The following is a 55,705-nucleotide window of genomic DNA, read 5'->3' on the forward strand; positions in this document are numbered from 1 at the left end:
ATGATTCCTCGTCAGGCGTCAGTGGTGCTACCAGAGCACGTCCTACTTTCAGTAGGAAGAGTCCGTGCGATCCGGGCCTGGCGCTCCAATTGTCGGACGGGGTCCGGTGCCTTTCAAAGGGCGCCGGGCCTTGTTTGCTTTTGGGGGTTGGTTGGTGGGGGATTCGGTGTGTGGGTGTGGGGCTGGTATTGTTCTGGGTGTCGCGAGGGAGATGATTCCTCGTCAGGCGTCAGTGGTGCTACCAGAGCACGTCCTACTTTCAGTAGGAAGAGTCCGTGCGATCCGGGCCTGGCGCTCCAATTGTCGGATGAGGTCCGGTGCCTTTCAAAGGGCGCCGGGCCTCATTCGCTTTTTCGGGCTGTTCCGGTGTGCGGTCAGGCCGTGTTGAGGAGAGCGAGTTCCTCCGGGGTCAGGGTCAGGGCCAGGTCGGCGGCGGCTGCGGCGGAGTCCCGGATGGTTTCAGGACGGCTGGCGGTCGGAGCCGAGTTCGCGGGAGATCCGCAGGCCGGCCTGGGCGACGACGGGGCCGAGGGCGCGGACGCGGGCGGCGGTCATGCGCGAGGTCAGACCGGAGACCGACAGGGCGGCGGTGACCTCGCCGGTGTGGTCGAAGATCGGTGCGGCGACGCAGCGGACCTCGGGTTCGTTCTCGCGGTCGTCGATGGAGTAGCCGCGGGCGCGGATCCGGGCGAGGTCGGCGCGCAGCCGGGTCTCGTCGGAGATGGTCCAGGCGGTGACCGGGCGCAGGCCCGCGGCGACGACCTCGGTGACGGCCTCGTCGGGCAGCCAGGCGAGGATGGCCTTTCCGGTGGCGGTGCAGTAGGCGGGGGCCCGGCTGCCGACGCGGGAGGCCATGCGGACGTTGGTCTCGTCCTCGACCTTGTCCAGGTAGACGATTCCGGGGGCCTGCCAGACGGTCAGGTGGACGGTCTCGCCGGCCTCGCGCTGGAGGCGGCGCAGGTGTTCGGCGGCGACGCTGCGCAGGTCGAGGGTGGAGAGGTAGGCCTGGCCGAGGCGCAGTGAGCCGTGGCCGAGCCGGAACCAGCCGGTCTCGCGGTCGCGGTCGAGGAGGTGCTCGTCGAGCAGCGGGCCCGCGAGCCGCAGCACGGTGCTCTTGTTGAGGCCGAGCGCTTCGGCGAGTTGGGCGAGCGGGACGCCGCGCCCGTCGCTGTGGTCGCGTACGTGGCCGAGGACGGCGAGCGCGCGGCGCAGTGAGGACGACTGGTTGCGTTCGGTCGCGGGTTTCCGCCCGGCGGTCGCGCCGGAGGGCCGTTCGGCCACGGCGCCCGAGGGCCGTTCGGCCGCCGGACCGGCGGGTCTGTCGGCCGCCGTGCCCGCGGGCTGCTCGGTCTCCGCGTCGGGCCCCGTCTCCGTCATGGGTCCGTCCCCTGTCTCGTTCCGCTGTGGTGTGCCGCTGTGGTGTGTTGCCGTCGTGTGGTGCTGTCGAGTGCTACTGCCGTGCGCTTCTGCTGGATGTCGCTGCCGCGTTCCGCCGGTGTTCCCCCGCTCGACGGCAGCGGTTGTCAGAAGGTACCCGTTCGCGCCCGCAACGCCGCTTCTTCGACACAACGTTGTGCAGTGCAAAACTTCCCGAACCCCCTCTTGTTGGCGCCGATCGCCCGCGCCTAACGTCCCTGCCATCGAGCAGGCGACGCCGCCCCACCCGAACGGTCCGCTCTGCCGTACCCCCGTACCGGCCTGCCCGGGACGCCCCTCAGCGCGTCCGGGCCGTCCTCCACCCACACCCACCATCGGCCCCGGTCAGGGCCTGCTTCGACGTACCCGTCCCCAGCGGCGCACGTCTCGGCGGCAACTGTCGGGAGGGGAGGTCTCCACCCATGCGACTCATCAGACGGACTGCCGCGGCCGCCGTGCTCGCCGCCAGTTGCCTCGCCGCGACCGCCTGCGCGCCGGGCACCGCCGCGCCGGCCGGCGACAAGGCCGCCGACGACCGGACCGGCACCCTCCAGGTCTGGCTGTACAACGAGGCGGGCAACGCGGCCAAGGAGGCCGTGATCGGCAAGGCGGTGAGCGAGTTCCAGGCCTCCCACCAGGGCGTCACCGTCAAGGTCAGCTACATCGACACCGACGCCTCGGCCCGCGCGGCCAAGATGAAGGGCGCCTTCAACGATCCCAACAGCGCCCCCGACCTGGTCGAGTTCGGCAACACCGACCTCCCCGGCTACGTCGCGGCCGGCGGCCTCGCCGAGATCGGCGCCGACCTCGACAAGTGGCAGGACAAGGGCGACCTCGATCCGGCGATCGCCAAGACCGCCGTGGTGGACGGCAAGACGTACGGCCTGCCCTGGTGGGTCGGCGTGCGCGCGCTCTACTTCCGTACCGACCTGTTCACCGAGGCCGGGCTCACCCCGCCGACCTCCTACGCCGAACTGGTCACCGCCACGCAGAAGATCCACGCGGCGCACCCCGACACCTTCGGCATCGCCGTCGGCGGCAAGTACACCTTCGCCGCGCTGCCGTTCGTCTGGGACGCCGGCGGCGACATCGCCGCCAAGGACGGCTCCGCGTACAAGGCGGCCATCAACTCGCCCGCCTCGCAGGCCGGTATCAAGCGCTACACCGACCTCTTCGGCGCCGACGGCTGCCCCGCCCAGCAGTGCGCCGACCTCACCGGTGGCAAGTCCGTCGACCTGTTCGCGGCCGGCAAGTCGGCGATGGCGATCCTGCTCAATTCCAACCGCAGCAAGGTCGACGCGGGCCCGGCGAAGGGCAAGTACGGCGTGGTGCCGCTGCCCGGGGAGAAGCCCGGTTCGATCGCCCCCGCGTTCGCGGGCGGCAACAACCTCGGCGTGATGAAGGCGGCCAAGCACCGCACGCTCGCCGTCGAGTTCGCCGAACTGCTGGCGGGCCCGACGTACCAGGAGCAGATGTACGACGCGATGGGCAACCTGCCGACGCTCAAGTCCGTCAGCGGCAAGGTCGCCGCCAAGGACGCCTTCCTGAAGCCGTTCACCGACACGATCGCGGCCGGCACCAGGTTCGTCCCGCTCGACCAGGCGTGGGCGCAGATCGACGCCCAGTCGGTGATCCCGACCATGCTTCAGCAGGTGGTCACCGGCAAGGCGGACGTGGCGAAGGCCTCGGGCGACGCCGCGAACCAGATCACCTCCGCCTTCGCCGCGCACTGACGGCGGCTGCGGGCCGTCTCCGGCCCCCGGCCCCGTACCACCCCCCGGCCCCGCACCACCCTCTGGTCCCGTACCACCACCCGGTCCCGCACCGACCTCCTGACCCCGCATCCGACTCCTGACCCCGTACCGCCTCCTGGTCCCGCACCGACCTCCTGGTCCGCGGAAGAGAGCAGGTCCCGCACGTGTCCGCATCCACCACGACCGCCCCGACGGCGCCGCCTTCCCCGCGCGGACGCCGTGGGGGCACGGCGCCGGCCGCACCCTCGGGCGGCCGGCGCCGCCGGCCCCCGCTGCTGCTGCTCCTGCCGGCCGCGGTCATCCTGATCCCGCTGGTCGCCTACCCGATCTACCAGTTGGGCCTGCTGTCCGTGCTGGACTTCGGGCAGGCCCAGGCCTCCGGGGGCGCCCCGACCTCCTTCGTCGGCTTCGGCAACTACTCGAAGATCCTGAGCGACGGCCAGTTCTGGTCGGTGCTGCTGCAGACGGTCGGCTTCGCCGCGTTCTGCGTGGTCGCCACCCTGGCCGTCGGCGCGACCCTCGCCGTCCTGCTGACCAAGGTCGGGCGGTGGCCCCGGCTGGTGCTGACCACTGCCGCGATGGCGGCCTGGGCGGCGCCGGCGATGACCGGGTCGACGGTGTGGAGCTTCCTGTTCGACACCAATCTCGGCCTGGTCAACCACACGCTGGTGAAGCTCGGGCTCACCGGCTTCCACGAGTTCAACTGGTTCTACGACAAGTGGACGGCGTTCCTGATCGTCGGTGCCGTCGTGGTGTGGCACTCCTTCCCGTTCGTGATGGTCACCCTCTACGCGGGGATCCGGGCGATCCCGGAGGAGATCATGGAGGCCGCCGCCCTGGACGGCGCCAACACCTGGACGACCTTCCGCCGGATCACCGCGCCGATGCTGCGGCCGATCCTGACCATCGTGGTGATCCAGTCGGTGATCTGGGACTTCAAGGTCTTCACCCAGATCTACGTGATGACCGAGGGCGGCGGCATCGCCGGCCAGAACCTCGTGCTCAACGTGTACGCGTACCAGAAGGCGTTCGCCTCCTCGCAGTACGGGCTCGGTGCGGCGATCGGCGTGATCATGCTGCTGATCCTGGTGATCCCGACAGTCCTCTACATCCGCACCCTGCGACGGACGGGGAACGAACTGTGAGCACTCTGAACCCCGTTCGGGACACCCGAACCGGCAACACCCGAACCGGCAACACCCGGCCCGGTAGCACCCGAGCCCGCAACACCCGCGGCCGTTGGCGGCTCGCCGCCAACACCGGCGCGATCGTGCTGGCCCTGGTCACCGCCTTCCCGATCTTCTGGATGGTGCTGTCCGCCTTCAAGCCCAAGGGCGAGGTGCAGTCGCTGGATCCGAAGCCGTGGACGGCCCACCCCACGCTGGAGAGCTTCCGCCAGGTGCTCAGCGTGGACGGCTTCGGCCGGTACTTCGTGAACAGCCTGGTCATCGCGCTGTCGGTGGTGGTGCTCTCGGCCGTCGTGGTGTTCCTGGCGGCGGTGGCCGTGACCAGGTTCCGGTTCAGGTTCCGCACCACCATCATGGTGATGTTCCTGATCGCCCAGATGATCCCGGTCGAGGCGCTCACCATCCCGCTGTTCTTCATGTTCCGTGACGCCGGCCGGTTCGCGCCGGGCATCGGGCTGAACACCCTCGCCTCGCTGATCCTGGTGCAGTTGGCCTTCTCGCTGCCGTTCGGCATCTGGATGATGCGCGGCTTCGTCGCGGCCGTGCCGGTGTCGATCGAGGAGGCCGCGCAGATCGACGGCGCCAGCCGCACCCGCATCCTGTGGCGGATCCTGCTGCCGCTGGTGGCGCCGGGGCTGGCCGCGACCAGCGTGTTCTCCTTCATCGCGGCGTGGAACGACTTCGTCTTCGCGAAGACCTTCATCATCAGTGCCACCCAGAACCAGACCCTGCCGTCCGCGCTGCTGGTCTTCTTCAAGCCGGACGAGAACGACTGGGGCGGCATCATGGCGGCGTCGACGCTGATGACGGTACCGGTGCTGATCTTCTTCATCGCGGTCCAGCGCAAGCTGGTGTCCGGGCTGGCGGGCGCGGTGAAGGACTGACGCCCGCCGGGGCGGCCGGGCGGGCTTCCCGGCCCGGCCGCCCCGGCGGTCACGCCACGCCGTGCGGCCGGAACTGGATGCTGATCCGCGGGCCCACCGGCCGGGCCGTCTTCGGGACGGCGTGCTCCCAGGTGCGCTGGCAGGAGCCGCCCATGACCACCAGGTCACCGTGCCCGAGCGGTCGGCGCACCACCGGGCCGCCACCGTGGCGGGGCCGCAGCAGCAGGGCGCGCGGTTCGCCGACGGACAGGATCGCCACCATGGTGTCCTCGCGGGCGCCGCGCCCGATCCGGTCCCCGTGCCAGGCGACGCTGTCCCGGCCGTCCCGGTAGTAGCAGAGGCCGAGCGTGCGGAACGGTTCGCCCAGCTCCCGCGCGTAGTGCCGGCTCAGCGCCGTCCGGGCCTGCCCGAGGACGGGGTGCGGCGGTTCGGCGTCGGCCGGGTAGGAGGCCAGCAGCCGCGGCACGTCGACCGTCCGGTCGTACATCTCGCGGCGTTCGGCCCGCCAGGGCACGGTGGCGGCCAGCTGGTCGAACACCCGGTCCGCCCCGCGCAGCCAGCCGGGCAGCAGGTCCAGCCACGCCCCGTCGCCGAGGACGACCCGGCGGAGCCCGTCGAGCGGGCCGAGGCGGACGTCGTCGGCGTCGTCGGCGTCGTCGAACAGCGAGGGCTGGAGGTGGACGGTGCTGGGCATGGGGCCAGCGTACGCCGTGAATCGAACGTGTGCTCGAATATGGGGGTCGGGTCGCCTGACCGCCGGGTCGCCGCGGCCCGGCGGTTAGGCTTCGGCCATGCCTGGCCGGCACCGGTGGACGGGGACCTTCCCCGGTGCGGCGGTCGGCGATCATCCACCGCGACGGCGGCTCCGCCGCCCACCTGGAGAGACGATGAGCAAGCCCACGAGGACGGCCGCGCAGCCGCCCGCGGCACACGGTGCCGACAGCCACGACCTGATCCACGTGCACGGCGCGCGCGAGAACAACCTCAAGGACGTCAGCGTCGAGATCCCGAAGCGGCGGCTGACGGTGTTCACCGGCGTCTCCGGCTCCGGCAAGAGCTCCCTGGTGTTCGACACGATCGCCGCCGAGTCGCAGCGGCTGATCAACGAGACGTACAGCGCCTTCGTGCAGGGCTTCATGCCGACCCAGGCACGGCCCGAGGTCGACGTGCTGGAGGGACTGACCACCGCGATCATCGTCGACCAGCAGCGGATGGGCGCCGACCCCCGCTCCACGGTCGGCACCGCCACCGACGCCAACGCGATGCTGCGGATCCTCTTCAGCCGGCTCGGGCAGCCGCACATCGGCTCGCCCAAGGCGTTCTCCTTCAACGTCCCCTCGATCAGCGGGGCGGGCGCCGTCACCGTCGAACGCGGCGGGAAGACCGTCAAGGAGCGGCGCAGCTTCAGCATCACCGGCGGCATGTGTCCGCGCTGCGAGGGCCGCGGCAACGTCTCCGACATCGACCTCACCCAGCTCTTCGACGACACCAAGTCGATCTCCGAGGGCGCGATCACCATCCCCGGTTGGAAGGCCGACAGCTGGTGGACGGTGGGGATCTACGCGAACTCGGGCTTCCTCGACCCGGACAAGCCGATCCGCAAGTACACCAAGAAGGAGATGCAGGACTTCCTCCACCGCGAGCCGACCAAGGTCAAGGTCAACGGGGTCAACCTCACCTACGAGGGGCTGATCCCCAAGATCCAGAAGTCGATGCTCACCAAGGACCGGGACGCGCTGCAGCCGCACATCCGGGCGTTCGTCGACCGGGCGGTCACCTTCACCGCCTGCCCCGACTGCGGGGGCACCCGGCTCAGCGAGGCGGCCCGGTCGTCGCTGATCGGCGGGACCAGCATCGCCGACGCCTGCGCGATGCAGATCAGCGACCTGGCCGCCTGGGTCCGCGACCTCGACGAGCCGGCCGTGGCGCCGCTGCTCGGGACCCTGCGGCACACCCTCGACTCGTTCGTGGAGATCGGGCTGGGCTACCTCTCGCTCGACCGGCCCTCCGGCACGCTGTCCGGCGGCGAGGCGCAGCGGGTCAAGATGATCCGGCACCTCGGCTCGGCGCTCACCGACGTCACCTACGTCTTCGACGAGCCCACCACCGGCCTGCACCCGCACGACATCCAGCGGATGAACGAACTCCTGCTGCGGCTGCGGGACAAGGGCAACACGGTGCTGGTCGTGGAGCACAAGCCGGAGACCATCGCGATCGCCGACCACGTCGTCGACCTCGGCCCCGGCGCCGGGACGGCGGGCGGCACGGTCTGCTTCGAGGGCACCGTCGAGGGGCTGCGGGCCAGCGGCACCGTCACCGGCCGCCACTTCGACGACCGGGCAGCCGTCCGCAAGGCGGTGCGCGAGCCGAACGGCACCCTGGAGATCCGCGGCGCGACGGCGAACAACCTGCGCGACATCGACGTCGACATCCCGCTCGGGGTGCTGACCGTGATCACCGGCGTCGCCGGCTCCGGGAAGAGCTCGCTGGTGCACGGCTCGATTCCGAAGGGAGCGGGCGTGGTGTCCGTCGACCAGGGCGCCATCCGCGGCTCGCGGCGCAGCAACCCGGCGACGTACACCGGGCTGCTGGAGCCGATCCGCAAGGCCTTCGCCAAGGCCAACGGCGTCAAGCCGGCCCTGTTCAGCGCCAACTCCGAAGGCGCCTGCCCCAACTGCAACGGCGCCGGCGTGGTCTTCACCGACCTGGCGATGATGGCCGGCGTGGCCAGCACCTGCGAGGAGTGCGAGGGCAAGCGCTACCAGGCCTCGGTGCTGGAGTACCATCTCGGCGGCCGCGACATCAGCGAGGTGCTCGCGATGCCGGTGACCGAGGCCGAGGAGTTCTTCGGCACCGGCGAGGCGCGCATCCCGGCCGCGCACCGCATCCTCGCCAACCTCGCCGACGTCGGGCTCGGCTACCTCAGCCTCGGCCAGCCGCTCACCACGCTGTCCGGCGGCGAGCGGCAGCGGCTCAAGCTGGCCACCCACATGGCGGAGAAGGGCGGCGTCTACGTCCTCGACGAACCGACCACCGGCCTGCACCTCGCCGACGTCGAGCAACTGCTCGGCCTGCTCGACCGGCTGGTGGACTCCGGCAAGTCGGTCATCGTCATCGAGCACCACCAGGCGGTGATGGCGCACGCCGACTGGATCATCGACCTCGGCCCGGGCGCCGGCCACGACGGCGGCCGGATCGTCTTCGAGGGCACGCCCGCCGACCTGATCGCCGCCCGCTCCACCCTCACCGGTGAGCACCTCGCGGCCTACGTCGGGGGCTGACGGCCCCGGCGGTCGAACGTTCCGGCGGCAGGGTGGTGCCACGCCCCGGGCACTACCCTGCTGCCATGGCGATCCACGGCTTCGGGGCCACCGAGTTCCAGCTCGTGCTGCTGCGCCGGATGGCCGACTTCAACCCGGACCTGGTCGAGCAGGCCGTACGGCGGCTCGGCGCGACCCGAGCCGGCCTGCGGGAGGCGAACAAGCGCTGGCAGGCGATGGTCCGCTCGTCCCGGTTCCCGCGCGGCGCCGACCGCTGCGCCGCCGTCCTCGGCCCGCCGCAGGCGGTGGTGCCGCGCCGGATCGGGGACCTCGCCTGCACCGCGCGGCAGTGGGCGCTGCCGCTCTGGCCCGAGCTGCGCTTCGAGAGCCTGCTCGGCCCGGCACAGGCCGGGCGGCCGCTGCTGAACGAGTGGCTGGTGCGCGGCCCGGACGCCCCGGCGCCCGGGCTGCGCACGCTCGCCGACCTCGCGCCGTGGAGCTGCGTGGTCGCCGACCTGGGCGCCGCGTTCCCGCCCGCCCGGCCGCGCGAGGGCAGCGCGCCGACCCGCTTCCAGCTCGACTTCACCGCCCCGGACGCCGAGGGGCGGGCGCGCTCGTGCACCGCCGACTTCACCTGGGGTCTGCTCCAGGAGGTCCGGCCGGACGCTCCCTAGACCGGAGCGGGGTGGACGGTCCGCCCGCCGACGACGGTGCGCTCGGGCCGCAGCTCGCGCAGCACGTCGACCGGGCAGTTCAGCGGATCGACCGGCCACACCGTCAGATCGGCCAGCGCTCCCGGCCGCAGGCTGCCGCGCTCGGCGCTCTCGCCCATCAGCCGGGCCGCGTGGACGGTGTGCAGCGCGACCGCCTCGGCCCGGTCGACGGCGTGCTCGGGCCCGACCACCCCGGCGGTGGTCCGGCGGGTCGTCATGCCCCACACCGACACCATCGCGCCGTACGGGCCGACCGGGAAGTCCGAGCCGGCGGCCAGCAGCGCGCCCTCGTCGAGCCATTCGCGCAGCGGGAAGATCCCGGCGGTCCGCTCCTCGCCCCAGGCCCGCTGCTGGGCGAGCGCGCCGTCGTGCAGCAGCGGGTGCTGCACGGTGACGGGAATGCCGAGCGCGATCGCCCGGGCCCGCTGGTCGGCCCGGGCCAGTCCGCCGTGCTCGACCACCAGCGTGCCGGGCGGCAGGCCGGGGCGCCGGTCGAGCACCTCCTCGAAGACGTCCAGCAGGATGCGCAGGCCGCGGTCGCCCCAGGCGTGCACGCCGACCCGCCAGCCGCGCCCGACCACCCGGTCGACGGCCGCGACCAGGTCCTCCGGCTCCCAGAGCAGCCGGCCGTGGTAGCAGGGCTGGTCCCGGTACGGCTCCTCCAGCGCGCCGGCCTCGAAGCCGCCGTCGATGCCGAACTTCACCCCCCACAGCCGCAGCAGGTCGTCGTCCTTGCCGGCGGCGCGCCAGGCGTCCATCCGGTCCAGCAGTTCGTCGACCTGCTCGGGGGTGCGGGCGGCGAAGCCGGAGACCAGCGCCCGGACCCTGACGGCGAGCGCGTCGGCCGCCCGGGCCGCGCGCAGCACGTCGAGGTCCTCGACCGGGACGAGGCAGTCGCGGACGGTGCCGATGCCGGTGGCGGCGTAGTCGGCGGAGGCGGCGCGCAGGCCGGCCACCCGTTCGGCGAGCGCGGGGCGCGGCAGCACCCGCTCGACCAGTTCGACCGCCTTGTTGACCAGCCGTCCGGTGAGCCGCCCCCGTTCGTCGCGTTCGATCAGGCCGCCGGGCGGGGCGGGGGTGTCGGCGGTGATGCCGGCGAGGTGCAGCGCGGCCGAGTTGAGCACCATGTTGTAGGCGCCGCGGCGGACCAGGACGGGGTGGTCGGTGGTGGCCTCGTCCAGCTCCGCGGTGGTGGGCAGCCGCTGTTCGGCGAGCAGCACCTCCTGCCAGTTGATGGTGGTGTGGATCCACCGGCCGGCCGGGGTGCGGGCGGCGCGTTCGCGGATCAGGCCGAGGAACGCGGCGAGGTCGCCGGCCTGGTGGACGGGGACGCCGTGGATGCTGTGTCCGGCCAGGATCAGGTGGGTGTGGGTGTCGTCGAAGGCGGGCAGCACCGTGGCGTCGGGGGCGTCCAGGACCTCGGTGGCCGGTCCGACCAGGTCGTCCAGGCCGTGCGGGTCGGGGGACAGGGCGGTGATCCGGGCCCCGGTGACGGCGATCGCGCGCTGCGGCGGCCGGCCGGGGACGAGGGTGTGGACGGCGGCGGCGCGGATGAGGAGGTCGGCGGGGGCGGGGTCGGTCATCGCGGCTCCTGGTGGGGTGGGGCGTCGGCCGGCAGTCCGGTGACCTTCTCGACGTACCGCAGGCCGGGCTCGGCGAGCAGCGCGTGCAGCTCGGTGAAGACGGCCCGCGCGGCGACGGCGTTCCAGTCGGCGGGCAGCAGCGGCTCGGGCAGGCCCGGGTCCAGGTAGGGCAGCCGGCGCCACTGGGTGAGCATCGGGACGTAGTCGCGGAACGCCTCGACCGGGTCGATCCGCGGCCGGCCGCGCAGTTCGGCGGCGACCGGGCGCCAGGCGTCGTCGAAGGCCGCGTACTGCGCCTCGATCGCCGGGAAGTCCCACCAGCCGGCCACCGCGGTGCGCAGTTCGGCGAAGCCCGCGTACTCGGCGGACAGGAACAGGTGCACGTAGGCGCTCAGGCCGAGGCGCTCCAGCAGGCGCCGGGCGTCCGGCAGCATTCGGGCGGGCGCCAGCCAGACACCGGGGGCGGCGTTGCCGAAGCCGAGCCAGCTCAGCCGGGAGCGCAGTTGGTGGCGGTGGGCGCGCTCGGACTCGGGCACCGAGAAGACCGCCACCACCCAGCCGTCGGCGAGTTCGGCGGGCTCCAGGCTGTGGAAGATCCGGCGGTCGCCCTCCTCGAAGACCGGGCCCATCGCCGGGGCGAGCCGGTAGCCGGTGCCGTCACGGCGCTCCTGGAGCAGGGTGCCGGCCTTCTTCAGCCGGGAGATGGCCGAGCGCACGGCCGGTCCGTCCACGTCCAGTTCGGCCATCAGCGCGATCAGGTCGGCGATTGATATCCAGCCGCCGAGGCGGCGCACGAACTCGCCGTACACGGTGTGGATGAGGGAGCTGGGCCGGGGCGTGCTCTCCGACATGGTGCGCCTCCTCCCCGGCAGCTCGTGGTGATCATAGCGGTGGGCGGTGGGCGGTGGGCGGTGGGCGGTGGGCGGTGGGCGGTGGGCGGTGGGCGGTGGGCGTTCGGTGCTCGGTGCTCGGCGTCAGGCTTCCGCGTAGGCGCCGGAGAGCAGGTGCCCGGCGCCGGGGGCGACGGCCGGGAGGCCGAGGGCGCGCAGCAGTTGGTGGGCGGTGCAGATCGCCGTCGAGACGACCGGCTTGCCGAGCTGCTGCTCGGCCTCCTCGACGGCGGACAGCGAGGGCAGCTGCACGCAGGCCGAGAGCACCACCGCGTCGGCCTCGGCGTGGGCGAGGCGCCGGGCGATGGCGGGCAGCCGCGCCGGGTCGTGGGCGGCCACGTCGAGGTTGTCGGGGATCTCCAGGGCCGCGTAGTCGAGCACCTCGATTCCCTCGTGGGCGAGGTAGCCGACCACGGTCCGGGCCAGCGGCCGCAGGTACGGGGTGACGAGGGCGACCTTCTTGGCGCCGAGCGTGTGCAGGCCGGTGACCAGGGCGCCCGCGCTGGTGACCACGGGTGCGGGGGCGCCGTTCTCGGCGGTGCGCCGGTGCAGGCGCTGTTCGGCCTCGCGGTGGTAGCCGGGGCCGGTGGCCATCACGGCGACCAGGCAGGCGTAGCCGAGCACGTCGACCCGGGCGTCGGAGAGTTCGACCGCGCAGCGGTCGGACTCGGCGTCCATGGCGCGCAGTTGCTCGGGGGTGACCCTGGTCATCCGCATCCGGCTGGAGTGGAAGGTGAACCGCTCGGGCGCGACCGCCTCGCGGGCCCGCAGCAGGGCGGGGACCTCGGTCTCCATGGTGACGTTGGAGCTGGGGACGATCTGGCCGATCCGGTAGGTGGTCATGGGGTGCTGGGGCTCCTCTCGGGGGCCTGGCCGGGGCTGGGGGCTCTGCTCAGCGGGCGTCGACCACCGGGTTGGCGAGGGTGCCGATCCGCTCGATGGTGGCCTCGACCAGGTCGCCGGGCTGGAGGAACTGCGGCGGCACCAGGCCGGCGCCGACGCCGGACGGGGAGCCGGTGGCGATCACGTCGCCCGGTTCGAGGGTGACGCCGGAGGAGATGTCGGCGATCAGGCGGGCGATGCCGAACAGCATGTGGCGGGTGTTGGAGTCCTGCCGCAGCTCGCCGTTGACCCTGAGCGAGAGGTCGAGGTCCTGCGGGTCGGGGATCTCGTCGGCGGTGACCACGACCGGGCCGAACGGCGCGTAGCTGTCCTGGCCCTTGGAGAAGAACCACTGCCCGGAGCGGCGTTGGTCGCGGGCGCTGACGTCGTTGACGATGCTGTAGCCGAAGACGTGCCGCCAGGCGTCCTCCTCGGCCACCCGGAAGGCCGGTGCGCCGATCACCACGGCGAGTTCGCACTCCCAGTCGAGCTGCTTGGTGAGGTTGGCGTTGTGCCGGATGGGCTGGCCCGGGCCGGTGACGGCGGTGGCTGGCTTGCTGAACAGCACCGGCCGGTCGGGCAGTTCGCGCTCGGTGTCCAGGGTGCGGTGCGATTCGGCGACGTGCTCCACGTAGTTGAGGCCGACGCCGACGATCTTGCCGGGCCGCAGGGGAGCGCGCAGCGACACCTCGGCGAGCGGGCGGACGGCGGGGTGGCCGGGCCCGGCGTGGGCCAGCAGCGTGCGGGCGGTGGCCAGCGCGGCCTCGCCGGCCCGGACCAGGTCGAGCAGGCCGTCGGGCAGCCGGGCGCCGGCGGCGGTGGCGAGGGCGGTCAGGTCGGCGACCTGGTCACCGAGCCGGGCGCCGAGCCGCGGGGCTTCGTCGCCGTCCGCGCAGTAGGTCAACAGGTGCATGGTCGGGGCTCCTTGGGGGTTACCTGGCGGTGGCGGGCTGGTGCCCGTCGTGCTCCGGGTAGGCCTCCTCGCGGTACAGGCCGAGCGAGTGCATCACCGGGAAGTCGTTGAAGGAGAACAGGCAGGCGTCCTCGCCGGGGTCGAGGTTCGCGTGCTCGTGCCAGGCCCAGGACGGGACGACGAAGACGTCGCCCTGCCGCCACTCGAAGCGCCGCCCGGCGATCACCGAGACGCCGCGCCCCTTGGCCGCCGTGTAGACCACCGAGCCGGTGTGGCGGTGGGCGCGGGTGGCCTGGCCGGGGCGCAGCAGTTGCAGGTGGGCGGCCATGGTCGGCATCACCGGGCCGCCGGTGACCGGGTTGGTGTACTCCATGATGACGCCGTCGTACGGCGATCCCTCGGTGACGCGGGCGAGTTGGCGCAGCGCGTGGTAGCTGGGCTCCCAGGGCCAGCCGAGCAGCGGGGAGTAGGGCCTGCTCCAGGTCTCGACGCCGTACGGGAGGAGGTTGCCGCCGTAGCTCAGCAGGGAGGAGTTCACCACCGTGCCGGGCCGCTGGTACAGCTCCGGGTGGACCTCGTAGAAGTTCGCGTCGAGCATGTTGACCAGCGGGATGTCCAGGCCGTCCTGCCAGATCACCGGGGCGTCGTCGGACTCGTTGCCGTGCTCGTGCCAGGAGTTGTTGGGCGTGATGGCGAAGTCGCGCGGGCCGACCTTGAGCTTCTGGCCGTCCACGATCGTCCAGGCGCCGGTGCCCTCGTGGACGAAGCGCAGGGCGGCGGCCTGGTGGCGGTGCGCGGTCATCGCCTCGCCGGGGCCCATGATCTGGAGGCCGGTGTACAACAGGCCGACGGCGGCGCTCAGTTCGCGGCGCCCGGGGTTGACCAGCATCACCACCCGGCGGCCGGCGTCGTCGGCCTTGACCAGCGGCAGCGCCTTGCGGACCAGCGGGCGCAGGTCGGCGTAGCGCCAGAGCACCGGCACCGACTTCGGCTGCGGGTACCAGGGCTCGATCTCGTTCGCCACCGTCCACAGGGCGCCGGCCTCGTGTGCGGCCAGTTCCTCGTAGTAGGCGGCGAGTTCGGGGCTGTCGGTGACCCTGGCGCGGCCGATTCGGCCGTCGTCGTGGTCGGCCGTGCGCCCCTGGTCGGTCGTGTCGTCGTGGTTGGTCATGCCTCCTCCTCCGGGAACACCAGCGGCCGCAGCGGACGGTTGTCCACGTGCAGCCGGAAGACGTCGAAGCGGTTGTAGTGGCCGACGATGTCGTGCATCTGCTTGGGCTGGATGCACCGGCCGAGGTCGATCTCGGCGTAGACGATGCCCTCCTCGTCCACCAGCGGCTCGCCCACCGGGCGTCCGTCGGGGCCGAAGACGCCGGACAACGCGCTGTGCGGGCGGGCGAGTTGCTTGCGCACCTGCTGGTCGTCGCCGGCGATCAGGTCCACCATGTCGGGCGAGATGGTGGAGCAGGAGACCACGGTGAACAGCTTGCCCTCGAAGCAGTGCGCGGCGGCGCGCAGCGCGATCGCCTCCGCCATGTCGTAGTCCTCGGGGGCCACCGGCAGGGCGATGTAGGCGGCGGCGTGGACGAGTTCGCCCTGGGCCAGCAGGGTGAAGCGGGCCAGGGTGTTGGTGTTCTCGCCGCAGGCGAGCGCGCCGAGCGGGCCGACGGCCGTGCGGTGCACCCGCAGGGAGCTGCCGTCGCCGGGCGTCCAGGTCAGCTTCTCGGCCCAGGTCGGCACCAACTTGCGGTGCACGTCGAGCAGTTCGCCGTCCGCTCCGATGATCAGCAGGGTGTTGTAGAGCACCCCGAGGCTGTGCCGGCCGCGTTCGTTGACGCCGATCACCAGCACCACGCCGACCTGCCGGGCGGCGGCGCGCAGCGTGTCCACGTACGGGCCGGGGACGTCCACGGCGGCGCGGTAGAGGCGCTCGTACCAGGGCGAGCCCTGGACCGGGTTCATCGTCCAGTTCCAGTACGGGTAGCCGGGGACGAAGACCTCGGGGAAGACCACCAGGGCGGCGCCGTGGTCGGCCGCCTCGTGGATCAGGGCGACGGCCTTGTCGACGGTGGCGGCCGGGTCCAGGTAGACGGGGGAGGCCTGGACGGCCGCGGCGGTGAAGCGGGGCAGATCCGGCATGGCTTCTCCTCGGCTGCTCAGCGCGGTTCGGGTGCGGTCGGGCTGTTCGGCGCGGTCCGGCTGTCCGCCGTGGGTGGGTTGTTCGCCGTGGTCGGGCTGTTCGTCGTGGCCGCGGTCGGCGGCCAGCGGCGGTGCACCGGCGTGGCCGGCTCGGCCAGCAGGTGCAGGCGCGGTGCGACCCGGTCGGCGTTCGGGCCCGGCGGTCTGCGGCTGCCCGCCGACCAGGGCCCGGGCCAGTGCGCGCCCGGCCCGGTGTAGCCCTGTTCGGCGGCGGCGTGCAGCGTCCAGAGCGGGTCGTACAGCTGGGCCCGCCCGATCGCGACCAGGTCGGCCCGCCCGGCGAGCAGCACGGAGTTGGCGTCGTCGGGTCCGGAGATCGCGCCGACCGCGATGGTCGGCAGGCCGGTGGCGGCGCGGATCAGTTCGGCGAACGGGGTCTGGTAGCCGCGGCCGTACGGTGGCCGCTGGTGGGCGACCACCTCGCCGGTGGACACGTCCACCGCGTCCGCTCCGCCGTCGGCCAGCGCGCGGCAGATCGTGACGGCCTCCGGTTCGGTGGTACCGCCGGGTGCCCAGTCGCAGGCCGAGATCCGCACCAGCAGCGGTCGCCCGGCCGGCCAGGCCGAGCGGACCGCCGCGAGCACCTCCAGCGGCAGCCGCAGCCGGCGGGCGAGCGGGCCGCCGTAGCGGTCGGTGCGGTGGTTGGTCAGCGGTGAGAGGAAGCCGGAGACGAGGTGCCCGTGGCCGAACTGCAGCTCCAGCGCGTCGAAGCCGGCCCGCGCGGCGCGTTCCGCCGCCTCGGCGAAGTCTTCGACCGCGGTGGCCAGTTGGGCGGAGCTGGCCGCGTGCGGTGGCGGGCTGCCGGGGCCCCAGGGGAGCGGGGAGGCGGCGAGCAGCGGCCAGCCGTCGGCGAGCGGGCGCCCGACCCCGTCCGGGCCGGGGGCGGCGGTGGCTCCCCGGCGGCCGGCGTGGGTCAGCTGGAGGCCGAGCGGGGTGTCGCTCACCGCGCGGACGGCGTCGACGAGTTGGCGCCAGGCCGTCTCCTGGCGGTCGTTCCACAGCCCCGGGCAGCGGTCGGTGGCCCGGCCCCCGGGGCTGACGGCGGTCATTCCGGCGAGGACCAGCCCGGCGCCGCCGAGGGCGTGCGCGGTCAGCTGGGCCCGGTCGAAGCCGCTGGGCAGGGTGTCGGTGGAGGTGAAGGTGGCGAGCGGGGGCACCACGACGCGGTTGCGCAGCTCCAGCGTGCCGAGCTTCAGCGGTCGGAACATCGGCGGCACGCCGGGCCGGCCGCCGGCGGCGGCGTCCACCGCGTCGACGAATCCGGGGTCGCGGGCCCGCAGGTTGCCGTAGGTGACCCGGCGGCTGCGGGTGAGCAGGTTGAACGCGAACCGGTCGGCGTCCTGCCCGGCGCGCCGGTCCACCGTCTCGAACCACTCCAGGCTCGCCTGCGCGGCCCGCTGGGTGGACTCCACCACCGGGCGCCGCTCCGCCTCGTAGGCGGCCAACGCCTCGTCCAGCACGGGCTGTTCGTGCAGGCTCGCGGCGAGCGCGAGGGCGTCCTCCAGGGCGAGCTTGGTGCCCGAGCCGATCGAGAAGTGCGCGGAGTGCGCCGCGTCGCCGAGCAGCACCACGTTGCGGTGGCGCCAGCGGGCGTTGCGTACGGTGGTGAAGCGGATCCAGCGCGAGGCGTTCGGGATCAGCCGGTGGCCGTCCAGGTGCCCGGCGAGCAGGTCGGCGCAGCGCCGTACGCTCGCCTCGTCGCTCTCGCCGCGGGCCGGCTCCCGGGATGGCTTCCGGGCGGCGAGGGCGTCGAACCCGGCCCGGCGCCAGGCGTCTTCGGCGATCTCCACGATGAAGGTGGAGCGGGTCGCGCTGTACGGGTAGGCGTGCACCTGGAGGGTGCCGAAGTCGAACCGCTCGACGATGAAGGTGAAGGCCTCGAAGACCTTGTCGGTGGCGAGCCAGATGTAGCGGCAGTGCCGCTCGTCCAGGTCGGGCCGGAAGGTGTCGGCGTAGGCCGCGCGGGTGCCCGAGTGGATGCCGTCGGCGGCGACCACCAGGTCGTACTCGGCGGCGAGTCGGTCGACCGGCGGGGCGGGGGTGCGGTAGCGCACGTCCACCGCGAGGCGTTCGCAGCGCTGTTGCAGGATCGCGCGCAGGCGGTTGCGGTCGAGCGCCGCGAAGCCGTGCCCGCCGCAGGTGCGGACCTCGCCCGCGTGGCGCACGTCGATGTCGCTCCAGCGGGCGAACTCGGTGCCGATCGCGGCGAAGACCTCCGGGTCGGCCTGGGCGATGCCGTCCAGCGTCTCGTCGGAGAACACCACGCCGAAGCCGAACTCGTCCTCCCGGCCGTCGCGTTCGAACACGGTGATCTGTCGGTGCGGCGCCAACCGCTTGGCGAGCGCGGCGAAGTAGAGCCCGCCCGGACCGGCGCCGATCACCGCGATGCGGCGGGCCGCGGTGGGGTGGGTCGTGGCGCGGCGGGTCTCGGTGGAGTGGGTCGCGGTGGGGTGGGCCGAGGTGGTCACCGCACCACCTCCGGCTGCTGCGGCCCGGCCTCGGCCAGCGCGCGGCGCACCGGCGCGGGCCAGGGCTCGGCGCCCTTGGCGTTCGGCGCGGCGTGCACCACCGACATCCGGCCGGACGCGGCCAGGCCCTGCGGGCCGTGCACCTCGAAGGCGTAGTGCAGCGAGGAGCCGCCGACCCGGACCACCCGCAGCTCGGTGCGGACCAGGTCGCCGAACCAGAGCCGCTCGCGGTAGTCGGCCTCGAAGTGCACCCGCGGGATCCGCCCGAACAGCTCGGCCAGGCCCAGCCGGCGCAGCAGCGCCGCCTCCGCGGCCTCGGCCCAGCGCTGCACGGCCGAGAAGTGGTAGTGCCCGGCGGCGTCGGTGTCGGACCACTCGACCCGGCGTTCGATCGCCACGCTCGCCGGGGCGCTCGCCGTGCCGGCCGGGGCGGTGCCGCCGTCGTCCGGGGCGGTCGTGGCCCGCCGGCGCAGCTCGGCGCGGTGCAGCTTGCCGGTGGCGGTGCGCGGCAGCCGGGTGACGAACTCGACCGCGCGCGGGTACTTGTACGGCGCGATGGTCCGTTTGACGTGCTCCTGGAGGTTCCGCACCTGCTCCGGCCCGGCGGGCGCGCCCTCGCGCAGCACCACGTAGGCCTTCACCACCGTGCCGCGCCGTTCGTCCGGCGCCCCGACCACCGCGCAGTCGGCGACGTCGGGGTGGGCGGCGAGGGCCTGTTCGACCTCGGGGCCAGCGATGTTGTAGCCGGCCGAGACGATCATGTCGTCGTTGCGCGCCTGGTACCAGAAGTAGCCGTCCCGGTCGCGGACGTAGGTGTCGCCGGTCAGGTTCCAGCCGTTGCGGACGTAGTCGCGCTGGCGCTCGTCGTCCAGGTAGCGGCAGCCGGTCGGGCCCTTGACGGCGAGCAGCCCGGGCACGCCGTCCGGCACCGGCCGGCCCTGTTCGTCGAGGACGGCGGCCCGGTAGCCCGGGACGGGGCGGCCGGTCGCGCCGGGGCGGATGTCGCCGTCGGCGGCGGAGATGAACACGTGCAGCAGCTCGGTGGCGCCGATGCCGTCGATCAGCCGCTGCCCGGTGGCCGCGTGGAACGCCGCCCAGAGGGCGGCGGGCAGGTGCTCGCCGGCCGAGACGCAGCGCCGTACGCCGGACAGGCGGCCGGCGAGCCCGGCGGCCAGGATCGCCCGGTAGGCGGTCGGCGCGGTGAACAGCACGCTGACCCGGTGCCGGTGGACCTGCTCGGCGAGCTGCTCGGGGGTGGCCTGCTCCAGCAGCAGGCTGGCGGCGCCGGCGCGCAGCGGGAAGACGGCCAGGCCGCCGAGGCCGAAGGTGAAGGCGAGCGGCGGGGTGCCGGCGAACAGGTCGTCGGGGGTGGGGCGCAGGACGTGGCGGGAGAAGGTGTCGGCGTTGGCGAGCACGTCGCGGTGGAAGTGCAGGGTGGCCTTGGGCCGTCCGGTGGTTCCGGAGGTGAAGGCGATCAGTGCGACGTCGTCGGCGGCGGTCGGGACGGCGGTGAATCCGGCGTCCTTGGCGGCGCAGCGGGCGGTCAGGTCCTGCGGGCCGGGCCCGCCGAAGGCGAGCACCCGCAGGCCGGGGGTCTCGGCCCGGGCGAGGTCGTCCAGGTAGCGGTGGTCGCACAGGGCGATGGCGGGCCGGGCGATCCGGTGCAGTCCGGTCAGTTCGGCGGGACGCAGCAGCGGCATGGTGCTGACGGCCACGCCGCCGGCCTTCAGGACGCCGAGCCAGCAGGCCACCAGCCAGGGGGTGTTGGGGCCGCGGAGCAGCACCCGGTTGCCGGTGGCCAGGCCGAGGTCCTCGGTCAGCAGCCGGGCCACCCGGTCGGCGTGGTCGCGCAGTTCGCCGTAGGTCCACTGGTCGGTGGGGGTGAGCAGGCAGCGGCGGTCGGGGCCGTACCGGGCGATTGACCCGTCGAGCAGTGCCTGGGCGCAGTTCAGCCGGTCCGGATAGGACAACTCCGGTAGTTCGAAGAGGAGTTCTGGCCACTGGTCGAAGGGCGGGAGATGGTCGCGACAGAACGTGTCCACGTGTGCGGAGGGGGATAGCTCCATGGGCGGGCACCTCATCGTGCGAGCGGGGAGTGAGGCCAGTATGGCGTGCTGGTGACGCCAGTCAAGAGAGCGATACATGCATTCGGGGGAGCGGGCCCGCGCAGCCGCACCGGTGGCCCCACCGGTGGCCCCGCGCAACGGCAGCCGCACCCGGCGACCGGTTCGGTCGGGGTGCGGCGGGTTCGGTCGGGGGTGCGGTGCGTTCGGTCGGGGCTGCGGTGCGTTCAGCCGGGGGCGCGGCAGGAGGGTGGCCGGGTCAGGCGGTGGCCCCCTGGGCGGCGGCGTCGGGCTCGCGGCCGTCCTCGGCCTGCTGGGCGCGTTCGGCCAGCAGCCGGGCGAACAGGGCCAGCACCGGAGTGGCGGCGTCGGCGACCGGGCCCGAATCGCGGACGTACAGCAGCGTGCCGCCGACCCGCACCAGGGCCTCCGCCCCCTCCGCGCCGTGCGTCCGGGCCGCGCGCTGGTCGCCGATCGAGGGGAGGGGGACGGCGGCGGCCGCGTCGGTGCCGCCGACGTGGGCGAGCATCGTGTCGAAGGCCCGGCCGGCGGCGTCGGCGGAGGCGAAGGTGACCACGGTGAACTGTGCGCTGTGCGTGGTCACGGCACGGAACGTCACCGTGGCGTAGGCGAGTTGCTGGTCGCAGGCGTCCGGGAGCAGACAGGGCACGTCCTCGCCCGGGCCCGCCCCAGACTGCGGGCCGCTCTCCACCTGCCAACCGCCCGGCATGGCCCGCAGGCCGGGCAGCACGCCCTGCACCTGGGCGGGGTCGCGCAGCGTCCGCCCGGCGTGGGCCAGGTCGGGCCCGCCCGGCCGCAGCAGCGGGCGCGACCCCAGATTGATCCCGACGGCGACCAGGGCGGCGACCACGACCAGTGCCAGCGTGACGACGACGGGAGCGGCGCCATGCCGGGCGGCCCGGGCCCGGGCCCCGGCGACCGCCGGATCCACCCGGAGGTGGACGGTCGGCGGGTCGGCGGGCCGGCCGAGCTCGGTGGTGGCCAGGTACCGGGCGAACGCCGGGTCCGTGGCGAGCAGTTCGCCGACGGCGGTGGTCAGCCCGGCCCGTGCCCGGTCGTCGCCCGGGTCCGCCTCGACCGCGTCCACGGCCCGGGCGCCCTCCGGCGTCGCCCGCAGCCGCGCCCGCACCAGATCCGCCACCGCCCGCCCCGGGCCGCCCGCCACCCCCGCGGCCGCCCGTACCAGCACACCCACCACGACGGGCACCAGCCCCTGGCCGTCCCCCATGGCAACTCCCCCCGCCCCACGAGCCGTTGCCCCCACGATCCCGGACCGGAGGACGCCGCGCGCCCCGCCGGACGGAACGGAGACGGAACTGCAACCGGGCCCGGACGGGGGCGGGGCGGGCGTGGCCAGGGGGGCCACTGCTACCCGGACGGGCCGGTCGAGGGAACGGATCCGCCGCGAGCCGCGTCTCGACAGGGGACGGACGGATGTCGGACACCTGGACCGCACCGTCGTCATGCCCGGTGTCCCGTACGAGCGGAGGAAGATGATCATGGACGTGCGTCCGAGTCGGCGTGGAGTGCTGTCCGGGGTCGCCGCGACGGCGCTCACCGTCGTGCTGCCCACCGGCGGAAGGGCCTTCGCCCAGGGTGCGGACGGCGCGGAGACCGCCGCCCGCCTGCGTGCGCTGGAGCAGGCGCACTCCGCGCGGCTGGGGGTCTTCGGGCGTGATCTGGCCACCGGCAGGACGGTGCTGTACCGGGCGGACGAGCTGTTCCCGATGTGTTCGACGTTCAAGACGATCGCCGTCGCCGCGGTGCTGCGGGACCTCGACTCCGACGGCGAATTCCTCGCCCGGCGGATCCGCTACGGCGAACAGGACGTCGAGAGGTCCGGCTACGCGCCGATCACCGGCCTGCCGGACAACCTGGCCAACGGCATGACGGTCGCGGACCTGTGCGCGGCCGCCATCGAGTACAGCGACAACACCGCGGCCAACCTGCTGCTGCACGAACTCGGCGGCCCGGGCGTGGTGACCGGCTTCTGCCGCTCCATCGGCGACGGGGTGACCCGGCTCGACCGCTGGGAGCCGGAACTGAACTCGGCGGAGCCGGGGCGGGTGACCGACACCACGAGCCCCCGCGCCCTCGGCCGGACGTACGCCCGGCTCGCCCTCGGCGACGCCCTCGAAGCGCCGGATCGGGAGCGGCTCACCGGGTGGCTGCTGGGCAACACGACCAGCGGCAACCGCTTCCGCGCCGGACTGCCCAAGGACTGGACCGTCGCGGACAAGACCGGCTCCGGCCGCTACGGCACCGCCAACGACGCGGGCATCGCCTGGCCGCCCGGCCGGGGGCCGATCGTGCTGGCGGTCCTGTCCACCAAGCGCGACGCCGCCGCGCCGGCGGACGAGGCGCTGATCGCCGACACCGCGGCCCTGGTGGCGGCCGTGCTGTCCTGACCTGGCCGACGCGGCTGACCGGCGGCCGTGCTGTCCTGACCTGGCCGGCGCGGCCTCACCGGCGGCCGTGCTGTGCTGCTCCCGTCGGGCGCGGCTGACCGGTGTACGGGACCGGTCGTGGGGGGGGGGGGGGGGGCCCCCCCCCCCCCCCCCCCCCCCCCCCCGCCGCCCGACCCGGCGCAGGTCAGCCGGGCGTCACCGGCATCGACATGTAGACGGCGCGCTTGCCGTAGCAGGCCGGGACCGCCACGTCCCGGTGCGCGCGGTAGCCGAGCAGCCGCAGCAGGATGTCCGCCCCGCGCACCGCGACCATCGAGATCCGCTCGTAGCCCAGCTCCTCCGCCCGCTCCCGGAAGTGCCGGATGAACCCCAGCGCGACGTCCCGGCCGCGCAGGTCCTCGGCGATCACCAGGTCGTGCACGTGCAGGTTGTCCGAGGCGAACACCGCCTCCTCCGACCGATTGAGGTCCGGGCAGCGCAGCGGTGGGTACGGCAGGCTCAGCAGGTAGCCGCGGACCGTGCCGCCCTGCTCCAGCACGAAGCAGGTCCGCGGCGAGGCGAGGGCGCGGGACTGCAGCGCCTCCCGGCCCTCCGACAGGCCGTCGGCCGCGTAGGCGTCGTGTTCCAGCGCGACCACGGCGTCCCAGTCGCCGTCGGCCAGGAGCCGGATCCGGAGGTCCTCGCTCACCAGGCCGGAACCTCCGAAGCGGTGCCGAGCCCCTCCGCGCGGGAGGCGGCCACCAACGCCGCCCAGGCCTCCATCAGCACCGCCCAGCGCGCGGCGTCCTCCTGTGCCTCGTCCAGGAGCTGCTGGCGCTTCTCGGCCACCACGTCCGCGAGCTCGGCGTACTTGCCGCCCAGCTTGCGGTAGGAGCGGTCCAGGACGTCCAGGCAGTGCTCGTTCCCGGCCCGGTCCCAGTCGACGCTGCCCCGCACCAGGTCGAGGATCGGCTCGACCTTCAGCCCGTGCCGCTCGTCCAGCATCCCGCGGCCGAGGTCGATCATCCCGCCGTAGACCGGGTACAGGTACAGCATCGAGAGCAGGAACTTGACGAACCGCAGCTGGTAGTTGATGAAGCCGGCGCCGGTGCGGCGCTCGGGCGTGTAGTAGTTGACGATGTGGCGGTTGTGGACGACGCCGGGCAGCCGGGAGTGGACCATGGCGTGCAGCAGGGCGTAGTCGCTGCCGATGGTCTCGAGCGAGGGCAGCAGCGGCAGCACCTCGTAGGCCCGGTGGTCCAGGGCGATGTTGCACATGTAGACGTCCCAGATGTCGGGCACGCCGACGACGGAGTGGTCGGTGCTGAACGGCTCGGAGCCGGCGCCCTTGAAGGAGACGTCCACCATCGCGTCCTTCTCCTCCTCCGACCACACCGGCGGGGCCCACAGGCGCACCACCTCGCGGTAGACGGCCGGGTCCAGCTCGTGGATCTCGCCTATGTCCACGTTGAGTTCGCCGATGAAGGAGCCGCTGACCAGCATCACCGGCTTGTCCGCGTCGGCCGGGTCGAGTTCGGAGCGGGACACGCCGGCCACCGCCTCGCCGGCCGGTCGGCCGATCGAGAGCAGCTCCTGGTGGATCGGGAACATCTTCCGACCGTCGACGACCTGGAAGTCGAAGTCGTCGTTGCGCAGGTGCGCCGAGGTGCAGCCCAGGGCGGCCGCGCCCAGGAAGAGCCGGTTGACGCAGGAGCCGTACGCGACGGCCTGCGGGAGCATCATGTCGAGCAGCAGTTCGGGGTCGGCGGCGCCGGAGCGCTCGGTCACCCGGCGCAGGAACTCCCGCTGCTGCGCCTCGCCGAGGTGGTGGACGACCACGCCGGGGGTGGGCTCCAGCGCGGCCACGGCGCCCGCGTTCTCCGCGAACTCGACGGCGCCGGTGGTGTCGAGGATGAGGAGGTGCACCTCGACCCCGAAGTTCGCGACGGCGTAGGCCGCCTCCTCGGCGAGTTCCGCGATGGTGCCGGGGCAGGGTCGCATGGTGGGCAGGGCGAGGCAGACTCGTTGCATGGCGATGGAATCTCCGTCGGGTCGTCAGAATCGTGGCGGTGATGACGGTATGAGTGCTTTGAGCGCACCAACTTGGACTAGACCAGTTCCGAAGTCAACGATTGACAGGGCGGCTGCGACGGGGTGGAATGCGCCCCCGCCCGACGGCTTTCCGGAGCCTCTCGGGCTCCCTTCCGGGCAGGGCGGAGCGTGGGTCCGGCGGCGCGCGGCGCGGGCCCCCGGGTTCGTACGCTAGGACGAATTCCCATCACTGATCCGAACGGGCGCGCGGGTGTGGGCGGTTCATTGCCGTGGATTGCGCCGTTGGGGTCAATCCGGAGGGCGGACCTGCCGATACCCGCAACGACGTCCGTTCGCCGCCTGGAGGAGACCGCATGTCCGACCTGTGGCTGCCCGGTGCCGAGATCCACGACCTCGGCGACCACGCGCCGACCGACCAGCAGTACCCGCCGAAGGCCATCGCCCACATCACCTGGGACCGCAACGCCACCGCCGCCGCGCCGCAGGACTGGTGCTCGTTCGACGACCTGGTCAGCTACTTCACCGGCAGCGGCGCCGGCGATGCGCCGCACCTGATCTGGGATCCGTTCGGCGGCCGGATCGCCCAGCTGTTCCCGGCCGACTCCCGCTCGAAGAGCCTGCTCAGCCCGACGACGAGCCCGACCCGCACCAACCGGGCCGGCCGGGTGGTCATCCAGATCGAGGCCGTGTTCTTCCCCTACTGCCGCCACCAGGGCACCGTGTACCCGCGACTGGTCGACACCCCCTGCGCGGGCTGGGACCGGATCCACGCCTGGATCGCCTCCTGGGGCGTGCCCGACACGTGGCCGATGGGCCGCCCGGTCGACTTCACCAGCCACCGCGACGAGCAGGTGTGGGAGACCTGCGGCGGCTGGTACGCGCACGCCCACGTGCCGTTCAACGACCACACCGACCCCGGCTCCTGGCCCGACTTCACGGCCGGCCCCGGCACCCCGATCCCCCCGCCCTCGCAGCAGCCCCCGGCGCCCCCGGCGGACCCGGCCCGGTACCGGACCACCATCAACGGCCTCCAGTACGGTTACGGCGCCCAGGGCTACCAGGTCACCGTGGTCGGCCGGGCGCTCGTCGCCCAGGGCTTCGGCGCCCACTACCGCTCCGGCCCCGGGCCGAACTGGACCGACGCGGACACCGAGAACTACGCGGACTACCAGCGGAGTCTGGGCTACTCCGGCCAGGCGGCGGACGGCGTGCCGGGGGAGGGCTCGCTGCGGCGGCTGCTCGGCTACCTGCCCGGGCCCCGGACGGTGTCGCTCGCGCACGTCGTGGCGGCGGCCCGCACCGACCCCGGCGCCGAGCAGGGGCACCGGACGTACGGTGCCGAGGTGGCGATCGTCGAGCAGGCCCTGGCGGACGAGGGGCTGCTCGAACAGCGCTGGGTGGACGGCTCGTTCGGCAGCCTGACGGTCACCGCCTACGCCGGGTGGCAGCGCCGCTGCGGGTACGCGGACGCCGCCGCGGACGGGATCCCGGGGCAGGACTCGCTGCACCGGCTGGGCGCGGCGCAGGGCTTCGCGGTCACGGACTGACCGGGGGCGCGGGGTGCGTGCGGGGCTGCTCCCGGGTACCGCCGGGGTGCTCCCGGGATAGGTCCGGGGTAGATCCGGGGTAGGTCCGGAGCACTTCCGGGGGAGGTGGGCGACGGGGCCGGAGCGGGGGCGCGTACTCGCCTCGGAGTAGTCGAGGTTACTTCCATCGGCAGATGCCCGACGAGGGCCGACCGGGTCAGTCTGGTCTCGTCCTCGTGGCCCTGACTCGAAGGAGGTACCCGTGCGCTCGTCCACCGGAGCGGAGCCGGCGTCGGACCAAGGCGCCCACCGGCCGGTCGCCCAACGGCGGCCGACCGGGCGCCGGTTGTCGCCGTCGGCGCGCAATCGCCTGGTCGTCCTGCACGTCACCGTCTCGGTGAGCTGGCTGGCACTGATGCTCTGCCTGCTCACCCTGGCGGTGACGGCGCTGACCACCGACGACGCCGACCGGCTGAGAACGGCCTACCGGGCGATGGGCATCCTCGGCGACGCGCTGATCCTGCCGCTCAGCCTGCTCACCTTCCTGAGCGGGGTGGTGCTGGGGCTCGGCCTGCTCACCTTCCTGAGCGGGGTGGTGCTGGGGCTCGGCACGTCCTGGGGCCTGTTCCGGTACTACTGGGTGAGCACCAAGTTCTGGCTGACCCTCGGGGCGATGGCCGCCTCGGTCCTCGCCCTCACCGACCGGCTGCACGACGCGGTCCGGGTGGTGGACGCGCACCCGACCGGGCCGATCGCGGCGATGGACCTCGGGTTCGTCCGCTACGCCACGGTGATCGCCCCGTCCGTCGCCCTGGCTCTCTACCTGTTCAACGTCGTCCTGTCAGTGTTCAAGCCCTGGGGCCGGCGGCCGGGCGGCGCCCGGCGCGGCCGAATACCGGGGGCGGCCTCCTGAGCGGTCGGCCCGCGCCGGGGGAATGCCCGGCTCGGTGGCGGGCGTTGTCCACCGACGTGACCAGCGCGACGCCCACGACCAGGCTCTCCGTCCTCGACCGCTCCCGGACCAGACGGGGCGAGGAGCCGGCGCAGGCGCTGCGGGACACGGTGGCCTTCGCCCGCGAGGCCGAGCGGCTCGGGTACCACCGCTTCTGGGTCTCCGAGCACCACGGCGTGCCCGGGGTGGCGGGATCGGCGCCGACCGTGCTGGCCGCGGCGGTGGCGGCCGCCACCACCCGGATCCGGGTCGGTACGGGCGGGGTGATGCTGCCCAACCACCGGCCCATGGTGGTGGCCGAGCAGTTCGGGGTGCTCGCCTCGCTCTTCCCCGGCCGGATCGACATGGGGCTCGGCCGCTCCGTCGGGTTCACCGACGGCGTCCGGCGGGCGCTGGGCCGGGAGAAGGACTCCGCGGACGACTTCGGCGCCCAGCTGGCCGAACTGCTCGGCTACTTCGACGGCTCGCAGCAGACCCACCCCGGCGTCCACGCCCGCCCGGCCGAGGGCCTACGGGTGCCGGCCTTCGTCCTGGCCACCGGCGCGGGCGCAGACCTGGCGGCCGACGCCGGGCTGCCGCTGGTCATCGCCGCCGCGCGGGGAGAGGAACGGATGCTCGCGGCGATCGACCGCTACCGCAGCCGGTTCCGCCCCTCGGCGCAGGCCGCCGAGCCGTACGTGGTGGTCTCGGGCACGGTCGCGGTCGCCGGGAGCGCCGACCGGGCGAGGGAACTGCTCGTCCCGGAGGCGTGGTCCGGCGCATACTCCCGCACCCACGGCGAGTTCCCACCGCTGGCCCCCGCCGCCGAGATCCTGGCCCGGCCGATGAGCCCGCGCGAGCACGCCGCCTACGAGCAGTCGCTGAAGGGCCACATCGCGGGCACCCCGGAGCAGGCCGCCGCCGAACTCGCCGCGCTGGTGGCGCGCAGCGGCGCGGACGAGTTCCTGATCACCACCAGCACCTACGACCGCGCCGCGCTCCTGGACTCCTACCGGCTGCTCGCCGAGGCGGTCGGCCAGGTCTGAGGCCGTCGGCCAGGGCCGCGGCCGTGCGCGCCGCCGCGCACCGGCACCGCCACGGCGCACCGGCACCGCCACGGCGAGCACGAGCAGGATGCCGGCTGGGCCTCACCGCCCTGGTCGCGGGCTGCCGGGCACTGCCGGCCTGACCGTTTCCGCTCCGCCATCCGATTTCTGAGCAGGCGTGATGACCTGCTACTGTTCTTCTCGTCGGGAGGGAAACGATCTCCCGAACAGGCGTCAGCGGTGCTACCAGAGCACGTCCTACTTTCAGTAGGAAGAGTCCGTGCGACCCGGGCCTGGCGCTCCACTCGAAGGGGCTCGTTCCGTCCAGCGGAACGGGCCCCTTCGTCATGTTCCCGAGGGCGTTCGACCGGCCCTCCTATCGCATCTCGACGACCGAAACCCCGCCGCGCGGCCGGTTATCGGTCAAGGTCCCGTACCAGGTGGTCGGCGGACGGCGGTTCGCGGCGGCGGCCGGGCCAGCGGGTTCACTCACCGTCGGCGGCTGATCCATCGCCACACCTTGGCCGGAAGTGGACGCTAGTGATGTGAATATGCCATTGGAATGTTCGTCATATGGAATCCAGCAGTAGCCTTCCGTGTCGAGCCCGCCACTGCTGGTGGCGGTCCGGCCGTGCCGTGCTGCGCCCGGCTGCCCAGACCCCCTCGAAGGAGCCGGTGTGCCGGGTATCGACGAATGCCTCGCCGGAGCGATGTCGATCGCCGGGGCGCGCTCCGCGAGCCTGGTCGACTGGAGCAGCGGACTCGCGCTCGGCAGCCTCGGGGAGTGCCCGACCGGCGACCACGAGACCGCGGCCGCCGAGACAACCGACTTGGTGCGGGCGGCCGTTGAGAGCCAGACCTTCACCGGGGCGGAGGACCGGCGGTCGCCGCTGCAGGACGTCATCGTCACCGCCGGCCGCAGCTACCACCTCATCTGCTTCATCGACACCGTCTTCGACAGCCGCCTCGTCCTGCACCTCTGGCTCGACCGCGCCCAGGGCAACCTCGCCGCCGCCCGCTACCGCCTCCAGGCGCTCGCCGAGGAACTGGTGCTGGGGTGAGCGGGATCCCCACCGCAGCCGTCGGGTTTCGGCCAGTGCGCCGGACGGGCCGCCCCCGCCGTCCGCGCTCCACCGGGCGGTGGCCCGGATGACCGCCGCGACCGCCGCCGACCTCCCGCTCGCCCCGCCGCAGACCCCCGGCGAGGCCCTCGGCGTGCTCGCCGCCCGCCGCGCCACCGGCGCCCTGTGCGGCCCGCTCGGCAGCCTGCACCTCGTCGACGGCCAGGTGGTCCACGCCGACTCCCCGCGCGCGCCAGGCCTGGCCGAGCTGCTCACCGGCTGCGGCCGGCTCACCCCCGAGGACTGGGCGGAACTGCTCCGCGTCCACGGCCCGCGCGCCCGGGTCGCCGAGGCGCTGGTCGAACGGCGGCTGCTCACCCGGGGCGAGCTCGAACTCGGCCACCTGGGCACGCTCTTCGACGCCGCGTTCTTCGTGCTCGCGGACCGGACCGGCGGCGTCTGGCGATTCGAGCCCGACGCCCGGCACTGGCTGGGCCCGGTGGCCGCGGTCGACCCCGGTCGGCTGCGCCGCGAGGTCGAGCGCCGGGGCCGGCTGCTGGAACGGATCTGGCCCTGGCCGCAGCTCGACACCGCGCCGGTCCGCGCGGCGGCGCCGGTTCCGCGGTCGTCGCACCGCCCGCCCGGCCGCCGCCGGCGCGAACTGCTGGACCACGCCGACGGCCGAAGAACCCCGGCGGACCTGGCGCGCCTGCTCGGTCGGTCCGGCTTCGGCGTGACGGCGGACGTCCGCCGCCTGGCCGCCGCCGGGCTGCTCGACGCCCCGCGGCACGCCGCACCGCCGGCCGCGCCGCCGACCGTGCGGCCGGTGGCACCGAGCGCCGCGACGCCCGCGACGCCCGTGACGCCCGTGACGCCCGTGACGCCCGTGACGCCCGCGGCACCGAGGCCCGCGACGCCCGTCGCGGAGGCCGAGGCGCCGACTCCCGCCCGCCCGGCCGGCGGTCTGCACCGTCGCGTCCCCGGCGCCACCCTCACCGGTGCCACGCCGCCCGGCCCCGTGGCCCCCGGCGGCCCCGTGGCCCCCGCCCGCTCCGATCGCCCGCCCATCACGGCAGCGGCCCACCCGCTGGCCGTCCCCGACCCGGACATCGCGCTGCTGACCCGGGTCCGAACCCTTCTGGAGGCCCGACTTTGAACCACTCTCCGCCCGCGACCCCGCCGTCCCGGCCATGAGGCGGGCGCTCAAGCAGCGTGTCGGAAGGAGACAACTGATCGCCTTGGAGACCGAACTGCTCGCCGAGCTCCGCGCCGTCAAGCACCGCGTCCCGCACCTCGCGGGAGGCCTGGTGGCCAGCGTGGACGGCCTGTTGGTCGCGCACGACACCCACGGGACGGAACCCTCCGGCCTGGCCGCGATGACCGCGGCCTCGCTGTCGCTGGCCCAACGGCTCGCCGACACCACGGGCCAGGGCGAGTTCCGCGAGTCGTTGGTGCGCGGCGAGCACGGCTACGTCGCCACCTACGCGGCCGGGGGCAGTTGCGTCCTGGCCCTACTGGCGCACCCGGACGTCAACGTCGGCCGGTTGCACCTGGAGGCCCGCCGTTCGGCCCAGCGGATCGCCGGGCTGCTCAACGACAGCCTCCTCCCCAAGGACCCCCGCGACCCGGCCTGATACCCGGCACCGCAGCACCGCAGCACCGCAGCACCGCAGCACCTCGCCACCCGAGCAGCCCACCACCCCACCACCCCACCACCGAAAGGGAGTTACCCAGATGACCGACGCAGCCGGCGCGCTCAAGCAGGCGATGACCAGCATCGAGGGCGCCATCGGCGCGGCACTCGTGGACTACAGCAGCGGCATGGCGCTCGCCACCCTCGACGGCCCCGGCGGGCTGGACCTCAACGTGGCCGCGGCCGGGAACACCGACGTGGTCCGCGCCAAGATGCGCACCATGGACATGCTCGGCCTGCAGGACGGGATCGAGGACATCCTGATCACCCTCAGCACCCAGTACCACCTGATCCGGCCGCTCGCCGGCCGCACCGGCAAGGGCCTCTTCCTCTACCTGGCGCTGGACAAGGCGCGGGCCAACCTGGCGATGGCCCGTCACCAACTCACCAGGATCGAGGGCGACCTGGAGGTCTGAGGGGTCGGTCAGATCTGACAGCTCCGACAGGTCTGACAGCTCTGACAGGTCCGAGAGGTCTGACCGGACGACGCGTCGGCCCCCGGCGGCGGCTCAGGCCGCGCCGGGCGCCGTCCACCGGACCTCGCCGCCCGGCAGTCCCGCGCACACTGCCCCCTCGGCGGTCTCCACGCTCCACGGCGCGAGCTGCGCGTGCGGCGGGACAGACAGCGCGCCGCCCTCCGCGAAGACCAGCTCCAGCCCGCCGGCGAGGGTGATCTCGACGGTGTCGACGGTCCGACCGACGAGCGCGAGCAGGGTACCGGTCGGACGGACGGTCAGCGCCGGAAAGTAGTGCTCGACCTCGGCCGGGGCGGCGAAGGACGGTGCGGCGAGGCGGAACTCGTGTGCCACCCGGACGGTCACCGGCCCGTCGAGGGTGAGGTCCAGCCGGTCGCCGCCGCTGACCGACGCCACCCGCCGGCCGGCCAGCACCTCCGTGATCCCGTTCTGCGTGATCCCGTTCTGCATGGCCCCAGTGTGACCCACCAGGCCAGGCACTGTCCGCCCCGCCCGACAACCCTGCCCGACCCGCCCTCCTGAACCCGCCCTCCTCTACCCGGCGGCACGTCCGCGCACCAGTTCGACCGGCCCGCCCGCCCGTTCCCGCGCGGCCAGCGCGGCGGCCGTCCGGGCCCAGGACGGGCCGGTCAGCAGCGCCCGTGCCTCGGCGGGGTCGCAGAGCCGCCACTCCACCAGCTCCTCCTCCGGCAGCGTGATCGAACCGAGCATCCGTTCCGTCACCGTGCCCCCGTCGAACACGGACACCAGCACGGCGGTGTCCCGCCCGGTCGCCGGGTCGGCCTCCGGGTCCGCCGCCGCCCCGGGCTGCCAGTCCAGTGCCAGCAGCCGCCCCGGTTCGACCTCCCAGCCCAGTTCCTCGCGGATCTCGCGCCGGACGGCCGCCCGGGGCAGTTCCCGGTCCGCCTCGATCCCGCCGCCCGGCAGCGTCCAGTACGGCACCCGACCGCGCGGCCCGTCCCACGGCCGCAGCCGGACCAGCAGGACCCGTCCGGCGTCGTCGGTGAACAGGGCCCGCGCCTTGGCCCGGATCCGCGGGCGGGTGGCGATGTAGGTGGCCCGGTCCATCGGCGGCTCGAACTCGAACCTGAACTCGAGCCCGGACCCGGCCCCAGACCCAGGCCCGGCCCCAGGCCCGGACCCGCTCCCCGGCCCGCCGGGCGCGGCGCCCAGCGCGGGCACCCCGGCCAGCCCGGTGTACGCGGGCGGCGGTTCGTCCGCCGACAGGTGGTCGAGGGTGTGCCCCACGGGCGTGCTGTCCTCCAGCTCCAGCGGACCGGCCGACCGCGGTGCCCGCAGGCAGGCCGTGACCCGGCGGGACAGCCGGGGCGGCAGCGCGTGGCCCGCCTGTTCCGGGGTCACCCAGGCCCAGCCGCCGACCTCCGTCACGTCCGGCCGGATCGCCGCGGCCTGTTCGGCGGTGAGCGGCTGCGCCCAGTACAGGTAGGCGGCGATCGGCGGCCGGAAGTGGTCGAGCGTCCAGTCGACGCAGGCCAGCGGTCCCAGCCGGGGCGTGAACCCCAGTTCCTCGACCACCTCGCGCAGCGCGGTCTCCCGGGGCGACCGGTCCTGCGGTTCCCACCCGCCGCCCGGGATCGCCACCGGATGCTTCCGGTCGTAGGGCAACCGCACCACCAGCACCCGCCCCTGCTCGTCGGGGAACAGCACTCCTGCCGCCGCCAGCAACTCCCGCCCGCTCCCGGATGACGCGTCCACCGTTGCTCCCTCCGTCAGGCCCGATCCGAACGCCGTGTCCTCCCGACGACTCGGCCGACCCCCTTCATGGTTCCCCCACGAGCCGCGCTGGACCCCCGACCCTGGGCCGGCCCCGCCGACTCACCCCAGCGACGCGAGCGCCTGCGCCGCCGCGCGGGCCATCTGCTCGTCGTGCCGCCCGCTCGACCCGCGCAACCGGGCGAGGCCTTCGGCCGCCGCCAGGGCGAGCAGCCCGGGCAGCAGGTCGGTGCTGCGGGCGGCGACCCAGCGGGTGCCCTGGGTGGCCATCCACCACAGGTCGGCGGCCCGGCCGGGCGGGGCTTCGGCGGGGGTGTCGGCGGGCGGTGGGCCGAGGGGGTGGCCGGCGGAGGCGAGCAACTCGTGGAACCCGCGGGCGATCAGGTGGTGGCCTTCGGCGCTGGGGTGCAGCCGGTCGACGCTGAGCAGCCGCCGCTGCGCGCACCACGGTAGTTCGGCGATGTGCAGGTGCACCGCCCGGTGCCGGGCGGTGAGGGCGTGCACGACGGTGTTGACGGCCTGCATCCGCCGGGCCAGCGGGCGGGCCAGCGGCGCGGGCAGGCGGAGCAGGGTGCCCGGATCGGGCAGGCAGGCGGTGAGCAGGGCGGCACCGTGGCTGGAGAGTTCGCCCAGGGTGGCGTCCAGCTCCAGGGTGGTGCGCCGGACGTCGAAGCCCGCTCGCAGGGTGTCGTTGCCGCCGACCACCACGGCCGCGAACCGTGGCTGGAGCGCCAGTGCGGCGGGGAGTTGGCGGACCGTCAGATCGACGGTCAGGGCGCCGCTGCACGCCAGGTTGGTGAACTCGACGTCGCCGCCCTCGGGTGCCAGTGACCGGGCCAGGACGGCGGCCCAGCCGCGCCACCCCTCGCCGACCGGGTCCCCGACCCCTTCGGTCAGTGAGTCCCCGAGTGCGACGAACCGCACCGGCCCGCCGGTGGCCGGTCGGCCGTCCGCGGACCGGTCACGCCCGGTGCCGAGCACGCTCATCCCACCCCTCCTCCACCGCACCGGAGTTCCGTACGCCGTGGGCCGCGAGGAACGCGGCCACCGCGGCCGGCCAGCCGTACCGCTCGGCCCGGGCCCGGGCGCCGGACCGCCGCGCCTGCTCCGGGCGTGCCAGCAACTCCCGTACCGCCGCGGCGAATCCGGCCCCGGTGTCGGCGGCGGCCACCCCGGCCAGGCCGATCAGCCCGGGCAGCGCGGAGGAGCGGCTGACCACCACCGGCGTCCCGCAGGCCAGCGCCTCCATCGCGGCGAGCCCGAAGGTCTCCACCGGCCCGGGCGCGAGCACCACGTCGGCGCAGCCCAGCAGCCGGGCCAGTTCCTCCCGCCGGCCCAGGTGCCCGAGGAGGCGGACCGGCAGCCGCAGCCGCTCGGCCCGGGCCGCCAGCCGGTCCCGCAGCGGCCCGGTCCCGGCCACCACCAGGACGGCCGGCAGCCCCAGGGCCCGCAGCGCGGCCAGCGCCTCGACCGCCCGCTCGGGCCGCTTCTCGGCCGAGAGCCGGGAGCAGAGCACCAGGAGCACGTCGTCCGGCCCGGCGTAGCGCGCCCGCTCCCCGGCCCGCACGGTCGGCGGCAGCGGGCGCATCGCGTCCAGGTCCACGCCGAGCGGGGCCCGGGCCAGGTTGGGCGCGCCGATCCGCCGGAACTCCGCCGCCGCCCAGTCGGTGGTGCAGAGCACCGAGTCGTACGCGCGGGCCGTCGCCGTGTTGAGCCGGTCGGCGGCCGCGTCGGCGAGCGGACGGGGCAGGCCCCAGGTGCGCAGCACCCCGGTGGCGCTCTCGTGCGAGACCATCACCGAGCGGACGCCGTGCCGCTGGGCCCAACTACCGGTCCAGCGCAGCGTGGTGCGGTCGGACACCTCCAGCCGGTCGGGTTTCAGCCGGGTCAGTTCGGCGGCCACCGCCCGTCGGTCGGCGAGCACCCGGTAGCCGCCGCTGGCCGGCAGCACCGGCCCGGGCAGGGTGACCACCAGGCCCTGTTCGCCCTCCTCCTCGCAGCGGCGCTCCCCGGGCACGATCAGCACCGGCCGGTGCCCGGCGGCCAGGTAGCCGGCGCCGAGGTGGCGCAGTGCGGTGCGCAGGCCGCCGGAGACCGGGGTGACGAAGTTCGCGAGCCGCACGATGGTCAGCGGCTCGCGGTCGGCGGTGTCCGTCATGCCGGCTGCTCCGCCACGACGGTGACCGGCTCGACGATCGCCGGGGGAGCGGTCGTCGGCGCCACCGGTACGCCCCGGTGCTCGGCGAGGACCTCCGCGTAGTGCCGCAGCAGCAGGTCGCCGACCGCCTCCCAGGTCCGCGCGGTCACCTCGGCCCGCCCGGCGCGCCCGTACGCGGCCCGCCGGGCGGGGTCGGCGGCCAGTTCCGCCACCGCCCGGGCCACCGCGGCGCCGTCCCGGGGCGGCACCAGCAGGCCGGTCCGGTGGTGCGCGACCAGGTCCAGCGGGCCGCCGGCGGCCGGGCCGATCACCGGCACGCCGCTCGCCATCGCCTCCTGGATGGTCTGGCAGAAGGTCTCCAGCGGGCCGGTGTGCACGAACACGTCCAGGGCCGCGAAACAGCGGGCCAGTTCCTCGCCGGTGCGGCGGCCGAGGAACACCGCGCCGGGCATCGAGGCCCGCAGCCCGGGCCCGGACGGCCCGTCCCCGATCACCACCACCCGCACCCCGGGCAGCGCCGACGCGGCGGCCAGCAGGTCGACCCGCTTCTCGGGCGCCAGCCGCCCGACGTACCCGACCAGCACCTCCCCGCCCGGGGCGAGTGCCCGGTGCAGCGCCTCGTCCCGGTGCCGGGGGTGGAACCGCACCGAGTCCACCCCGCGCGGCCACAGCTGCACCCGGGGCACCCCGTGCGCGGTGAGGTCCTGGGCGGCGGGGGTGGACGGCGCCAGCGTCCGGGCCGCGGCCCGGTGCACGGCCCGGATCCGCCGCCAGGCGGCAGCCTCCCCGAGGCCCCGCCCGGCCCGGTAGGCGTGCGCGTACCCGGCGAGGTCGGTCTGGTAGACGGCCACGGCGGGGACGCCGAGTCGGGCCGCGACCTGCATCCCGCGCGCGCCGAGCACGAACGGGCTGGCCAGGTGCACGATGTCCGGCCGGTGTCCGGCGACGACGGCGGCCAACTGCCGGCTCGGCAGCGCGATCCGCACCTGCGGGTACCCGGGCAGCGGCACCGACGGAATGCGCACCACCGGCAGCTCCACCGCCTCGGAGCCGCCGAAGGTGTGCGGCGGGCACTCGGCGCCCCGCGCGGGCGCCGGGGTGACGACGAGGGGCTGGTGGCCCCGGCGGACCAGATGCTCGGCCGTCCGCAGCACGCTGTGGGCGACTCCGTTGACCTCGGGCGGAAAGGATTCGGTGACGATGACGACGCGCATGCCAGTGTTCTGTCCGCGCCCGGCGTGCACCCGGCCAAAGGGATCTGTCGTACAAGCGAACGCGGGTCGGCGATTTGCATCGCCGACCCGCGCCCGCACCGCGCCGCCTCAGTGCGACCCGGCCGCCTCCTTGAGCTCCGCGTACGGTGCGAGCTTGCGGAGGGACTCGATGCTCCTGAGGCACTCGTCCTTGCTCTCGTGCGGGTCTCCGGTGACGACGATCGTCCCGTTGCTCGCCTTGAGCCGGAAGCGGTGCATCCCGCTCTCGTCCGTGTACAGCTCGAACTTTCCAGCCATGCCGGTAACAGCCTTCCGCTCAGGTGACCCCCTCGCACCGCACCGTAGGCACGGCCCCGCTGCCCCGCCCGCCAGCCGGGGCATCCGAGTGGGCTCCCGCAGGCGCACGCGGGTGCGGCTGACGGCCAGCGGGGGCGGGCGGCTGGAACAGCCGGCGCACGTCAGGGAAACGTCGCGCCGGACGGAGCGGTGACCGGCCGGTGGACGGCGTCCCGGGGCCGGGCCGGGCGGTCGGGTCCGCGGTTCACTCCCGGGTCTCCTGGCCCGGGGCGCCGAGGAGGCGCCGCAGTTTGCCGATGGCCTGGTTCGAGGTGGTCCGGACGTTGGCGGCGGCTATGTCCAGGTAGGCGGCGATGGTGGCGGTGTCCACGCCGACGTGGTGCTCCAGCACGACCACGTCGTACTGGCGGTCCGACAGGCGCAGGACGGCCCGGTAGAGGGCGGCGCGGCCTTCGGGGGCGGCCAGGTCGACGCCGACCTCGACCCCGGCGCCGTGCAGCGCCGCCACCCAGTCCGGTACGACCGTACGGGGCGGGTGCCCGCCCCAGGGGCCCTGGTGGGCCGGGGCGGCGAGCTGTTCCTTGAGGATCCTCCAGGCGTAGGCGGCGGGCGCCGACTCGCGCAGGGCCAGTGCCCACCGGTGCCAGAGGGCGTCCTTGGCGGCGCCGGTCACCTGGTCGACGAGCGCCCGGTCGTGCAGGTGCGCCCTCACCAGGCCGCGCCAGACGGGTTCGTGGGTCTCGCAGAACGCGTCGAACGTCAGCCGCTGCTGAGGCCGGACCGTCCAGTCGTTCTCGCCGCTCACGTCCATCCTCTCCGGCGCGCGCCCCGCGAGGGTGCCGCCCGGTCGACCGTCCGTCCGCACACGCCCGCGGCGGAGGCTTGGCCGCGGGGGACCGCTGTGCCCCGCAGCGCAATCGAAGCGCACTGTGCGGGTCGGGGTGGGACAGTCACACCAAAGTGTGGTCACGAAAGCCTATTTGACCGTTTGTCACTCGATATTCCGTCATAAAAGATCGTGATCGCTCAGGAATGGCGAAGATGCGCACCCCGGAGCGGGCGGTAGCCGGGCGGAGACCGGCCTGCTCGACTTCGACCGGCCGATCGCGCTCAGTCTGGTCGCGCTGCTGCACTTCGTGCCCGGCGGCCGTGCCGCGCACGACATCGCCGGGACGCCGAAGGGCGCCCTGCCCGCCGGCTCCGCCCTCGTGATCAGCCACTTCACCGCCGCCTGAGCCCCGGCCGGGGCCGCCCGCATCGAGGATGTCCACCGCGGCGCCGGCACCTTGGTCCAGGCCTGGACCCGCGAGGCGTTCGCCCGCTTCTTCACCGGTTGGACCTTCGTCGAACCCGGTATCGCGGCCACCCCTCGCTGGCGGCCGGAAGGCACTGCCGACGCCGGGGCCGTCACCGACGCCCAGGCCTCCTGCCACGCCGCCGTCGCCCTCCGCCCCTGACCCGGAGGCCGCCTCCGCGACCGGGCGGCGCCGTGGACGGTGGCCCGGGCGAAGCACCCCGTCACTCGTTCGGCCTCACCCCGGTAGTCCGCCGGGGCCCCTGTTCGGGAGTGGCGCACCCCCTCCTCTGCCGCGCCCGCAGCCGCCCGCGCCACGGGTGACGGACCCGTGCCGACGGAGCGTCGCCGACCGCATCGGCTCCGCACCCCGCGGAGCATCGCCGTCCGCAGCGGGACGCTCCACGGCGGGTGACGCCTGAGGGCGTGTCCGGTTCGCGGGGCCGTCGGCCCGCCCGCTTCGGGAGGATCCCAACTCGCCTTCCGAGCAGCCGTCTTGGTCGACTCCTTCGACCCGCCGGCTCGGCTCCCCGCCGCCCGCCCGATCACCAACCCCGATTTCCGGACGTCCTCGGGCGACCCCGCCGTCCACGGGAGCCGCGACCCCGTCCCCCTCGGCGGACGGGGTCGGCCCGGGGGCCGGATCCGCCGCTTCGGCGAGGGCCGCGCGGCCGCGTTCGGCGGCCCTTCGCATGCCGAGGACTGTTCACGGTCGGCGGGCTTGAAGCTGCGAGCGGGGGCGACAAGCGGATACTGGAGATGTGAGACCGGCTCTGGCAGGCACATCCCTGACGTGCCCGCCGCTTAGGGCTGTCTCACGGCAACGGCAGTCTGTGTCGTACTCCCCCCGGTCCGCGCCGTCCGGCGCAGGTCGTGGATGTGCGGCGTGCCAATGCAAGGGAAGAAATGGAGTCGTGATGAGTTACTTCAACCACAGGGACCGCGGCCGTGGCCGTGACCGTGACCGCCGCCGTCGTCGCCACGGCCGTCGTCGTCGGTTCGGCTTCTGGTGATAGTAGGGCGGTCTGGGCTGCGCTGAGCAGCTCGGCATGACACCCATCCCTGGGGCCGGCGGTACCACCGCCGGCCCCTCATCCTGAGTGGGGTTCCTCCATGAACGGTGCGACACCCATGGGAGGCCCGGAGAACCAGCCCATGGGGGGCCCGGAGAACCAGGCGGCCGACCGGGCCGCGGACCAAGGACCGGTGGCGGACTCGCCCGCCATCTCGCTGCGCGAGCTGTTCCGGCGGTTCTGGCCGTGGGTCCGTCCGGACGTGCGCTGGCTGCCGCTGAGCGCGGTGCTGCTCGTTCTCGGCGCCTTCGGCGAGGTCGTCTCGGTCTGGATGTTCAAGGACCTGATCGACGAGGTCCTGGTGCCGCGGCACTTCGGCGAATTCTGGCTGCTGGGCGGGACCATGCTCGGTGCGGCCGCGGTGGCGGCGCTGTTCACCTTCGCGGGCACCTACTCCTGCACCTGGATCGCCGAGCGGTACCTGCTCCGGCTCCGTACCAGCACCCTGGCCCACCTGCACACCCTGCCGCCCGACACCCTGGAGACCCGCTGGCGCGGCGACCTGGTGGCACGGATGACCGCCGACATCGCGACGATCGAACAGATGGTCGCGACCGGCCTGGTCGAGGGCGCGGTGGCCTCGGTCAGCCTGGTGCTGTTCGCGGGCGCGGCGTTCTACCTGAGCTGGCCCCTCACCCTGGCGGCGCTGATCGTCGCGCCGCTGTTCATCCTCACCACCGGCTTCTTCGGCCGGCGCATCCGCATCCGGGAGCGGCAGGTCCAGCGCCGCGCCGGCGGCGTCACCGCATTGCTGGAGGAGACGCTGCGCAACGTGGTGGTCACCCGCACCTGCGGCCAGGAGGAGCGCGAGGTCGAGCGGGTGCACCGGGAGGGAACGGCCCTGCTGGACGCCGAGCTCGCCGCCGCCCGGATGTCCGATCTCTACCAGCCCCTCCTCAACGTCCTCCAGATGCTCGCCGGGCTGGTCGTGGTGGGCGTCGGCGCCCTACAGGTGATCCGCGGCGAGCTGAGCCTGGGCGGCCTGCTCGCCTTCGCCGCCTTCATGGCGCAACTGTTCGAGCCGATCCAGCAGCTCGCCGGGCTCGTCCCGCTCGCGGGCGCGGCCTGCGCCTCGGGTGAGCGCCTGTTGGAGATCCACGACCTGACCAGTCCGGTCAAGGAGAGCCCCACCGCGCGGGACACCGGTACCGTCCGTGGCCGGGTCACCTTCGAGGGCGTCCGCGCCGTCTACCCCGGCAGCCACGACGCCCCGGTGCTGTCCGACGTCAGCTTCGACGTCCGCTCCGGCGAGGTCCTGGCCGTCATCGGCCCCAGCGGCAGCGGCAAGTCCACGCTCGCCAAGCTCCTGGTCCGCTTCCTGGACCCGCAGGCCGGCACCGTCCGCCTCGACGGAGTCGACATCCAGGACCTGACCATCGCCTCGCTGCGCCGGGCGATCAGCTTCCTGCCCCAGCAGGCACAGCTCTTCCACGCGACCATCCGGGACAACATCGCCTACGGCAGACCCGACGCCCCGCAGCGGGACATCGAACGCGCCGCCCGCAGCGCGGGCGCCCACGGCTTCATCACCGCGCTGCCGGACGGCTACGGCACGGTCATCGGCGACGAGGGCTTCCAGCTCTCCGGCGGACAGGCCCAGCGGGTCGCCATCGCCCGGGCCTTCCTGCGCGGCACGCCGGTCCTCGTCCTGGACGAACCCACCACCGGCCTGGACCCGAAGACCGTCCAGCAGCTCATCCCCCCGCTGCGCCGCCTGATGGCGGGCCGCACCACGATCCTGATCACCCACGACCCGGCCTTCCTCCCGCTGGCCGACCGCGTCCTCACCGTCCAGCCGCCGGACGCCCCGCGGCCCCGCGCCCGCCTCGCGGGAACGGGCGCCGGGCGCCCGGAGGCCGTCGTGGCGAACGCGTCCGAGGCACGGCCGCCCGGCGAACGGGGCCACGGGCCCGGGTGACCCCGGTCCGCACCCGAACGGCCGGGATCCGCAGCCTGCGGACCCCGGCCGTTCGGGTGCGTGCGGTCAGGAGACGACGATCGTGGTCCGCAGGTAGTAGACGAACGGCGGGCAGGCGGAGCCGTGGTCCGGGAAGGCGCACCGCCAGACCCAGGTGAGGTCGCCCGTCCCGGCGGCGGCCGCGCTGAAGGTCGCGTGCGTGGTGCCGTCGGGGTCGGTGCTGCCCGAGGTCTGCGGCAGCACCGAGGGCACGGCCGTCGCCGGGACGGAGGACAGCCAGGTGACGGTGCGGTCGCGGTAGGGCGGAAGGTCGAGCTGGACCACGTCACCCGTGTGGACCTGCACGGTCTGGCCGTTGGAGGCGGGGCCGAGGAGTACGACGTCGTTCAGGGCCGGCCGTGCCGGGGCCGCCGCGGCGGTGGTGACGGTGCCGGCGGTCAGGGCGAGGACGGCGGCGGGGGCTGTCAACAGCCTCAGGATCTTCATGGCACTCCCGGTACTCGAAGGTTCACGGAAACGGAGGTTCACGCGGAACGGCGGTGCAGGGTGCGGAGGTTCCGGCCTCCCGTCTATCCGGCGCGGGCGGCCCGGCCGATGGACCGGAGCCGCCCGGGAGGGAAACCTTCGGCCAAGGATGTCCACATCCGCCCGTCCCGGCAAGGTGCGTGACGAATCGTCAGGCACTCGCCGACCCGGGCCGCCCCGTGTCGCCGCGGCCCCGGCCACCGGGCCGCCGTCGTCCCGCCCCCGGGCCGTCAGTCCCGGCGGCGGGCCGCCATCCAGACGTAGACCAGGATCCCGGCGAACAGGAACAGCACGCCCTGGTAGACGGCCGCGTAGCCGGCGCCGGCCACCAGCCACAGGGAGAAGCCGAAGGCGCCCAGGCCCAGCACCGCGTCCCGGGCGAGCCGGCCCCCGGCGACCTTGTCCGGCATGCCGCGCACCAGCCAGTACAGCTGCGCGGCGGTGGAGAGCAGGTACGGGACGGTCGCGGTGAAGGTGGTGACCAGCACCAGGATGTCGAACGCGCCCTTGGCGCCGGTGGCGAAGTTGAGGATGGTCAGCACCGAGGCCAGCGCGACGCTGGTCACGACGCCGAACACCGGGACGCCGCGCCGCTCCTTGGCGAAGGCGGCCGGGAACAGCCCGTCCTTGGCGGCCGCGTACGGCGCCTGGGCGGCCAGCAGCGTCCAGCCGTTGAGCGCGCCGGTCATCGAGACGAGCGCGGCGACGGCGATGGCGGTGCCGCCCCACGACCCGCCGAACATGGCGTTCACGGCGTCCGAGAACGGCGCGGTGGAGTGGACCAGCCGGTCGTGGGCGACGGTGCCGAAGACCGCGAGCGTGCCCAGCAGGTAGACCACCGCCGCACCGGCCGTGCCGAGCACACTGGCCCGCCCGACGTTGCGCTCCGGATCGCGGACCTGGCCGGCGCTCATCGCGGCCGACTCCACGCCCAGGTAGCTGAAGAGCAGGATGGCCGCGGCCGCCGTCATCCCGCCCGCCCAGCCGTGCCCGGTGGCGTCGAACGGGCCGAGGTTGCGGGCGTCGAAGAAGCCGAGGCCGCCCACCGCGACCAGCAGCAGCGGAATGAACTTGAGGACGGTGGAGACGAGTTGGACGATACCGACGTAGCGGGTGCCGGCCAGGTTCGCCAGCGCGGGCAGCCACTGGAAGGCCATCGCGGCGGCGATGCTGAGCCCGATGGAGTGGCCGACGGGCAGCAGCACGTCGAGGTAGCCGACGGCGGCGACCGCGAGCGCGGCGTTGCTGACCCAGGTGGTGATCCAGTACGACCAGGCCGACAGGAACCCGGCGAAGTCCCCGAAGGCCTCCCGGGCGTAGACGTAGGGCCCGCCGGTGCGCGGGTTGCGGCGCGCGAGCTGCCCGAAGACGAGTGCGAGCGCGATCGCGCCCACGGTCAGGACGGCGAAGGAGACCAGGCTGACCGTCCCGTAGGGGGCCACGGCGGCGGGGATCATGAAGATGCCGCCGCCGATGATGTTGCCCATCACCAGGGCGGTGGCGGTCGGCAGGCCGAAGCGCCCGCCCTTGCGGGGTGTCGCGGTGACCGTTTCCGGGGTGTTCGGCGGGCTCGGTCGGGTCGCCTGCCGGGGTACGGCCGGGCTGGTCTGCATGAGGGTGGTGCGCCTTTCGTGGTCCTGCTCGTGCTCGGTGGAGCGACCGTCCATGCTCGAACCGGGCGCCGCCTTGCACCAAATCAATGGGATTTGTTCAGCAGGCCCGGCAGGTCACCGCAAGACTTGCGGTTCCGCACCGGCCGGACGGGCACTCGTCCTGCGCCGGTCCGGCCCGGCCGTTCGGTGTGCGGCCGGGTGTCCGAGTGCGTTCACCCGGGGGAGGGATGTCGTCACCCGAATGCCTCAGCCGGGTTGCGGCGTGCCGCGGCACGTGCGTGTTCGTGTGCAAACGTTGGCCCGGCGCCTCCTAGTGGGGGCGCAGCCCAGCCTGCCGGGCGGTCGATGTGGCCGGTCGGGGGCGCGGGTCAGAGGACCAGAGACGAACTAGGGGACAGTAGATGTCGCTTCGTGGGAAGATCCGCAAGCTCGCGGTGATCGTGGCCGTGACGGGTGCCGCCGTGGTGGCCGTGCCGACCTCGGCCATGGCGTTCGGCCACGCGCCGGTGCCGTCCTCCGGGCAGGGCCTGGAGTCCGGTTCGGCGGGTGTCGGCCTCTTCGGCCCGCACGCCAACTGGTTCAACTACCACGACCACAGCGAGGGCTGATCCGGCCGAGCTCGGAGCCCGGGGGCCGCTGTGGGCCCCCGGGCTCACGGCTGTCCGCGCGGCGCCGGACCCAGTCGAGCGGGCGCCCGAGCGGGTCAGGCCGGTCGGGCGGGGGCTGCGGCCCGCTCGCGCAGTTCCTTCAGTACGGCGATGTCCATCGCGTGCCCGGTGCCGTCCCCGCCGTGCTTGCGGTCCGGGGTCTCCACCAGCAGTGGGACGCCGGCCGTCTCCGGGTGCTCGAACAGTTCGCGGAACGGTTCCGCGCCGATCATCCCGGCGCCGATGTTGGCGTGCCGGTCCTTGCGCGCACCGACGACGTCCTCGGAGTCGTTGGCGTGGATCAGCCGCAGCCGGCCCGGGCCGGCCGCCGACGCCAGGGCGTCCAGCGCGGACGTCACCCCGCCCGGCGCCGCCAGGTCGTGTCCGGCGGCGAAGGCGTGGCAGGTGTCTAGGCAGACGCCGACCCTGGGGTGCCCGTCCAGCGCCTCGACGTACTCGGCGAGCTCCTCCAGCCGGGAGCAGAGCGAGCTGCCCTGGCCGGCGGTCGGCTCCAGCAGCAGCCAGGGCGCGTCCTCGCCGAGGGCGTCCAGTTCGTCCAGCAGCGGCCGCACGTCGGCCCGGACCTGCGCCATCGCCTCGGCCCGCCGGGAGCCGCCGCCGGGCGCCGTGCCGACCGCCGAGCCGGTGTGCAGGACGACGCCCAGCGCGCCGATCGCGTGGCCGCGGCGCAGCGAGTGCCGCAGCGAGTCGGCCGAGCGCTCGCGGGTGGCCGGGTTGTCCGAGCCGAAGTTGATCAGGTAGGGCGCGTGCACCCAGGCGGGGAGGCCCTGCTCGGCGCAGGCCGTCCGGAACTTCTCGTCCTGCGCGGGGTTGCCCGGCGGAGTGGCCCAGCCGCGCGGGTTGGCCACGAACACCTGCACGGTCTCGGCGCCGACCCGGCGCGCGTACGCCAGCCCCGTCCCGGCCAGCCCGCGGGCGGCCACCGGGACGTGGGCGCCGACCGGGTTGCGGAGGGTGCCGAGGGGCGCTGCGGGTGCGGTGGTCATGGCCCCGAGGATGTCACGCCGCCGGGTGGCGGTGGCACGCGGCCCGGCCCGCGGTGTCCGGGGCGGCGCGAGGGAGCGTCGTGCGGACCGGGTCGGAGCGGGCCGCGCCGCACGCGCCACGCCGGGCCGTCCCACGACCGGCCGACGCCCCGTCAGTCCCGCAGCCCAGCCCTGGTGGCGGGCCCACCCGGTGGCCCATAGCGTCGACTCGGCCGCACCCACCGGCCGTCACCCCCCACGCACACCGCGTAAGAACAGACACCGCGTACCTAGCGCGCCGCCCGGCAGGCTCCGGCCGCACACCCGCGAGCGCGCCGGAAAGAACAGGTCACCACTCATGCCCACGCGACGGGTCCACCACTTCGCCGCGGCCACCGCCGCCGCGACCGCCCTGACCACCGTCCTCGCCACCCTGGCCGCCGCGCCCGCGGCCCAGGCCGCCGAGTTCCTGCACGTCGTCCTGCCGGGCGAGTCGATTCAGCAGGCCGTCGACGCTGCCCGCCCCGGCGACACCGTCCAACTGCTCGCCGGCACCTACCCCGGCAGCGTCCGCATCACCACCCCCGGCCTCACCCTGCGCGGCGCCGGCGCGGACAGCGTGATCACCCCCGGGGACGGTACCGAGAACGCCTGCGCCACCGCCGGACACGGCCTCTGCGTGGACGGCACCGAGGCGGCCCCGCTGTCGGACGTCACCATCGAGACCCTCGCCGTCACCGGCTTCCGCAAGAACGGCATCGACGCCAGCGGCACCACCGGCCTGACCGTGCGCGACACCTACGTCCACGACAACGCCCAGCAGGGCATCAGCCAGGAGATCTCCACCCGGGCCCGGATCGTCGGCAACCGCTCGATCCGCAACGGCCAGTCCGGCGTCTTCCTCGCCAACTACGCCTACCGCGAGGGCGGCGCGCCCGACACCGGGGGCACCGTCGTGGAGGGCAACGAACTGACCGAGAACCGGGTCGGCGTCACCGTCCGCCGCCTGCGCGGGCTGGCCGTCCAGGACAACGAGATCCGCGGCAACTGCGGCGGCGTCTTCGTGGTCGGCGACGAGGGCGTGCCCCGGGCCGGGGACCTCGACGTGCGGCACAACCGGGTCGTCGCCAACAACATGTTCTGCCCGGCCAACCCGCGTCTGGGCGCCATCCAGGGCGCGGGCATCGTGCTCACCGGGGTCGAGGACACCCGGGTCACCGACAACGAGGTCCACGACAACGTCGGCAGCTCGGACTTCTCCGGCGGGATCGTCCTCTCCAAGAGCGCCGTCGGCGTCGCCAACGCCCGCAACACCGTCGCCGACAACCACCTGAGCGGCAACAGCCCGGCCGACATCGCCGACCGCGACACCGGCGAGAACGCGTTCGCCCGCAACAGCTGCGCGCGATCCGAGCCGTCCGGCCGCTGCTGAGCCGCAGCGCCCGCCCCCGGCACACCCGAACCCAGCACGCGCCCCCGGCACCCCCGCCCCCGTCGACAAGGAAGACCTCCCATGACCATCGCACCGCCCCCCACTCCCCAGGCCGCGATGCGCCTGCGCGAGCTCGTCTTCGGCGCCGCCTGCGCCGCCGCCGTCCGCGCGGCCGCCCGGCTCGGCGTCGCCGACGTGCTCGGCGACACCCCGACCAGCGTCACCGAACTCGCCGCCGCCCTCGACATCGAGCCGCCGTCGCTGCGCCGCCTGCTGCGCGCGCTCACCTGCTACGGCATCTTCTCCGAGACCTCCGACGACCGTTTCGAGCACACCGAGATGTCCCGCCTGCTGCGCGAGGACGCCCCCAACTCGCTGCGCTACATCTCCCTCTGGTGCACCGAGCCGTGGACCTGGGAGGCCTGGCCCAAGCTGGACGAGGCGGTCCGCTCCGGCCGCAACGTCTTCCCCGAGCTGTTCGGCAAGGAGTTCTTCGACTACCTGCACAGCGACGCGGGCGACTCCGCGAAGGTCTTCGACAAGGCGATGACCACCTCCAGCCGGCAGTCCGCCCACGACCTCGCCGAGTACCTGGACCTCACCGGCGTCGACTCGGTGGTGGACATCGGCGGCGGCCAGGGGCACGTGCTGGCCAGCCTGCTGGAGAAGCACCCGGCGCTGCACGGCACCCTGCTCGACCTGCCCAAGGTGGTCGCCGGCGCCGAACCCCGGCTCCAGGACGGCGGCGCCTTCTCGGCCCGCGCCCGGCTGGTGCCCGGCGACTGCCGGGTGGAGATCCCGGTCCGCGCGGACCTCTACATCATCAAGAACATCCTGGAGTGGGACGACGAGAGCACCCGCCGTACCCTCGCCAACGTGGTCGCCGCGGCCCGGCCCGGCGCCCGCGTCGTGGTGGTGGAGAACCTGGTCGACGACAGCCCGTCGATGCGCTTCACCACCGCGATGGACCTGATGCTGCTGCTCAACGTCGGCGGCGCCAAGCACTCCAAGGAGAGCCTGGTGCGGCTGATGGAGGACGCCGGACTGGACGTCGCGGAGGTCCACCCGGTCAACCCCTACCTGCACGCCTTCGAGGCCACCGTGCGCGGCTGATCGCCGGCCTCACGCGAACGACCGCCGTCCCCCCGGGAGTTGGGGGGCGGCGGTCGTTCGCATTGCCGGTCAGGCTGGGTGCGAGGACTCCAGGTGCGCGAAGACCACCACGTTGTCCGGGTATTCCCGCTGCTCCTTGTCGTACGCGCCGCCGCAGGTGATCAGCCGTAGCTGGGCGTCGGGCGTCTGGCCGTACACCTTCTCGTCCGGGAAGGCGTCCTTGGCGAAGGCCTCCACCGAGTCCACCGAGAACACGGCGACCGTGCCGTCGGCTCGGGCCACCTCGACCTTGTTGTCCGGCTGCAGCATGCTCAGCTGCAGGAACACCGCCGGGCCCGTGGTGGTGTCCACGTGCCCGGCGATCACCGAGCTGCCGGCCTCGCCGGGGGAGACGCCGTCCCGGTACCAGCCGACCAGGTTGTCGTCGTCCGGCGGCGGCGCGGCGAGCTGGCCCGCCGGATCGAGCGTCAGCTCGGTGAACGGGGCGTCGACCGCGATCTGCGGGATCAGCAGCCGGGTCGGGTCGGCGCGGCCCAGCACCGGTGCCGCGGGGTCAGGTGCCGCGGGGTCAGGTGCCGCGGGGTCCGGGTCCGCGGTGGCCTCCGTGGTGGCCTCCGCGGGGGCGGTGGCCGGTGCGGACGGGCCGGGGACGGCCGGCGCGACGGTCACCCGGGGAAGGGTCACGCCGGACACCGAGTTGGTTCTCGGCGTGGTGTCGACCGAGTTGTAGATCAGCAGCAGACCGACCGCCGCCGCACCGATGCCTGTGCGCAGCAGTCGGGACATTCCAGGGACGGGACCGCCCATCGCTCCTCTTCTCCATTCCCATGCGCTGCCGGGCCCGCGACGGCCCGAAAAGGTCTGAAACGACCCGCCGCCCCCGTGCGCGCCGCCTGGTGGGGAGGCGCGTGGGGGCGGCGTCAGATGCCGGACGTCAGATGGTGGCGCCGGAGTTGCGGCGGTTGCGGCGCAGCGCGTACGCGCCGGCCCCGAGCCCGCCGACCAGCAGGACGGCGCCGGAGGCGAGCCCGCCACCGGACAGCGTCATGCCGTTGTCGGCCAGCGCCAGGCCGCCACCGCCGGCGTGCACGCCGCCGCGCGGGCCCTCGCCCCGGCCGTGCTCGCCGCCGCGGCCCTCGCCGCGACCGTGCTCGTCGCCGCGGCCCTCGCCGCGACCGTGCTCGTCGCCGCGGCCCTCGCCCCGGCCGTGCTCGTCGCCGCGGCCCTCGCCCCGGCCGTGCTCGTCGCCGCGGCCCTCGCCGCGACCGTGCTCGTCGCCGCGGCCCTCGCCGCGACCGTGCTCGTCGCCGCGGCCCTCGCCCCGGCCGTGCTCGTCGCCCCGGTCGTCGCCCCGGCCGTGCTCGTCGCCCCGGTCGTCGCCGCGACCGTGCTCGTCGCCGCCCCGGTCGTCGCCGCGGTCGTCGCCGCGACCGTGCTCGTCGCCGCGGTCGGCCTGGTCCTGCGAGGTGAGGCTCTTCGCCTGGTCGGTGAAGCCGTCAGCGAAGGCCATGGGGGTACCGGCGGTCAGAACGGCGGCGACAGCCGCCCCGGCGAGCAGCGTGCGTGCAGAACGCATGAGGATGATCCTTCCGATACGCAGGCCCGCGACCGCCGGCACGGCGCCGGACAAGGGAGTTCGTGGGAACTGCGTCTGATTCACCGTCAACCACCGCAGCGTCCGCCGCCACCGGAGAGTGGCGACTTGGGTACGCACTGTGCTCGATTCGGGTGGAGTTCCGAGCGTCTTCACCCGGGCGCCGCTGGTGAACCGGGTGAATCGGATTAGCGGCGGGCCGGGTCGAGTCGGGTCGAGTTGAGTCGAACCGGGCCGAATCGGGTCGGGTCGAGCCGGGCTGGGCTGGGTCGAGTTGGGTCGAATCGGGTCGGGCCGGGCCGGATCACACCCACGCCACGCCGGCCGGACACGCGCGTGGGCCCGCCCCCGGCGGATGGCCGGGGGCGGGCCCAGGACGAGCGGGACGGCTGTGGTCAGCGGTCCCAGCGGTAGAACTCGCGCGCCATCGCGTCCTTCGGCTCGCGCCAGGTGGCAGGGTCGTAGGCCTGGACGAAGGCGGTCAACTGGTCACTGACGGACCGGAACTCCGGGTGGCCGATGACTTTGGCGACGGCCGGGCCCGGCGGGCGTTCGGCCTCGATGAGGTGCAGGTAGACGTCGCCGAACTGGAACAGGCTGCGGCCGGTGACGCCGATCAGGTGTGGCAGTTCGCCCTGGTCGGACGCGGCGAACACCTCGGCGATGTCCGGTGCGGCCTCCGGCTTCATCCGGGCGACGATCAGGGCGCGGTGCATCCCGCTCACCGCTCCGCCGCCCGCTTCTCGACCTTCTCGCGGATCAGCTCCAGCTGGATCCGCGAGTTGCGGTTGATGTGGTTGACCATGCCGTTGTCGTCGACCGGGGCGGTGGGCTTCATCGCGAAGTCCTGGACCCAGCGCATCTTCGTCCCGGCCGGGACCTCCGCGTACTCCCAGCGGATGTCCATGAACTCGAACGGGCCGGGCTCGACCCGGCGGGCGCGTACCGCGAGCGAGGACTTGTCGGTGGTGCGCTCGGAGACCCAGCTCCACACCTGGCCGTTCTCGTCGGGGTGCATGGTGAGCCGGAAGCGGACGCTGTCGCCGTCGCGCTCCAGCACGTCCACCGAGGCGTACTCGCTGAAGAGGTCCGGCCAGTTCTCCAGGTCGTTGGTGATCTCCCAGACCAGGTCGAGCGGGGCGGCGATGACGATCTCGTTGTCGGTGTGTCCGGGCATCTCAGGCACCAGCTTTCGGGGAGAGGGAGAGGGAGGTGTTGACGAGCTCCAGGAACTCGGCCGGGGTCTTGGCGGACTCGGCGCCCGAGGTGACCTTGAGGCCGTGCCGGTTCTCCAGCTCGCCGACGACGCCGAGCAGGCCGAGCGAGTCGACGCCGAACTCGTCGAACTGCGCGCCCGGGCGCTCCAGGTGGAGCGGGTCGACGGTGACGCCGGCCCGGGCCTGGATCAGGGCGGCCAGCTCGGGATAGCTGAGGGTGTTGCTCACGGAGTGTCCCTTCGGTGGAATTGCGGGTGCGGTTTCAGGGCCGGTCCCCGCGCCGGAGCACCAGCGCGGAGTTGGAGCCCATCAGCCCGCGGCTGAGCACCAGTGCGGTGCGCAGTTCGGCCGGGCGGGCACGGCCGGTCACCAGGGCGAGGTCGTGGCTGACCTCGGTGACGTTCGGGGTGGGGGGCAGCACGCCGTCCTCCATGGCCAGGACGGCGGCCGCGACGTCCAGCAGCGGCGCGCCGCAGTAGGCCCGTCCGGTACCGGACTTGGGAGCGGTGACCGGGACGCGTTCGGCGGCCGGGCCGAGCGCGTCGGCCAGCGCGAGCGCCTCGGCCCGGTCGGCGGCCGGGACGCCGAGCGCGTCCGCGAAGACCACGTCGATCTCCTCGGGTGCGATCCTGGCCGCGTCCAGGGCGATGCGGATCGCGGCGGCCAGCCCCTCGCGGGACTCCTCCCAGCGGGAGGCCCCGGTGAAGGTGGAGCCGTGTCCGGCCAGGTGGGCCCGGACGGCGGCACCGCGCCGCCGGGCCGCCTGCTCGTCCTCCAGCAGCAGCATCGCGCCGCCCTCGGCGGGGGCGAAGCCGCAGGCCTGCGCGGTGAACGGCAGGTAGGCCCGGTCGGGCCGATCGGCGAGGCTGACCTCGGGGTAACCGAGCTGGCAGACCATCGAGTACGGCGCCAGCGGTGCCTCGGCGGCGCCGGCCACCACCGCGTCGGTGCCGCGTTCGATCGTGCGGGCGGCGTGCGCGAGCGCGTCCAGGCCGCCGGCCTCGTCGCTGGCGACCACCCCGCACGGGCCCTTGTAGCCGCCGCGGATCGAGATCTGGCCGGTGCTGGCCGCGTAGAACCAGGCGATGGACTGGTAGGGGCCGACGAACTGCGGCCCCTGGCCCCAGAGCTGCTGGAGCTCGCGCTGGCCGAACTCGCCGCCGCCGGAGCCGGCCGCGGTCACCACCCCGACCGCGAAGGGCTGTTCGGGGTCGGGGTGGAATCCGGCGTCCGCCACCGCCAGGTCGGCGGCGGCCATCGCGTAGTGCGTGAACCGGTCGGTCTGCACCAGGTACCGACTGTCGATCGCGGCCCGCGGGTCGAAGTCCCGCACCTGGCCGGCGACGCGCAGCGGCAGCCCGTCGCAGCCCTCGCGGGTGATCCGGTCGAGGACGCTCACGCCCTGCCTGGTGGCCTTCCAGAAGGCGTCGGCCCCAACGCCGTTCGGCGCCACCACGCCGAGGCCGGTGACCACCGCCCGGCGGCCCTGCTGACGTGACGTCATGACACTCACCCCGTTCTGTTGAGCACGACGGCGGACTGGAATCCGCCGAATCCGCTGCCGACCGAGAGGATGTGGCTCAGCGGCAGCTCGCGCGCGGTGCGCGGCACGTAGTCGAGGTCGCACTCCGGGTCCGGAGTCTCGTAGTTGGCGGTCGGCGGCACCACGCCGTGGGCCAGCGCGAGGGTGCAGGCGACCACCTCGATGGCGCCGATCGCGCCGAGCGAGTGTCCGACCATCGACTTGATGGAGCTCATCGGCGTCCGGTAGGCGTGGGCGCCGAGCGAGCGCTTGACGGCGGCGGTCTCGTGCCGGTCGTTCTGCTTGGTGCCCGAACCGTGCGCGTTGACGTAGCCGACGTCGGTGCGGTCCACCCGGGCGTGGGCGAGCGCGTCGTCGATCGCCCGGGACATCTCCAGCCCCTCCTGGGTGAGGCCGGTCATGTGGTAGGCGTTGCCGAAGGTGGCGAAGCCGCCGAGCTCGCCGTAGATCCGGGCGCCGCGGCGGCGGGCGTGCTCCAGTTCCTCCAGCACCAGGACGGCGCCGCCCTCGCCGAGGACGAAGCCGTCCCGGTGGGCGTCGAAGGGTCTGGAGGCGTGCTCCGGGTCGTCGTTGCGTTCGCTGGTGGCCTTGATGGCGTCGAAGCAGGCGACGGTGATCGGCGAGATCGGGGAGTCGGAGGCGCCGGCGATGCAGATGTCGGCGCGCCCCTCCTCGACGGCCTGGAAGCCGTAGCCGATCGCGTCGAGGCCGGAGGTGCAGCCGGTGGAGACGGTCTGCACCGGGCCGTGCGCGCCGGTGCGTTCGGCGACCGCGGAGGCCAGCGTGCTGGGCGCGAAGGCCCGGTGCAGCTGCGGTTCGGCCCGGTGGTGGTCGACGTCCCAGCGGGCGCCACCGGCGCTGACCAGGGCGTAGTCGTGCTCCAGCCGGGTGGTGCCGCCGACGGCGGTGCCGAGCGAGACGGCGACCCGCCACGGATCCTCGGCGGCCAGGTCCAGGCCCGCGTCGGCGATCGCCTCGTCCGCCGCGACCATCGCGAACTGCACGTAGCGGTCGGCCCGTTGGACGTCCGCCGGGCTCAGCCCGTGGGCCGCCGGGTCGAAGTCGACCTCGGCGGCGATCCGGGAGCGGAACCCGGTGGGGTCGAAGAGCGTGATGCCCCGGGTGGCGGTGCGGCCGGTGGTGAGGAGCTCCCAGAACGCCGGGACCCCGACCCCGCCGGGCGCGACGACGCCGATCCCGGTGACGGCGACGCGCCGGGTCACGAGGCCACCTTGGCGTGTTCCGGCGGGCCGGCGGCGCCGGTCTCCTCGGTGTCCACGTGGCCGAGTTCGGGGCGGGGGGCGAGCGGGCCGAGGTGGAACACCATCCGGGCCTCGGTGCCGCCGACGTTGCGGAAGCGGTGGCGCATGTTGATCGGGATCATCAGGCCCTGGTTGGGCTTGATCGGACGGCTCTCGCCGTCCAGGTCCACCTCCAGGTCGCCGCAGACCACGAACACGAACTCCTCGGAGTACGGGTGGTAGTGCTCGCCGATCCGCTCGCCGGGCTGGACGATCGCCAGCCCCATGAACCCGCTGGTCGCCCCGCAGGTGGTCGGGGTGAGCATGGCGCGCAGGTCGCCGCCGCGCCGACGGTTCTCCGGTGCCTCGTCGACGTGCACGATCCGTGGGTACTGCGTGGTCATGGTGTTTTCCTCCGAGAGATGTGGCTGGTTCTTCAGTTGTCCTGCGAGCTGCGGTCGGTGACCGGGTTCATGGCGCGGGCGGCCAGGACGGCGGCGAGCCCGTCGGCGGTGCGCAGGTCGCCCTGCGAACCGAGGTCGAGCAGCCGGCCGAGTGCGGCGGCCTCCTGGTCGCCCGCCACGCCGAGGGCGGCCGCCGGGTCGGCCTCGGCCGGCACCCGCAGGTCGACCAGGCGCACCACCACGTCCGCCCGGTGGAACACGGTGCTGGCCGCGACCGGGCCGGTCGGGTCGGCGGTGGCGAGGTTGTCGTAGTCGGCGAGCAGCTCGGCGACGGTCTGCCCCTCGCCCGGGCGGACGGGGTACAGCACGGCGTGCCGGTGCAGCCGGGCGGAGGTCGGGGAGCTGGCGATCGCCTGGTGCTTTGCGGGCAGCGCGGCCCGGGCGAAGAAGGCGCGTGCGGCCTGCGGGTCGCCCAGTTGGCGGGCCTCCTCCAGGTACGGGTTGATCGCCTCCTCGACGGCCCGCACCTCCGGCTGCATCGCCACGTGGCGCAGCGCGTCCCCGAGGTTGCCGACCACCTCGACGGCCCGGACCACCCGGTTGCCGTGCATGAACAGCGAGGTGCGGCGCAGCCTGGTGTGCTCGTCCACCTCGGCCCGGGGCGAGGCGTAGCCGGACAGGATCCGGGCCACCTCGGGCTCGCTGCCGGGCTTGACCGTGAAGGTGAGCGCGTGCCGGACGACGCCGTCCGGGCCGGGCTCGGCCTTCGGCGGGCCGACGTGCCCGGCGGGCTCGGTGCGCGGCAGGCCGGGCGGGACCTCCAGCGGGGCCCGGGTGCCGGTGGAGCCGGCCGCCGAGGTCTCGCGCAGGATGCCGTAGCGCAGCGAGCGGAAGTTGTCGCTGACGCAGCCGTGCATCGGCTTGACCATCTCGCGGTGGGCGGGGCTGTCCACCCACTCCAGGAAGGTGTCCTGGTCCTCCCACTCGCTGGTGATCAGCCACTGGCGGGGGTCGTTGATCGACTGGCACAGCTGATCGCTGACATGGCCGGGCACCGAGGCCACCTGGTGGCGCAGCTGCTCGTAGACGTCGAGGAAGCGCTGCTGGGCGCCGTCCTGGATCTCCAGCATCAGTACCACCCGGAGCCGGGTGTCGGAGTCGGCCTGCTGCTTCCGTTGCGGTTCGGACAGAGTTGTCATGATCCACTTTCTGCTCTGGGCCGCACGTTGCGGGCCGTGGTGGGCTGCGTCCGGCGGGTGCTCCCGGCTTGGGGGCGGTGCGACGGCGATCGGCCCGGTCGGTCGGCGCCAGGCCTGAGGTCGATCGTGAGCGGCGTATCGGGGTCCCGCGATATTTGCGGGCCATCCGGGGGAAGAGGCGGCACAAGCACCCTCGGGCGGGGGATGGAAGAGCGGGGCCCCGGGCTGTGCGGCCCCGTCGAGGCCGGCCCCGATCCCCGTCGCCGGTCCGCTGAATCCCCTTACAGGGTGGAGCAATTGATGAATCCGAAGGTTGACGACCGGGTGCCGGTCCTGATCGTGGGCGGGTCGCTGGTCGGGCTGTCGGCCTCGCTCTTCCTCGGCCGACTGGGTGTCAGGCACCTGCTGGTCGAGAAGCACGCCGACACCTCGCATCACCCGCGTGGCCGAGGCAACAACGTCCGCACGATGGAGCTGTACCGGGTGGCCGGGATCGAGCCGGCGATCCGCGAGGCGGCGTCGGTCCTCGCCCCGAACCACGGCATCCTCCAGGCGCCCTCGCTGACCGGCTCCGAGCAGGAGTGGCTGTTCCGGGAGATCGACCCCGGCGGGCGGCTCGCCCGGTTCAGCCCCAGCTCGTGGTGCCTGTGCAGCCAGAACGACCTGGAGCCGGTGCTGCTGCGCGCCGCCCGCGACCTCGGCGGCGACGTCCGCTTCAACGCCGAGCTGGTCTCCTTCGAGCAGGACGCCGAGGGCGTCACCTCGGTGCTGCGCAGCCGGGAGACCGGCGAGGAGCGCCGGGTGCGCTCGGACTACCTGATCGCGGCGGACGGCCCGCGCAGCCCGGCCCGCGAGCGCCTGGGCATCGGCCAGAGCGGCCAGGGCGAGCTGTTCCACAACGTGAGCATCACCTTCCGCGCCAAGCGGCTGGCCGACGTCGTCGGGGACCGGCACTTCATCGCCTGCTACCTGACCAACCCGGAGGCGGACGGCGCGCTGCTGCCGGTGGACAACCAGACGGAGTGGGTCTTCCACGCGCCCTGGCACCCCGAGCACGGCGAGCCGCTGGAGGCGTTCACCGACGAGCGCTGCGCGCGG

General features: G+C 74.0%; 50 protein-coding genes and 1 pseudogene (1 of these 51 running past the window's edge). 19 read left to right on the forward strand and 32 right to left on the reverse strand.

What is annotated here, in order from left to right:
* Positions 1-459: 459 nt before the first annotated feature.
* Complete coding sequence (locus tag ACIPLC_RS17675) at positions 460-1,377, reverse strand: IclR family transcriptional regulator (protein ID WP_400473895.1); 918 nt, start codon at positions 1,375-1,377, stop codon at positions 460-462.
* Positions 1,378-1,838: 461 nt separating this feature from the next.
* Between ACIPLC_RS17675 and ACIPLC_RS17680 the strand changes: the two genes are divergently transcribed.
* The 3 genes from ACIPLC_RS17680 (at position 1,839) to ACIPLC_RS17690 (ending at position 5,241) form a co-directional block, all read left to right on the forward strand.
* Positions 1,839-3,149, forward strand: coding sequence for an extracellular solute-binding protein (locus ACIPLC_RS17680; protein ID WP_400473896.1), 1,311 nt, complete (start codon positions 1,839-1,841; stop codon positions 3,147-3,149).
* A 185-nt stretch (positions 3,150-3,334) separates the two neighbouring features.
* Positions 3,335-4,315, forward strand: coding sequence for a carbohydrate ABC transporter permease (locus ACIPLC_RS17685; protein WP_063350256.1), 981 nt, complete (start codon positions 3,335-3,337; stop codon positions 4,313-4,315).
* The gene (locus ACIPLC_RS17690; RefSeq protein ID WP_400473897.1) at positions 4,312-5,241 is read left to right on the forward strand and encodes a carbohydrate ABC transporter permease; all 930 of its coding nucleotides are present in this window, start codon (positions 4,312-4,314) and stop codon (positions 5,239-5,241) included. The genes ACIPLC_RS17685 and ACIPLC_RS17690 overlap by 4 nt, the downstream gene beginning before the upstream one ends.
* Positions 5,242-5,290: 49 nt before the next feature.
* On the opposite strand, the gene ACIPLC_RS17695 is transcribed toward ACIPLC_RS17690, so the two are convergent.
* Positions 5,291-5,935 carry an alpha-ketoglutarate-dependent dioxygenase AlkB gene (locus ACIPLC_RS17695; protein WP_400473898.1) on the reverse strand — a complete coding sequence of 215 codons (645 nt, stop codon included), beginning with the start codon at positions 5,933-5,935 and terminating at the stop codon, positions 5,291-5,293.
* Positions 5,936-6,128: 193 nt separating this feature from the next.
* On the opposite strand from ACIPLC_RS17695, the gene ACIPLC_RS17700 reads away from it, so the two are divergent.
* Positions 6,129-8,522, forward strand: a complete 2,394-nt coding sequence (locus ACIPLC_RS17700) for an ATP-binding cassette domain-containing protein (protein ID WP_400473899.1) — start codon at positions 6,129-6,131, stop codon at positions 8,520-8,522.
* A gap of 65 nt (positions 8,523-8,587) precedes the next feature.
* A complete protein-coding gene (locus ACIPLC_RS17705; protein WP_400473900.1) occupies positions 8,588-9,175 on the forward strand; it encodes a hypothetical protein in 588 nt (195 codons plus the stop codon).
* Here the strand turns inward: ACIPLC_RS17705 and ACIPLC_RS17710 are convergent.
* The 9 genes from ACIPLC_RS17710 to ACIPLC_RS17750 all read right to left on the reverse strand — a co-directional run bounded on the left by ACIPLC_RS17710 (position 9,172) and on the right by ACIPLC_RS17750 (position 21,461).
* Positions 9,172-10,797 carry an amidohydrolase gene (locus ACIPLC_RS17710; protein WP_400473901.1) on the reverse strand — a complete coding sequence of 542 codons (1,626 nt, stop codon included), beginning with the start codon at positions 10,795-10,797 and terminating at the stop codon, positions 9,172-9,174. The genes ACIPLC_RS17705 and ACIPLC_RS17710 overlap by 4 nt on opposite strands.
* Positions 10,794-11,648, reverse strand: coding sequence for a PaaX family transcriptional regulator C-terminal domain-containing protein (locus ACIPLC_RS17715; protein ID WP_400473902.1), 855 nt, complete (start codon positions 11,646-11,648; stop codon positions 10,794-10,796). Before ACIPLC_RS17715 ends, ACIPLC_RS17710 begins: the two co-directional genes overlap by 4 nt.
* Positions 11,649-11,771: 123 nt before the next feature.
* Complete coding sequence (locus tag ACIPLC_RS17720; protein ID WP_400473903.1) at positions 11,772-12,530, reverse strand: Asp/Glu racemase; 759 nt, start codon at positions 12,528-12,530, stop codon at positions 11,772-11,774.
* 49 nt (positions 12,531-12,579) lie between these two features.
* On the reverse strand, positions 12,580-13,482 hold the full coding sequence (locus ACIPLC_RS17725; RefSeq protein ID WP_400473904.1) for a fumarylacetoacetate hydrolase family protein: 903 nt from the start codon (positions 13,480-13,482) through the stop codon (positions 12,580-12,582).
* A 19-nt stretch (positions 13,483-13,501) separates the two neighbouring features.
* Complete coding sequence (locus ACIPLC_RS17730; RefSeq protein WP_400473905.1) at positions 13,502-14,653, reverse strand: cupin domain-containing protein; 1,152 nt, start codon at positions 14,651-14,653, stop codon at positions 13,502-13,504.
* Positions 14,650-15,621: a carbon-nitrogen hydrolase family protein gene (locus ACIPLC_RS17735; RefSeq protein ID WP_400473906.1), complete on the reverse strand. Its 972-nt coding sequence runs from the start codon at positions 15,619-15,621 to the stop codon at positions 14,650-14,652. Before ACIPLC_RS17735 ends, ACIPLC_RS17730 begins: the two co-directional genes overlap by 4 nt.
* A gap of 17 nt (positions 15,622-15,638) precedes the next feature.
* The gene (locus tag ACIPLC_RS17740; protein WP_400473907.1) at positions 15,639-18,149 is read right to left on the reverse strand and encodes an FAD-dependent monooxygenase; all 2,511 of its coding nucleotides are present in this window, start codon (positions 18,147-18,149) and stop codon (positions 15,639-15,641) included.
* Positions 18,146-20,215, reverse strand: a complete 2,070-nt coding sequence (locus ACIPLC_RS17745; RefSeq protein ID WP_400473908.1) for an AMP-binding protein — start codon at positions 20,213-20,215, stop codon at positions 18,146-18,148. The genes ACIPLC_RS17740 and ACIPLC_RS17745 overlap by 4 nt, the downstream gene beginning before the upstream one ends.
* A gap of 256 nt (positions 20,216-20,471) precedes the next feature.
* Complete coding sequence (locus ACIPLC_RS17750) at positions 20,472-21,461, reverse strand: hypothetical protein (RefSeq protein ID WP_400473909.1); 990 nt, start codon at positions 21,459-21,461, stop codon at positions 20,472-20,474.
* A 265-nt stretch (positions 21,462-21,726) separates the two neighbouring features.
* On the opposite strand from ACIPLC_RS17750, the gene bla reads away from it, so the two are divergent.
* Positions 21,727-22,641 carry a class A beta-lactamase gene (bla, locus tag ACIPLC_RS17755; protein WP_400473997.1) on the forward strand — a complete coding sequence of 305 codons (915 nt, stop codon included), beginning with the start codon at positions 21,727-21,729 and terminating at the stop codon, positions 22,639-22,641.
* 184 nt (positions 22,642-22,825) lie between these two features.
* Here the strand turns inward: bla and ACIPLC_RS17760 are convergent, their stop codons facing one another.
* Complete coding sequence (locus ACIPLC_RS17760; protein ID WP_400473910.1) at positions 22,826-23,329, reverse strand: GNAT family N-acetyltransferase; 504 nt, start codon at positions 23,327-23,329, stop codon at positions 22,826-22,828.
* Positions 23,326-24,651, reverse strand: a complete 1,326-nt coding sequence (locus ACIPLC_RS17765) for a DUF6271 family protein (RefSeq protein WP_400473911.1) — start codon at positions 24,649-24,651, stop codon at positions 23,326-23,328. The genes ACIPLC_RS17760 and ACIPLC_RS17765 overlap by 4 nt, the downstream gene beginning before the upstream one ends.
* A gap of 374 nt (positions 24,652-25,025) precedes the next feature.
* On the opposite strand from ACIPLC_RS17765, the gene ACIPLC_RS17770 reads away from it, so the two are divergent.
* The 7 genes from ACIPLC_RS17770 (at position 25,026) to ACIPLC_RS17800 (ending at position 31,345) form a co-directional block, all read left to right on the forward strand.
* Entirely contained in the window at positions 25,026-26,219 is a 1,194-nt protein-coding gene (locus tag ACIPLC_RS17770; RefSeq protein WP_400473912.1) for a peptidoglycan-binding protein, read from the forward strand.
* Positions 26,220-26,460: 241 nt separating this feature from the next.
* The gene (locus ACIPLC_RS17775) at positions 26,461-27,111 is read left to right on the forward strand and encodes a DUF2269 domain-containing protein (protein ID WP_400473913.1); all 651 of its coding nucleotides are present in this window, start codon (positions 26,461-26,463) and stop codon (positions 27,109-27,111) included.
* Positions 27,112-27,167: 56 nt separating this feature from the next.
* Positions 27,168-28,175 carry an MsnO8 family LLM class oxidoreductase gene (locus ACIPLC_RS17780; protein ID WP_400473998.1) on the forward strand — a complete coding sequence of 336 codons (1,008 nt, stop codon included), beginning with the start codon at positions 27,168-27,170 and terminating at the stop codon, positions 28,173-28,175.
* A gap of 677 nt (positions 28,176-28,852) precedes the next feature.
* Positions 28,853-29,236 (forward strand): hypothetical protein, encoded by a 384-nt coding sequence (locus ACIPLC_RS17785; protein WP_400473914.1) that lies wholly within the window; start codon positions 28,853-28,855, stop codon positions 29,234-29,236.
* An 88-nt stretch (positions 29,237-29,324) separates the two neighbouring features.
* The gene (locus tag ACIPLC_RS17790; RefSeq protein ID WP_400473915.1) at positions 29,325-30,392 is read left to right on the forward strand and encodes a hypothetical protein; all 1,068 of its coding nucleotides are present in this window, start codon (positions 29,325-29,327) and stop codon (positions 30,390-30,392) included.
* An 82-nt stretch (positions 30,393-30,474) separates the two neighbouring features.
* The gene (locus tag ACIPLC_RS17795) at positions 30,475-30,870 is read left to right on the forward strand and encodes a roadblock/LC7 domain-containing protein (RefSeq protein ID WP_400473916.1); all 396 of its coding nucleotides are present in this window, start codon (positions 30,475-30,477) and stop codon (positions 30,868-30,870) included.
* A 100-nt stretch (positions 30,871-30,970) separates the two neighbouring features.
* Positions 30,971-31,345, forward strand: coding sequence for a hypothetical protein (locus tag ACIPLC_RS17800; protein WP_400473917.1), 375 nt, complete (start codon positions 30,971-30,973; stop codon positions 31,343-31,345).
* Positions 31,346-31,438: 93 nt separating this feature from the next.
* On the opposite strand, the gene ACIPLC_RS17805 is transcribed toward ACIPLC_RS17800, so the two are convergent.
* From ACIPLC_RS17805 to ACIPLC_RS17835, 7 genes are all read right to left on the reverse strand, one after another.
* The gene (locus ACIPLC_RS17805) at positions 31,439-31,855 is read right to left on the reverse strand and encodes a DUF6188 family protein (protein WP_400473918.1); all 417 of its coding nucleotides are present in this window, start codon (positions 31,853-31,855) and stop codon (positions 31,439-31,441) included.
* Positions 31,856-31,939: 84 nt separating this feature from the next.
* Entirely contained in the window at positions 31,940-33,121 is a 1,182-nt protein-coding gene (locus tag ACIPLC_RS17810; protein ID WP_400473919.1) for an NUDIX domain-containing protein, read from the reverse strand.
* Between the two features lie 120 nt (positions 33,122-33,241).
* The gene (locus ACIPLC_RS17815; protein ID WP_400473920.1) at positions 33,242-34,126 is read right to left on the reverse strand and encodes an SGNH/GDSL hydrolase family protein; all 885 of its coding nucleotides are present in this window, start codon (positions 34,124-34,126) and stop codon (positions 33,242-33,244) included.
* Complete coding sequence (locus ACIPLC_RS17820) at positions 34,101-35,297, reverse strand: glycosyltransferase (RefSeq protein WP_400473921.1); 1,197 nt, start codon at positions 35,295-35,297, stop codon at positions 34,101-34,103. The genes ACIPLC_RS17815 and ACIPLC_RS17820 overlap by 26 nt, the downstream gene beginning before the upstream one ends.
* The gene (locus ACIPLC_RS17825; RefSeq protein WP_400473922.1) at positions 35,294-36,511 is read right to left on the reverse strand and encodes a glycosyltransferase family 4 protein; all 1,218 of its coding nucleotides are present in this window, start codon (positions 36,509-36,511) and stop codon (positions 35,294-35,296) included. The genes ACIPLC_RS17820 and ACIPLC_RS17825 overlap by 4 nt, the downstream gene beginning before the upstream one ends.
* Before the next feature lie 108 nt (positions 36,512-36,619).
* Positions 36,620-36,808, reverse strand: a complete 189-nt coding sequence (locus ACIPLC_RS17830) for a YegP family protein (RefSeq protein ID WP_400473923.1) — start codon at positions 36,806-36,808, stop codon at positions 36,620-36,622.
* A gap of 244 nt (positions 36,809-37,052) precedes the next feature.
* Positions 37,053-37,613 carry an RNA polymerase sigma factor gene (locus tag ACIPLC_RS17835; protein ID WP_400473924.1) on the reverse strand — a complete coding sequence of 187 codons (561 nt, stop codon included), beginning with the start codon at positions 37,611-37,613 and terminating at the stop codon, positions 37,053-37,055.
* A gap of 331 nt (positions 37,614-37,944) precedes the next feature.
* Between ACIPLC_RS17835 and ACIPLC_RS17840 the strand changes: the two are divergent.
* Positions 37,945-38,265: pseudogene (locus tag ACIPLC_RS17840) on the forward strand (SAM-dependent methyltransferase).
* A gap of 992 nt (positions 38,266-39,257) precedes the next feature.
* On the forward strand, positions 39,258-41,093 hold the full coding sequence (locus ACIPLC_RS17845) for an ABC transporter ATP-binding protein (RefSeq protein ID WP_400473925.1): 1,836 nt from the start codon (positions 39,258-39,260) through the stop codon (positions 41,091-41,093).
* A 66-nt stretch (positions 41,094-41,159) separates the two neighbouring features.
* Here the strand turns inward: ACIPLC_RS17845 and ACIPLC_RS17850 are convergent, their stop codons facing one another.
* On the reverse strand, positions 41,160-41,579 hold the full coding sequence (locus ACIPLC_RS17850; protein WP_400473926.1) for a hypothetical protein: 420 nt from the start codon (positions 41,577-41,579) through the stop codon (positions 41,160-41,162).
* A gap of 269 nt (positions 41,580-41,848) precedes the next feature.
* A complete protein-coding gene (locus ACIPLC_RS17855) occupies positions 41,849-43,231 on the reverse strand; it encodes an amino acid permease (RefSeq protein ID WP_400473999.1) in 1,383 nt (460 codons plus the stop codon).
* Positions 43,232-43,632: 401 nt separating this feature from the next.
* Between ACIPLC_RS17855 and ACIPLC_RS17860 the strand changes: the two genes are divergently transcribed.
* The gene (locus ACIPLC_RS17860) at positions 43,633-43,839 is read left to right on the forward strand and encodes a hypothetical protein (RefSeq protein ID WP_400473927.1); all 207 of its coding nucleotides are present in this window, start codon (positions 43,633-43,635) and stop codon (positions 43,837-43,839) included.
* A gap of 95 nt (positions 43,840-43,934) precedes the next feature.
* On the opposite strand, the gene ACIPLC_RS17865 is transcribed toward ACIPLC_RS17860, so the two are convergent.
* Positions 43,935-44,885 (reverse strand): deoxyribonuclease IV, encoded by a 951-nt coding sequence (locus ACIPLC_RS17865; RefSeq protein WP_400473928.1) that lies wholly within the window; start codon positions 44,883-44,885, stop codon positions 43,935-43,937.
* A 337-nt stretch (positions 44,886-45,222) separates the two neighbouring features.
* Between ACIPLC_RS17865 and ACIPLC_RS17870 the strand changes: the two genes are divergently transcribed.
* Both ACIPLC_RS17870 and ACIPLC_RS17875 read left to right on the forward strand, forming a co-directional pair.
* The gene (locus ACIPLC_RS17870; protein ID WP_400473929.1) at positions 45,223-46,296 is read left to right on the forward strand and encodes a nitrous oxide reductase family maturation protein NosD; all 1,074 of its coding nucleotides are present in this window, start codon (positions 45,223-45,225) and stop codon (positions 46,294-46,296) included.
* An 81-nt stretch (positions 46,297-46,377) separates the two neighbouring features.
* On the forward strand, positions 46,378-47,409 hold the full coding sequence (locus ACIPLC_RS17875; RefSeq protein ID WP_400473930.1) for a methyltransferase: 1,032 nt from the start codon (positions 46,378-46,380) through the stop codon (positions 47,407-47,409).
* A gap of 69 nt (positions 47,410-47,478) precedes the next feature.
* Here ACIPLC_RS17875 and ACIPLC_RS17880 read toward each other — a convergent pair whose 3' ends face one another.
* From ACIPLC_RS17880 to ACIPLC_RS17920, 9 genes are all read right to left on the reverse strand, one after another.
* Positions 47,479-48,195: a class F sortase gene (locus ACIPLC_RS17880; protein ID WP_400473931.1), complete on the reverse strand. Its 717-nt coding sequence runs from the start codon at positions 48,193-48,195 to the stop codon at positions 47,479-47,481.
* A 148-nt stretch (positions 48,196-48,343) separates the two neighbouring features.
* Positions 48,344-48,985 (reverse strand): hypothetical protein, encoded by a 642-nt coding sequence (locus tag ACIPLC_RS17885; protein WP_400473932.1) that lies wholly within the window; start codon positions 48,983-48,985, stop codon positions 48,344-48,346.
* Positions 48,986-49,398: 413 nt separating this feature from the next.
* Positions 49,399-49,719, reverse strand: coding sequence for a TcmI family type II polyketide cyclase (locus tag ACIPLC_RS17890; RefSeq protein WP_400474000.1), 321 nt, complete (start codon positions 49,717-49,719; stop codon positions 49,399-49,401).
* 5 nt (positions 49,720-49,724) lie between these two features.
* A complete protein-coding gene (locus ACIPLC_RS17895; protein WP_400473933.1) occupies positions 49,725-50,180 on the reverse strand; it encodes an SRPBCC family protein in 456 nt (151 codons plus the stop codon).
* 1 nt (position 50,181) lies between these two features.
* Positions 50,182-50,448 (reverse strand): acyl carrier protein, encoded by a 267-nt coding sequence (locus ACIPLC_RS17900; protein WP_400473934.1) that lies wholly within the window; start codon positions 50,446-50,448, stop codon positions 50,182-50,184.
* A gap of 34 nt (positions 50,449-50,482) precedes the next feature.
* Positions 50,483-51,724: a beta-ketoacyl synthase N-terminal-like domain-containing protein gene (locus tag ACIPLC_RS17905; protein WP_400473935.1), complete on the reverse strand. Its 1,242-nt coding sequence runs from the start codon at positions 51,722-51,724 to the stop codon at positions 50,483-50,485.
* Positions 51,725-51,729: 5 nt separating this feature from the next.
* Positions 51,730-52,986 (reverse strand): beta-ketoacyl-[acyl-carrier-protein] synthase family protein, encoded by a 1,257-nt coding sequence (locus ACIPLC_RS17910; RefSeq protein ID WP_400473936.1) that lies wholly within the window; start codon positions 52,984-52,986, stop codon positions 51,730-51,732.
* A complete protein-coding gene (locus tag ACIPLC_RS17915; RefSeq protein ID WP_400473937.1) occupies positions 52,983-53,408 on the reverse strand; it encodes a cupin domain-containing protein in 426 nt (141 codons plus the stop codon). Before ACIPLC_RS17915 ends, ACIPLC_RS17910 begins: the two co-directional genes overlap by 4 nt.
* Positions 53,409-53,440: 32 nt before the next feature.
* A complete protein-coding gene (locus ACIPLC_RS17920; protein WP_400473938.1) occupies positions 53,441-54,607 on the reverse strand; it encodes a SchA/CurD-like domain-containing protein in 1,167 nt (388 codons plus the stop codon).
* Between the two features lie 300 nt (positions 54,608-54,907).
* Here ACIPLC_RS17920 and ACIPLC_RS17925 point away from each other — a divergent pair, with 300 nt between their 5' ends.
* On the forward strand, positions 54,908-55,705 hold the 5' end (the start) of the coding sequence (locus ACIPLC_RS17925; protein WP_400473939.1) for an FAD-dependent oxidoreductase. The gene runs 828 nt beyond the window's last position; the window shows 798 of its 1,626 coding nt (coding positions 1-798); its start codon is at positions 54,908-54,910; its stop codon lies off the right edge, out of view.

This window comes from Kitasatospora sp. NPDC086801, assembly GCF_044745805.1.
Classification (GTDB): domain Bacteria; phylum Actinomycetota; class Actinomycetes; order Streptomycetales; family Streptomycetaceae; genus Kitasatospora.

Bases quoted from the DNA above. Each gene is read 5' to 3' on its own strand.
- ACIPLC_RS17735 (WP_400473906.1), bottom strand. From the start codon at position 15,621: ATGCCGGATCTGCCCCGCTTCACCGCCGCGGCCGTCCAGGCCTCCCCC.
- ACIPLC_RS17905 (WP_400473935.1), bottom strand. From the start codon at position 51,724: ATGACGTCACGTCAGCAGGGCCGCCGGGCGGTGGTCACCGGCCTCGGC.
- ACIPLC_RS17800 (WP_400473917.1), top strand. From the start codon at position 30,971: ATGACCGACGCAGCCGGCGCGCTCAAGCAGGCGATGACCAGCATCGAG.
- ACIPLC_RS17885 (WP_400473932.1), bottom strand. From the start codon at position 48,985: ATGCGTTCTGCACGCACGCTGCTCGCCGGGGCGGCTGTCGCCGCCGTT.
- ACIPLC_RS17820 (WP_400473921.1), bottom strand. From the start codon at position 35,297: ATGACGGACACCGCCGACCGCGAGCCGCTGACCATCGTGCGGCTCGCG.
- ACIPLC_RS17865 (WP_400473928.1), bottom strand. From the start codon at position 44,885: ATGACCACCGCACCCGCAGCGCCCCTCGGCACCCTCCGCAACCCGGTC.
- ACIPLC_RS17825 (WP_400473922.1), bottom strand. From the start codon at position 36,511: ATGCGCGTCGTCATCGTCACCGAATCCTTTCCGCCCGAGGTCAACGGA.
- ACIPLC_RS17875 (WP_400473930.1), top strand. From the start codon at position 46,378: ATGACCATCGCACCGCCCCCCACTCCCCAGGCCGCGATGCGCCTGCGC.
- ACIPLC_RS17890 (WP_400474000.1), bottom strand. From the start codon at position 49,719: ATGCACCGCGCCCTGATCGTCGCCCGGATGAAGCCGGAGGCCGCACCG.
- ACIPLC_RS17830 (WP_400473923.1), bottom strand. From the start codon at position 36,808: ATGGCTGGAAAGTTCGAGCTGTACACGGACGAGAGCGGGATGCACCGC.
- ACIPLC_RS17720 (WP_400473903.1), bottom strand. From the start codon at position 12,530: ATGACCACCTACCGGATCGGCCAGATCGTCCCCAGCTCCAACGTCACC.
- ACIPLC_RS17730 (WP_400473905.1), bottom strand. From the start codon at position 14,653: ATGACCAACCACGACGACACGACCGACCAGGGGCGCACGGCCGACCAC.
- ACIPLC_RS17695 (WP_400473898.1), bottom strand. From the start codon at position 5,935: ATGCCCAGCACCGTCCACCTCCAGCCCTCGCTGTTCGACGACGCCGAC.
- ACIPLC_RS17715 (WP_400473902.1), bottom strand. From the start codon at position 11,648: ATGTCGGAGAGCACGCCCCGGCCCAGCTCCCTCATCCACACCGTGTAC.
- ACIPLC_RS17815 (WP_400473920.1), bottom strand. From the start codon at position 34,126: ATGAGCGTGCTCGGCACCGGGCGTGACCGGTCCGCGGACGGCCGACCG.
- ACIPLC_RS17700 (WP_400473899.1), top strand. From the start codon at position 6,129: ATGAGCAAGCCCACGAGGACGGCCGCGCAGCCGCCCGCGGCACACGGT.
- ACIPLC_RS17765 (WP_400473911.1), bottom strand. From the start codon at position 24,651: ATGCAACGAGTCTGCCTCGCCCTGCCCACCATGCGACCCTGCCCCGGC.
- ACIPLC_RS17870 (WP_400473929.1), top strand. From the start codon at position 45,223: ATGCCCACGCGACGGGTCCACCACTTCGCCGCGGCCACCGCCGCCGCG.
- ACIPLC_RS17675 (WP_400473895.1), bottom strand. From the start codon at position 1,377: ATGACGGAGACGGGGCCCGACGCGGAGACCGAGCAGCCCGCGGGCACG.
- ACIPLC_RS17880 (WP_400473931.1), bottom strand. From the start codon at position 48,195: ATGTCCCGACTGCTGCGCACAGGCATCGGTGCGGCGGCGGTCGGTCTG.
- ACIPLC_RS17725 (WP_400473904.1), bottom strand. From the start codon at position 13,482: ATGCACCTGTTGACCTACTGCGCGGACGGCGACGAAGCCCCGCGGCTC.
- ACIPLC_RS17710 (WP_400473901.1), bottom strand. From the start codon at position 10,797: ATGACCGACCCCGCCCCCGCCGACCTCCTCATCCGCGCCGCCGCCGTC.
- ACIPLC_RS17850 (WP_400473926.1), bottom strand. From the start codon at position 41,579: ATGAAGATCCTGAGGCTGTTGACAGCCCCCGCCGCCGTCCTCGCCCTG.
- bla (WP_400473997.1), top strand. From the start codon at position 21,727: ATGATCATGGACGTGCGTCCGAGTCGGCGTGGAGTGCTGTCCGGGGTC.
- ACIPLC_RS17855 (WP_400473999.1), bottom strand. From the start codon at position 43,231: ATGCAGACCAGCCCGGCCGTACCCCGGCAGGCGACCCGACCGAGCCCG.
- ACIPLC_RS17770 (WP_400473912.1), top strand. From the start codon at position 25,026: ATGTCCGACCTGTGGCTGCCCGGTGCCGAGATCCACGACCTCGGCGAC.
- ACIPLC_RS17920 (WP_400473938.1), bottom strand. From the start codon at position 54,607: ATGACAACTCTGTCCGAACCGCAACGGAAGCAGCAGGCCGACTCCGAC.
- ACIPLC_RS17745 (WP_400473908.1), bottom strand. From the start codon at position 20,215: ATGGAGCTATCCCCCTCCGCACACGTGGACACGTTCTGTCGCGACCAT.
- ACIPLC_RS17915 (WP_400473937.1), bottom strand. From the start codon at position 53,408: ATGACCACGCAGTACCCACGGATCGTGCACGTCGACGAGGCACCGGAG.
- ACIPLC_RS17750 (WP_400473909.1), bottom strand. From the start codon at position 21,461: ATGGGGGACGGCCAGGGGCTGGTGCCCGTCGTGGTGGGTGTGCTGGTA.
- ACIPLC_RS17805 (WP_400473918.1), bottom strand. From the start codon at position 31,855: ATGCAGAACGGGATCACGCAGAACGGGATCACGGAGGTGCTGGCCGGC.
- ACIPLC_RS17790 (WP_400473915.1), top strand. From the start codon at position 29,325: ATGACCGCCGCGACCGCCGCCGACCTCCCGCTCGCCCCGCCGCAGACC.
- ACIPLC_RS17895 (WP_400473933.1), bottom strand. From the start codon at position 50,180: ATGCCCGGACACACCGACAACGAGATCGTCATCGCCGCCCCGCTCGAC.
- ACIPLC_RS17705 (WP_400473900.1), top strand. From the start codon at position 8,588: ATGGCGATCCACGGCTTCGGGGCCACCGAGTTCCAGCTCGTGCTGCTG.
- ACIPLC_RS17680 (WP_400473896.1), top strand. From the start codon at position 1,839: ATGCGACTCATCAGACGGACTGCCGCGGCCGCCGTGCTCGCCGCCAGT.
- ACIPLC_RS17845 (WP_400473925.1), top strand. From the start codon at position 39,258: ATGGGGGGCCCGGAGAACCAGGCGGCCGACCGGGCCGCGGACCAAGGA.
- ACIPLC_RS17860 (WP_400473927.1), top strand. From the start codon at position 43,633: ATGTCGCTTCGTGGGAAGATCCGCAAGCTCGCGGTGATCGTGGCCGTG.